The sequence below is a fragment of the Pseudomonas sp. PS01300 genome, assembly GCF_029960155.1.
Taxonomy (GTDB): Bacteria; Pseudomonadota; Gammaproteobacteria; order Pseudomonadales; family Pseudomonadaceae; genus Aquipseudomonas; species Aquipseudomonas palmensis.
Map to the genome: position 1 here is coordinate 107,141 of NZ_JASCPN010000005.1, position 53,992 is coordinate 161,132.

At 62.8% G+C, this 53,992-nt stretch carries 62 protein-coding genes, 1 tRNA gene and 1 pseudogene (2 of these 64 cut by a window edge); 36 read left to right on the forward strand and 28 right to left on the reverse strand.

Annotated features, from left to right (window positions below; translation table 11 throughout):
• From QMX96_RS04760 to QMX96_RS04855, 20 genes and pseudogenes are all read left to right on the forward strand, one after another.
• Positions 1–209 carry the 3' portion of a hypothetical protein gene (locus QMX96_RS04760; RefSeq protein WP_150568869.1) on the forward strand. Its footprint begins 13 nt before the window's first position, so only the last 209 of its 222 coding nucleotides appear in the window; the start codon falls outside the window, past its left edge; it ends in the stop codon at positions 207–209.
• A gap of 469 nt (positions 210–678) precedes the next feature.
• The gene (locus QMX96_RS04765) at positions 679–1,803 is read left to right on the forward strand and encodes a hypothetical protein (RefSeq protein WP_282361280.1); all 1,125 of its coding nucleotides are present in this window, start codon (positions 679–681) and stop codon (positions 1,801–1,803) included.
• Positions 1,804–1,810: 7 nt separating this feature from the next.
• Positions 1,811–2,587 (forward strand): ERF family protein, encoded by a 777-nt coding sequence (locus QMX96_RS04770; protein ID WP_282361281.1) that lies wholly within the window; start codon positions 1,811–1,813, stop codon positions 2,585–2,587.
• A complete protein-coding gene (locus tag QMX96_RS04775; RefSeq protein WP_282361282.1) occupies positions 2,571–3,188 on the forward strand; it encodes a lambda exonuclease family protein in 618 nt (205 codons plus the stop codon). Before QMX96_RS04770 ends, QMX96_RS04775 begins: the two co-directional genes overlap by 17 nt.
• 14 nt (positions 3,189–3,202) lie before the next feature.
• Positions 3,203–3,691 carry a single-stranded DNA-binding protein gene (gene ssb / locus QMX96_RS04780; protein WP_282361283.1) on the forward strand — a complete coding sequence of 163 codons (489 nt, stop codon included), beginning with the start codon at positions 3,203–3,205 and terminating at the stop codon, positions 3,689–3,691.
• Positions 3,692–3,693: 2 nt separating this feature from the next.
• Entirely contained in the window at positions 3,694–3,882 is a 189-nt protein-coding gene (locus QMX96_RS04785; RefSeq protein WP_282361284.1) for a hypothetical protein, read from the forward strand.
• An 81-nt stretch (positions 3,883–3,963) separates the two neighbouring features.
• Positions 3,964–4,329 (forward strand): hypothetical protein, encoded by a 366-nt coding sequence (locus QMX96_RS04790; protein ID WP_282361285.1) that lies wholly within the window; start codon positions 3,964–3,966, stop codon positions 4,327–4,329.
• On the forward strand, positions 4,304–4,819 hold the full coding sequence (locus QMX96_RS04795) for a hypothetical protein (RefSeq protein ID WP_282361286.1): 516 nt from the start codon (positions 4,304–4,306) through the stop codon (positions 4,817–4,819). The genes QMX96_RS04790 and QMX96_RS04795 overlap by 26 nt, the downstream gene beginning before the upstream one ends.
• Before the next feature lie 548 nt (positions 4,820–5,367).
• A complete protein-coding gene (locus tag QMX96_RS04800) occupies positions 5,368–5,913 on the forward strand; it encodes a hypothetical protein (protein ID WP_282361287.1) in 546 nt (181 codons plus the stop codon).
• Between the two features lie 82 nt (positions 5,914–5,995).
• On the forward strand, positions 5,996–6,841 hold the full coding sequence (locus tag QMX96_RS04805; RefSeq protein ID WP_282361288.1) for a DNA adenine methylase: 846 nt from the start codon (positions 5,996–5,998) through the stop codon (positions 6,839–6,841).
• Positions 6,842–6,860: 19 nt separating this feature from the next.
• Positions 6,861–7,784, forward strand: coding sequence for a DNA cytosine methyltransferase (locus QMX96_RS04810; protein ID WP_282361289.1), 924 nt, complete (start codon positions 6,861–6,863; stop codon positions 7,782–7,784).
• Between the two features lie 304 nt (positions 7,785–8,088).
• On the forward strand, positions 8,089–9,132 hold the full coding sequence (locus tag QMX96_RS04815) for a hypothetical protein (RefSeq protein ID WP_282361290.1): 1,044 nt from the start codon (positions 8,089–8,091) through the stop codon (positions 9,130–9,132).
• 79 nt (positions 9,133–9,211) lie between these two features.
• The gene (locus QMX96_RS04820) at positions 9,212–9,586 is read left to right on the forward strand and encodes a hypothetical protein (RefSeq protein WP_282361291.1); all 375 of its coding nucleotides are present in this window, start codon (positions 9,212–9,214) and stop codon (positions 9,584–9,586) included.
• Positions 9,583–9,852 carry a hypothetical protein gene (locus QMX96_RS04825; protein ID WP_282361292.1) on the forward strand — a complete coding sequence of 90 codons (270 nt, stop codon included), beginning with the start codon at positions 9,583–9,585 and terminating at the stop codon, positions 9,850–9,852. Before QMX96_RS04820 ends, QMX96_RS04825 begins: the two co-directional genes overlap by 4 nt.
• Positions 9,849–10,097: a hypothetical protein gene (locus QMX96_RS04830; RefSeq protein ID WP_282361293.1), complete on the forward strand. Its 249-nt coding sequence runs from the start codon at positions 9,849–9,851 to the stop codon at positions 10,095–10,097. The genes QMX96_RS04825 and QMX96_RS04830 overlap by 4 nt, the downstream gene beginning before the upstream one ends.
• Positions 10,094–10,552 (forward strand): annotated as a pseudogene (locus QMX96_RS04835) (phage protein NinX family protein). Before QMX96_RS04830 ends, QMX96_RS04835 begins: the two are co-directional and overlap by 4 nt.
• 297 nt (positions 10,553–10,849) lie before the next feature.
• Entirely contained in the window at positions 10,850–11,227 is a 378-nt protein-coding gene (locus tag QMX96_RS04840; protein ID WP_186663811.1) for a hypothetical protein, read from the forward strand.
• A 38-nt stretch (positions 11,228–11,265) separates the two neighbouring features.
• On the forward strand, positions 11,266–11,442 hold the full coding sequence (locus tag QMX96_RS04845) for a hypothetical protein (RefSeq protein ID WP_282361294.1): 177 nt from the start codon (positions 11,266–11,268) through the stop codon (positions 11,440–11,442).
• Positions 11,443–11,462: 20 nt separating this feature from the next.
• Entirely contained in the window at positions 11,463–11,867 is a 405-nt protein-coding gene (locus QMX96_RS04850) for a hypothetical protein (RefSeq protein WP_282361295.1), read from the forward strand.
• Entirely contained in the window at positions 11,753–12,916 is a 1,164-nt protein-coding gene (locus QMX96_RS04855; RefSeq protein ID WP_282361310.1) for a tyrosine-type recombinase/integrase, read from the forward strand. Before QMX96_RS04850 ends, QMX96_RS04855 begins: the two co-directional genes overlap by 115 nt.
• A 79-nt stretch (positions 12,917–12,995) precedes the next feature.
• Here the strand turns inward: QMX96_RS04855 and QMX96_RS04860 are convergent.
• The 9 genes from QMX96_RS04860 to thrS form a co-directional block, all read right to left on the reverse strand.
• Positions 12,996–13,072, reverse strand: a tRNA-Pro gene (locus tag QMX96_RS04860).
• 106 nt (positions 13,073–13,178) lie between these two features.
• Complete coding sequence (locus QMX96_RS04865) at positions 13,179–13,535, reverse strand: MerR family transcriptional regulator (protein WP_043860798.1); 357 nt, start codon at positions 13,533–13,535, stop codon at positions 13,179–13,181.
• The gene (gene ihfA / locus QMX96_RS04870; protein ID WP_002553164.1) at positions 13,516–13,818 is read right to left on the reverse strand and encodes an integration host factor subunit alpha; all 303 of its coding nucleotides are present in this window, start codon (positions 13,816–13,818) and stop codon (positions 13,516–13,518) included. The genes QMX96_RS04865 and ihfA overlap by 20 nt, the downstream gene beginning before the upstream one ends.
• Positions 13,819–13,821: 3 nt before the next feature.
• Entirely contained in the window at positions 13,822–16,197 is a 2,376-nt protein-coding gene (gene pheT / locus QMX96_RS04875) for a phenylalanine--tRNA ligase subunit beta (protein ID WP_058541295.1), read from the reverse strand.
• Positions 16,198–16,232: 35 nt separating this feature from the next.
• Positions 16,233–17,249 (reverse strand): phenylalanine--tRNA ligase subunit alpha, encoded by a 1,017-nt coding sequence (gene pheS, locus QMX96_RS04880; protein WP_054915262.1) that lies wholly within the window; start codon positions 17,247–17,249, stop codon positions 16,233–16,235.
• 107 nt (positions 17,250–17,356) lie between these two features.
• Complete coding sequence (rplT, locus tag QMX96_RS04885) at positions 17,357–17,713, reverse strand: 50S ribosomal protein L20 (protein ID WP_043860801.1); 357 nt, start codon at positions 17,711–17,713, stop codon at positions 17,357–17,359.
• Positions 17,714–17,742: 29 nt separating this feature from the next.
• Positions 17,743–17,937, reverse strand: coding sequence for a 50S ribosomal protein L35 (gene rpmI / locus QMX96_RS04890; RefSeq protein ID WP_027620572.1), 195 nt, complete (start codon positions 17,935–17,937; stop codon positions 17,743–17,745).
• A 60-nt stretch (positions 17,938–17,997) separates the two neighbouring features.
• Positions 17,998–18,549 (reverse strand): translation initiation factor IF-3, encoded by a 552-nt coding sequence (gene infC / locus QMX96_RS04895; RefSeq protein WP_173925091.1) that lies wholly within the window; start codon positions 18,547–18,549, stop codon positions 17,998–18,000.
• Positions 18,549–20,471: a threonine--tRNA ligase gene (gene thrS / locus QMX96_RS04900; protein ID WP_043860803.1), complete on the reverse strand. Its 1,923-nt coding sequence runs from the start codon at positions 20,469–20,471 to the stop codon at positions 18,549–18,551. The genes infC and thrS overlap by 1 nt, the downstream gene beginning before the upstream one ends.
• Positions 20,472–20,841: 370 nt before the next feature.
• Between thrS and QMX96_RS04905 the strand changes: the two genes are divergently transcribed.
• Positions 20,842–21,138, forward strand: coding sequence for a hypothetical protein (locus QMX96_RS04905; protein ID WP_043860804.1), 297 nt, complete (start codon positions 20,842–20,844; stop codon positions 21,136–21,138).
• 163 nt (positions 21,139–21,301) lie between these two features.
• Entirely contained in the window at positions 21,302–21,514 is a 213-nt protein-coding gene (locus QMX96_RS04910) for a cold-shock protein (RefSeq protein WP_003179963.1), read from the forward strand.
• A gap of 80 nt (positions 21,515–21,594) precedes the next feature.
• Here the strand turns inward: QMX96_RS04910 and QMX96_RS04915 are convergent, their stop codons facing one another.
• Both QMX96_RS04915 and QMX96_RS04920 read right to left on the reverse strand, forming a co-directional pair.
• Positions 21,595–21,915: an I78 family peptidase inhibitor gene (locus tag QMX96_RS04915; RefSeq protein WP_043860805.1), complete on the reverse strand. Its 321-nt coding sequence runs from the start codon at positions 21,913–21,915 to the stop codon at positions 21,595–21,597.
• Between the two features lie 140 nt (positions 21,916–22,055).
• Positions 22,056–22,358, reverse strand: coding sequence for a hypothetical protein (locus tag QMX96_RS04920; RefSeq protein ID WP_282361296.1), 303 nt, complete (start codon positions 22,356–22,358; stop codon positions 22,056–22,058).
• Between the two features lie 324 nt (positions 22,359–22,682).
• Between QMX96_RS04920 and QMX96_RS04925 the strand changes: the two genes are divergently transcribed.
• Complete coding sequence (locus QMX96_RS04925) at positions 22,683–22,913, forward strand: hypothetical protein (RefSeq protein WP_043860807.1); 231 nt, start codon at positions 22,683–22,685, stop codon at positions 22,911–22,913.
• Here the strand turns inward: QMX96_RS04925 and QMX96_RS04930 are convergent.
• From QMX96_RS04930 to QMX96_RS04960, 7 genes are read right to left on the reverse strand one after another with little or no spacing between them, the layout of a single operon-like run.
• Positions 22,885–23,910 (reverse strand): nucleoside hydrolase, encoded by a 1,026-nt coding sequence (locus QMX96_RS04930; protein WP_282361297.1) that lies wholly within the window; start codon positions 23,908–23,910, stop codon positions 22,885–22,887. The two genes, QMX96_RS04925 and QMX96_RS04930, sit on opposite strands and share 29 nt — an antisense overlap.
• 30 nt (positions 23,911–23,940) lie before the next feature.
• Positions 23,941–24,345: a D-ribose pyranase gene (rbsD, locus tag QMX96_RS04935; RefSeq protein ID WP_043860809.1), complete on the reverse strand. Its 405-nt coding sequence runs from the start codon at positions 24,343–24,345 to the stop codon at positions 23,941–23,943.
• Positions 24,342–25,259, reverse strand: coding sequence for a ribokinase (gene rbsK / locus QMX96_RS04940; protein WP_282361298.1), 918 nt, complete (start codon positions 25,257–25,259; stop codon positions 24,342–24,344). Before rbsK ends, rbsD begins: the two co-directional genes overlap by 4 nt.
• 12 nt (positions 25,260–25,271) lie before the next feature.
• The gene (locus tag QMX96_RS04945; protein WP_043860811.1) at positions 25,272–26,294 is read right to left on the reverse strand and encodes a LacI family DNA-binding transcriptional regulator; all 1,023 of its coding nucleotides are present in this window, start codon (positions 26,292–26,294) and stop codon (positions 25,272–25,274) included.
• Positions 26,295–26,297: 3 nt separating this feature from the next.
• On the reverse strand, positions 26,298–27,293 hold the full coding sequence (locus QMX96_RS04950) for an ABC transporter permease (RefSeq protein WP_054915267.1): 996 nt from the start codon (positions 27,291–27,293) through the stop codon (positions 26,298–26,300).
• Positions 27,290–28,840, reverse strand: coding sequence for a sugar ABC transporter ATP-binding protein (locus tag QMX96_RS04955; RefSeq protein ID WP_229589438.1), 1,551 nt, complete (start codon positions 28,838–28,840; stop codon positions 27,290–27,292). Before QMX96_RS04955 ends, QMX96_RS04950 begins: the two co-directional genes overlap by 4 nt.
• A 46-nt stretch (positions 28,841–28,886) precedes the next feature.
• A complete protein-coding gene (locus tag QMX96_RS04960; RefSeq protein ID WP_043860814.1) occupies positions 28,887–29,843 on the reverse strand; it encodes a sugar ABC transporter substrate-binding protein in 957 nt (318 codons plus the stop codon).
• Positions 29,844–30,178: 335 nt separating this feature from the next.
• Here QMX96_RS04960 and QMX96_RS04965 point away from each other — a divergent pair, with 335 nt between their 5' ends.
• From QMX96_RS04965 to QMX96_RS04975, 3 genes are all read left to right on the forward strand, one after another.
• Positions 30,179–31,267, forward strand: coding sequence for an asparaginase (locus QMX96_RS04965; protein WP_043860815.1), 1,089 nt, complete (start codon positions 30,179–30,181; stop codon positions 31,265–31,267).
• A gap of 197 nt (positions 31,268–31,464) precedes the next feature.
• Positions 31,465–31,710: a DUF1654 domain-containing protein gene (locus QMX96_RS04970; RefSeq protein ID WP_043860816.1), complete on the forward strand. Its 246-nt coding sequence runs from the start codon at positions 31,465–31,467 to the stop codon at positions 31,708–31,710.
• A gap of 87 nt (positions 31,711–31,797) precedes the next feature.
• Complete coding sequence (locus QMX96_RS04975) at positions 31,798–32,865, forward strand: endonuclease/exonuclease/phosphatase family protein (RefSeq protein ID WP_054915269.1); 1,068 nt, start codon at positions 31,798–31,800, stop codon at positions 32,863–32,865.
• A gap of 43 nt (positions 32,866–32,908) precedes the next feature.
• Here the strand turns inward: QMX96_RS04975 and QMX96_RS04980 are convergent, their stop codons facing one another.
• Both QMX96_RS04980 and QMX96_RS04985 read right to left on the reverse strand, forming a co-directional pair.
• Positions 32,909–33,874: a DUF559 domain-containing protein gene (locus QMX96_RS04980; protein WP_282361299.1), complete on the reverse strand. Its 966-nt coding sequence runs from the start codon at positions 33,872–33,874 to the stop codon at positions 32,909–32,911.
• Between the two features lie 145 nt (positions 33,875–34,019).
• Entirely contained in the window at positions 34,020–34,688 is a 669-nt protein-coding gene (locus QMX96_RS04985; RefSeq protein ID WP_058541302.1) for an FMN-binding negative transcriptional regulator, read from the reverse strand.
• 98 nt (positions 34,689–34,786) lie between these two features.
• Here QMX96_RS04985 and QMX96_RS04990 point away from each other — a divergent pair, with 98 nt between their 5' ends.
• Positions 34,787–36,280 (forward strand): PLP-dependent aminotransferase family protein, encoded by a 1,494-nt coding sequence (locus tag QMX96_RS04990; RefSeq protein ID WP_043860820.1) that lies wholly within the window; start codon positions 34,787–34,789, stop codon positions 36,278–36,280.
• Here QMX96_RS04990 and QMX96_RS04995 read toward each other — a convergent pair.
• Genes QMX96_RS04995 through QMX96_RS05005 form a run of 3 tightly spaced genes read right to left on the reverse strand, consistent with a single transcriptional unit; the run spans position 36,259 to position 37,837 of the window.
• Complete coding sequence (locus QMX96_RS04995; RefSeq protein WP_043860821.1) at positions 36,259–36,684, reverse strand: HD domain-containing protein; 426 nt, start codon at positions 36,682–36,684, stop codon at positions 36,259–36,261. The genes QMX96_RS04990 and QMX96_RS04995 overlap by 22 nt on opposite strands.
• 12 nt (positions 36,685–36,696) lie before the next feature.
• The gene (locus QMX96_RS05000; protein WP_043860822.1) at positions 36,697–37,212 is read right to left on the reverse strand and encodes a GNAT family N-acetyltransferase; all 516 of its coding nucleotides are present in this window, start codon (positions 37,210–37,212) and stop codon (positions 36,697–36,699) included.
• A gap of 55 nt (positions 37,213–37,267) precedes the next feature.
• The gene (locus QMX96_RS05005; RefSeq protein WP_054915273.1) at positions 37,268–37,837 is read right to left on the reverse strand and encodes an SPOR domain-containing protein; all 570 of its coding nucleotides are present in this window, start codon (positions 37,835–37,837) and stop codon (positions 37,268–37,270) included.
• 93 nt (positions 37,838–37,930) lie between these two features.
• On the opposite strand from QMX96_RS05005, the gene QMX96_RS05010 reads away from it, so the two are divergent.
• Positions 37,931–38,395: a cysteine hydrolase family protein gene (locus QMX96_RS05010; protein WP_043859730.1), complete on the forward strand. Its 465-nt coding sequence runs from the start codon at positions 37,931–37,933 to the stop codon at positions 38,393–38,395.
• 46 nt (positions 38,396–38,441) lie between these two features.
• On the opposite strand, the gene QMX96_RS05015 is transcribed toward QMX96_RS05010, so the two are convergent.
• From QMX96_RS05015 to QMX96_RS05030, 4 genes are all read right to left on the reverse strand, one after another.
• Positions 38,442–40,688 carry an Orn/Lys/Arg decarboxylase N-terminal domain-containing protein gene (locus QMX96_RS05015; RefSeq protein ID WP_054915275.1) on the reverse strand — a complete coding sequence of 749 codons (2,247 nt, stop codon included), beginning with the start codon at positions 40,686–40,688 and terminating at the stop codon, positions 38,442–38,444.
• An 86-nt stretch (positions 40,689–40,774) separates the two neighbouring features.
• Complete coding sequence (gene dnaQ / locus QMX96_RS05020) at positions 40,775–41,527, reverse strand: DNA polymerase III subunit epsilon (RefSeq protein WP_229589435.1); 753 nt, start codon at positions 41,525–41,527, stop codon at positions 40,775–40,777.
• Positions 41,528–41,613: 86 nt separating this feature from the next.
• Positions 41,614–42,069, reverse strand: coding sequence for a ribonuclease HI (gene rnhA / locus QMX96_RS05025; protein ID WP_043859728.1), 456 nt, complete (start codon positions 42,067–42,069; stop codon positions 41,614–41,616).
• A gap of 9 nt (positions 42,070–42,078) precedes the next feature.
• Positions 42,079–42,861: a methyltransferase domain-containing protein gene (locus tag QMX96_RS05030; protein ID WP_043859727.1), complete on the reverse strand. Its 783-nt coding sequence runs from the start codon at positions 42,859–42,861 to the stop codon at positions 42,079–42,081.
• Positions 42,862–42,941: 80 nt separating this feature from the next.
• Between QMX96_RS05030 and gloB the strand changes: the two genes are divergently transcribed.
• From gloB to fabI, 8 genes are all read left to right on the forward strand, one after another.
• Positions 42,942–43,721, forward strand: coding sequence for a hydroxyacylglutathione hydrolase (gene gloB / locus QMX96_RS05035; protein ID WP_054915277.1), 780 nt, complete (start codon positions 42,942–42,944; stop codon positions 43,719–43,721).
• Between the two features lie 99 nt (positions 43,722–43,820).
• Positions 43,821–45,242 carry a LysM peptidoglycan-binding domain-containing protein gene (locus tag QMX96_RS05040; protein ID WP_043859725.1) on the forward strand — a complete coding sequence of 474 codons (1,422 nt, stop codon included), beginning with the start codon at positions 43,821–43,823 and terminating at the stop codon, positions 45,240–45,242.
• A gap of 119 nt (positions 45,243–45,361) precedes the next feature.
• Positions 45,362–47,194, forward strand: a complete 1,833-nt coding sequence (locus QMX96_RS05045) for an extracellular solute-binding protein (RefSeq protein WP_054915278.1) — start codon at positions 45,362–45,364, stop codon at positions 47,192–47,194.
• Positions 47,191–49,053, forward strand: coding sequence for an extracellular solute-binding protein (locus tag QMX96_RS05050; RefSeq protein ID WP_282361300.1), 1,863 nt, complete (start codon positions 47,191–47,193; stop codon positions 49,051–49,053). Before QMX96_RS05045 ends, QMX96_RS05050 begins: the two co-directional genes overlap by 4 nt.
• A 1-nt stretch (position 49,054) precedes the next feature.
• The gene (locus QMX96_RS05055; RefSeq protein WP_043864486.1) at positions 49,055–50,128 is read left to right on the forward strand and encodes a microcin C ABC transporter permease YejB; all 1,074 of its coding nucleotides are present in this window, start codon (positions 49,055–49,057) and stop codon (positions 50,126–50,128) included.
• 1 nt (position 50,129) lies between these two features.
• Positions 50,130–51,149: an ABC transporter permease gene (locus QMX96_RS05060; RefSeq protein WP_043864487.1), complete on the forward strand. Its 1,020-nt coding sequence runs from the start codon at positions 50,130–50,132 to the stop codon at positions 51,147–51,149.
• A 1-nt stretch (position 51,150) separates the two neighbouring features.
• A complete protein-coding gene (locus QMX96_RS05065) occupies positions 51,151–52,761 on the forward strand; it encodes an ABC transporter ATP-binding protein (RefSeq protein WP_282361301.1) in 1,611 nt (536 codons plus the stop codon).
• Positions 52,762–52,779: 18 nt separating this feature from the next.
• Complete coding sequence (gene fabI, locus QMX96_RS05070) at positions 52,780–53,574, forward strand: enoyl-ACP reductase FabI (protein WP_043864489.1); 795 nt, start codon at positions 52,780–52,782, stop codon at positions 53,572–53,574.
• Positions 53,575–53,769: 195 nt separating this feature from the next.
• On the opposite strand, the gene QMX96_RS05075 is transcribed toward fabI, so the two are convergent.
• A protein-coding gene (locus QMX96_RS05075) for a SurA N-terminal domain-containing protein (RefSeq protein ID WP_054915281.1) crosses the window boundary here: on the reverse strand, positions 53,770–53,992 show its final stretch. The gene runs 1,649 nt beyond the window's last position; only the last 223 of its 1,872 coding nucleotides appear in the window; its start codon lies beyond the right edge, outside the window; it ends in the stop codon at positions 53,770–53,772.

Sequence of the window (53,992 nt, forward strand, 5' to 3'; positions counted from 1 at the left end):
TCGTGAAGACGCTCATCGACGAGCAGGTCGCCGAACTGCCCGAGGCCCAGGCTATGCCGGCCGACCGGGTTCTGATGCTCTTCAAGGGCCCGACGTTCGCCGCCGCGGTGAATGAGGCGGCGCTGGCCAGTATTGAGAATCCCGCTGCCTGGAAGTGCCGGGCCTGCATCTGCGGCGAGTGGACAGTTGGGTATGAGGTGCGGGCATGAGGGTGGTTGGCTGGAAGTCAGGAGTTCCTGATAGCGACCGAGAGGTCCAAGTATTGCGTGAGCTCGATAACGGCTCACGCGTTCGATGGAACTGTCGATTCCACTCCAATGAAGGGCGATGGGCCACCCATGACGGCATTTTCATCGGCGGCGTATTGGGCTGGAGAGAGCTGAAATGACCAGCTACCAGCGCGCCCGCCGCCTGGTCATCTGGCGCGGCTCCTTCTCTGCCATCTTCACCTGCACCGTATTCATGCTCGCCAGCGCACTGGCCGGCAGCATCACTTCCTGAATCACGTAGCCGAGCACGGCGGCCCTTCGGGATAACCGTACCCCTTCGGGAGCGTAAGCGGCGAGAGCGCGCAACCATCCACCGCAGCCAGGGCCTGGAGCGTACCTCCAATCTGGGTGACCTGGCATTTCCCTATTCCAACTGACGGCGCTCGCATGGAGCGCGAGGTGTGTCCCAATGTCCGCACAACAACAGCTGATCACCGTCGACGACATCAGCGAAGAGAACGCCCCTGCCATCTACGTGCTGGGCGGCCTGAAACCTTTCCTTGAGCACACCAGGTCGCAGGTATGCGGCGAAGTGCCAGATCTGACCACCCGTAAAGGGCGCGAACGCATCGCCAGCCTGGCAGCTGAAGTGAGCCGGTCCAAGAAAGCAGTGGAGAATCCTGGTCGAGATTACTTGCGCCGCCTCAAGGAGATGCCGAAGGTCGTCGAGACCGAGCTTCGCGAGTTCGTCACTGAAATGGACAAGCTTCGCGACGAAGTGCGCAAGCCGCTGAACGACTGGCAGGCCGCTGAGGATGCCCGGGTAGATCGGCACAACAGCGCCATTGCCCACCTGAAGCTCAACGCCCAGGACCTGGACGGCATCACCGCCGAGGACTTGGCCGACCGAATCGCCAAGGTTGAGGCCGTCTCCTTGGGCGAGCAGTGGCAAGAGTTCGAAGCCGAAGCCGCCCGGGCCAAGGACGATTCGCTGAAGGCGCTGCGTACTGCATTGGCTGCCCGCCAGCAATACGAATCCGAACAGGCCGAACTGGCCCGCCTGCGCCGCGAAGCAGAAGAGCGCGCCGAGCAGGACCGCATCCGAGCGGCACAGGAGGCCGCAGTCGAGGCTGAGCGCCAGCGCGTGGCCCAAGAGCAGCAGGCAGCGCGTGAAGCCGCAGCCCGCCGCGAGCAGGAACTGATCGACCAGGATGCCGCACAAGAGCGTGAAGCCGAGAACCAGCGCCTGCAGCTCAAGCTGCAAGCCGAACAAGCAGAGCGCGCCCGGATTCAGGCAGAGGCCGACCGCGTTGCTACCGAGCAGCAGATGGAGCAGGAGCGCCAGGACGCCGCTCGACGGCAAGAAGAGGCAGCCGAGCAGGCGCGCCAGGAAGAACGCCGCCGCGCCGATGCCGCTGCAGCCGAGATCCTCCGGCAGCAGGAAGTCCGCGAGCGCGACCAAGCCCACAAGACCAAAGTCATGGGAGAAGCCAAAACCGCGTTGATGTCACTGAACATCACAGAGGAGCTGGCCAGGGCCATCGTGCTCAAGATCGCCCGCCGCGAAGTCCCAAACATCACCATCAACTTCTGAGGTCGCCATGAGCCAAGTAGCCAGGGTCGAAACCCACTCCCAGCCGCCGGCCGTAGCCGCCGAGTCTGTCACCGTCCTGCAGATCATCCAACAGGTGGCCATGTCCCCCAACGCTGACATCGACAAGATGGAGCGCTTGATGGTCATGCATCAGAACATCCAGGCCCTGCAGGCCAAGCAGCAGTACGACGAGGCCCTGGCCGCGATGCAGGAAGAACTGCCCGTCATCGGCGAGCGCGGCGGCATCAAGGACAAGAGCGGCCGCATCCAGAGCACCTACGCGCTCTGGGAGGACATCAACGAGATGATCAAGCCGGTGCTCGCCCGCCACGGCTTCGCCCTCTCCTTCCGCACACCACGCAACGAGCGCGGCATCGAGGTCGAGGGAGTCTTGAGCCACCGGGCCGGTCACCGCGAAACCACCTCTCTGGTCCTGCCGGCAGACACCAGCGGCAGCAAGAACGGCGTCCAAGCCGTGGCCTCCAGCGTCAGCTACGGCAAGCGCTACACCGCCGGCGCCCTGCTCAATTTCACCACCACTGGCGAGGACGACGACGGCAACGGCGCCGTGATCACGCCCCGGGTTACCTCGGTGCAGGCCACCCAGCTGGCCATGCTGCTGGAGCGGTGCAGCGACAAGGCCAAGAAAGCGTTCGCCAGCATCCACGGCACGCCGTCGGCCGTCGAGAAGGCCGCCTTCGACCAGGTGCTCGGCATGCTGAGCAAATCGGTGAAGCAACACGAGACAGCAGCCCAGGAGGCTCAAGATGCAGATCATCACTGATATCGAACAGGGCACACCTGAATGGCTTGCCCTTCGCCTAGGGATCATCACCTGCTCCGAGCTGGACTGCCTGTTGGTCGCCGGCAAGGGTGAAGCCGGATTCGGCGTGGCCGCCTTCACCTACATGGACCAGTTGATCGGCGAGCGCATCACCGAGGAGGCTGCCGAGATCCCCTTCCAGACCAAGGCGACGATTCGCGGTCATGAACTAGAGGGGGTCGCGCGCGGGCTTTACGAGGACCGCGAGAGCATCAAGACGCGTTCGGTCGGAATCATCCTCAACCACGGCATCGGGTACTCGCCGGACGCTCTGGTCGGAGACCAGGGCCTGACCGAGATCAAGACCAAGCTCCCCAAGTTTCAGGTCAGCGTCATCTTGAACGGTGAAGTGCCCAAGGAACACGTCGCACAGTGCCAGGGCGGCTTGTGGGTTTCCGAGCGTGAGTGGCTGGACTTCATCAGCTACTGGCCGGGCATGCCGCTCTTCGTCAAGCGTGTGTACCGCGACGAAGTGATGATCCGCAAGCTCACCGAACGGGTGAAAACCTTCCACGAAATCCTCGACGAGCGCATGAACAAGGTGCTCGGCGCGGCCGCATAACCAAAGGAATCACGATGCCTACTCTTACCGATATCGGCCGCCTGGGCCGCGACGCTGAACTGCGCTATACACCTGATGGAAATGCCGTCTGCAACCTCGCCCTGGCCTGCGAGTACGGACGCAAAGGCCAAGACGGAAAGCGCCCCACCCAATGGGTCGATGCCACGCTCTGGGGCAAGCAGGCTGAGGCCATGGCGCCATACCTGCTCAAGGGGCAGCAGTTGCACTTCACCATCGACGATGCCCATATCGAGACCTACACCAAGGGCGACAACTCGCAGGGCGTGAAGCTCACCGGGAAGGTGATCATCATCAAGTTCGCGGGCAACCCGCCACAGCAGGCGCAGGGTAACCAGTCTGCGCAACAGCCACGGCAACAGCAGCGCACCCAGCAACAACGGCCGGCGCCGCAGCAGAGCCAGCAAGGAACGAACGGTCCCGACTACGAAAGCTTCGACGACGACATCCCGTTCACCCCGCTCCATCACCTCGCAGGTGCATAGCCATGCCGCTCGCCACCATGCTCGACATGCCCCAGCGCCGGAAGGAACTGGAGCAGAACCTGCAGTTGCTGTTCAACCGTAGCTGCCAGTGGAGCCGCGCCGAACGTGTGCGCGGTGCTGCCACCATCGAGAACCTGACCCGGCAGCTGTTCGAGATCACCGAGCAGATCGACTCGGTGCGCGCGGCATGAGGCGGATCAACTCCCTGGTCCGCCAGCGCCGGCGGCAAGAACAGTTCCACCTGCCGCCCAGCGGCCTAACGGAGCACAGACATGCAGAAAGCACCCTCTGGAGTCGTAACCCTGCCGGCCTGGATGAATCGGCCGGTCAAGAAGCTGTACAACACCCGCAGCGGCGGCCAGTACCGGCCCGATGATGTGGCCCTGGCCTTCGCGCTGAGCCTACGGGAGCACGACAGCGCCGATCACCTGCGCAGGCTGGCCCGGCGCCTGGTCGACAAGGTCTGCCTGGAGCACCAGCCGAACATGAAGCGCCTGGCCCGAGAGCCGGACGATGCGAAGGTGTTCGACGCAGCGCTCAAGATCATCACCCGGGTGTGCGACCTGCTCGACATCGGGCCGGGTACCACCTTCGTGCGCAATGGAGGCGATGATGGCTCTGACGCAGCAGCAGCGTGATGAGAAGCGCAGGGCCAAGGCCGAGCGCCTGCAGGAAGAAGACCTGCGTTTGAAGGTTAGACCAGGGACTAAACAGGCCCTATTGGAGCTGATGGAGTGGGCCGGGATCGAGGAACAGGGCGAGGCGATGACGTTGATGATTCATCACATCGAAGCGCTCGGGCATCACGCACTGTTCCGGATAGCGCGCCACGAAATCGAAGCTCACCGAGCTGTGGCGCGGACTGAACCGCTGCGGCTTTCAGCCAGGAAGCGAACCGGACAGCACCTGCGCGCCATATGCGGTTGGGCTGATGCCAGCTACAGCCAGATGATTGAGGCGCTGATCCACGGCGTCCACGCCCTGGGCCAGCTGCACGCGGCGAAGTTTCTCACCCCGCCACGACATGAAATCAGCATCTCACTACGACTTGCCATGGCCTTCGACCGGAAGAGCATGCTGATGATTCAGCAGGACCCAGGAGATGAAATTCTCACCCCGTCGCTATGAGGCAACAGTACAAATTCCATCTGGCTCCCACGAATGGTTGTACTTCTTCACTTCTGCAAGCACTGCTTCGATCCCCTCTTCATTCACCCAAGGGCGTCTATGCGGGCGATGAGGCTTTTCCTTGCTAGACGCATTGGTAAACGACTGGTGAGGCCCAGAGAAGACATGCCTGGCGTCACAGATGTACTGTTTGTCCTTCATCCACTTTGGCGACCCTGGTTGTTTCCACGCGTCAATATTCAGTCTTAGCCGACTCCACTGGCGTGTTACCTCTAGCCAGTGGGACACTGGCCCTTCCACCGCGATACATAGGAAAGGCCTTCCTCCGATGTCGCTTCCTCTCCAGAAGTGACCGGTGACAGCCTCATCCCTTACCAACTGTTCACCATCAAGAATTGCAACAATCCCTACTGAGACTTCTTCGTTCGTAAGCACCCTGGACTCCCTCGATTGGCCCCATGCCGGTCACCCGTAATACCCCATCCCAAACCAAAATGCCACCATTCCGCCACCAGCACGGAGGGCGGCGCCGTGCATGGAGTACCGCAATGCAAGTCGAGACCTCGACCGTCACCAAGCTGCTGATCACAGGCGTCGATGGCCTGGACCCGATCAGCGTCTATCTGGAAGACCTCGCCCCCTGCAAGGGGAAGATCACCGTCAGCTGCTACGACAAGACCTGGCACGCCTACTGGGGCGGTATGTGGGATGACCTGACCATCGGCCAGTTCTTCTGCAAGCTGCACGACGCCTACATCATCGGCTACTTCGACCGAGCCCTGAGCTCTCGCCGGTTCAGTGCTGAAGCGCTGGCCGACAAAGCGCGGAAGGTGATCGTGCAAATGCGGCGTGATCGGGATCTGGACGCAGAAGACGCCCGGAGCCTGATCGACGAGGCCGAGGATGTTCGCCACACCAGCTCGCTCGATGAGTGCGGCGGCGCCCACCGCGAGTTCATGCATCGCGTGTTCGGTGACGACTGGTGGAACCTGCCGGCCGATGCCATGGAGCGAAACCCTGACTGGGACTACCTCTGCCGCATCATCGCGGCAGTTCAGCAGGCCTTGGCGAAACAGTACCCCGTCGCCGCATGATCCCGCGCTGCCCGCCAGCGCCTTCCCCTCTCAAACGATGAACGCCTCCCCGGCGAGGGCGGCGCCTGCAATGGAGTGTTCCATGACCATCTCAGCGCCGGTGATCCGGTACCACGGCTCCAAGTTCCGGCTTGCGTCGTGGGTCACCCAGTATTTCCCACGGCATACGTGCTATGTCGAGCCCTTCGGCGGTGCCGCCGGCGTTTTGATGCAGAAGCCCCGCTCCTACGCCGAGGTTTACAACGACCTGGACGGCGACATCGTGAACTTGTTCCGCGTGCTGCAGGACCCGCAGAACCGGGCAGCGCTGTTTGAGGCGGTGGTACTGACGCCATATGCCAGGCAGGAGTTCGAGCGCGCATGGGAGCCGGCTGAAGATCCAGTCGAACGGGCTCGGCGGACCATAGTCCGTGCGCAAATGGGCTTCGGCTCAGCCGGTGCTACCAAGGGGATCACGGGCTTTCGTATCGATACCAAACGCGAATACGGCACCGCCCAATCACTCTGGCTCGAGTATCCAGAGTCGATCGCCACGATCGGACAGCGACTGACTGGCGTTCTCATCGAGAACCGACCGGCGATCGAGGTCATGCAGGCGCACGATGCCAGGACGACCCTGCACTACGTAGATCCGCCGTACGTGCACGAAACCAGATACAAAAACGCACAGAGCGGCCGGTACTACCGGCACGAGATGGACGACGGCCAGCACGCCGATCTACTCAAGTCGTTGCTCGAGCTAGAAGGAATGGTTGCCCTGTCCGGCTACCCCAGCGAGCTCTATGACGACACTTTGACTGGCTGGACCAGGCACACCACATCAGCGCGGATATCGGCAGGCCGAGGCACTGCCTGCCGCACAGAATGCCTCTGGCTAAACCCAGCCTGCCAACGATCAAGCAGCCAATTCAGCCTGTTCGGCAGCTGACCACCACAGCGAGACCTCAATGACCACAGCAATCGACCTGTTCGCCGGTCTCGGCGGATGGAGCACCGGCGCGCGCGCCGCAGGCGTCCAGGTTCTCTGGGCGGCAAACCACTGGCCGGTGGCCGTTGAATGGCACAGCGCCAACCACCCAGATACGCAGCACGTTTGCCAGGACCTGCATCAGGCTAAGTGGGAGCATGTGCCGGCCCACGACATCCTGCTTGCCTCGCCCTGCTGCCAGGGCCACGCCAAGGCCCGCGGCAAGAGGTCGGGCAACCCTGAACATGACGCTTCGCGCTCGACGGCCTGGGCGCCGGTATCAGCGCTGGAGGTGCACCGGCCGCAGGCAGCAGTAATTGAGAATGTGCCGGAGTTCACCGACTGGGTGCTCTACCCGGCCTGGCTTCAGGCGGTCCAGGCCCTTGGATATCAGGCAGCGCCGCACATCGTGGACTGCGCGGACCTCGGCGTGCCACAGCACCGAGTGCGCCTATTCATGGTCCTGACGCGCAGCAAGGCACCGCTGATGCTGCAACTACCGCAGGAGCGACATGTGCCGGCAGCTAGCTTCCTCGACTTCGATGGAGGTCGATGGTCGCCAATCGAGAAGCCGGGCCGGGCCCAAGCCACGCTTGACCGCGTGAGCAACGGCCGCCAGCGCTTCGGCGACCGGTTCATCATGCCCTACTACGGCAAGGGTTCCGGCACCACCGGCCGCGACATCAATCGGCCGATCGGCACCATCACCACCCTAGACCGCTGGGCCTTGGTCGACGGCGACCTTATGCGGATGCTAAGCGCCAGCGAGGCCCTAGCGGCAATGTCGTTCCCAACCAATACACTTCGCCCAAGTAATCACCGGCTGACCATGCACATGGCCGGTAATGCGGTACCGCCGCTAGCGGGTCAGCGGGTGATAGAAGCATTGCTAAAGGCGGCATAGTCAAAGAGCTACCCCCCTCCATCCCCAGTGCTGCCGCCAGTGCCATCACCCGGATCGCGACTAAGTTCGAAGCGAAAACGATTCGGACCACTAGCCACCCCAAGGTTCTCGACGGCGACGTGCTTGGAGCTGCAGTGGGGGCAAACAACGGCGAGACAGCCGGTCTTGGGGTCCTCACGCATCCTCCCCCGCCCCTCAATTAGGGTCCCACATCTCGGATTCTGACAACGGAATTCATCCTGCATACCTGGCCCTCCCTCAGTGGTTGACCAGCTAACTGTAGCTGCCACAAGGAAGCATCCCCATGCCCACAGAAAACCGATCCAGCAACAGCGAGATGGTCAGCTTCCCTCGCGAACTCTCCGATGACCTGGCAGAACTGATCGCTGCCCGAGCCCGTGTATGCGGCGGCGGCGCCTTCGAGATCTGGGAAGAAATCTGCAACGGGTTCGGCAAGCCAGCCGAGCCGCACCAGGGCGAGCCGGTTGCCTACGCAGACCCCAGGTCATTTGAGAACTTAAAGTCTTTTGGGCGTCTTGGCGGTATCTATCTGCATGAATGGATGTGGGCCGAACCAGGGCCTGGCATGGTTCCGCTCTACACCCGCCCTGCGCAAGGTGAGCCGGTGGCGTTGCCGAAGCGCCTTCCTGTGCGGATGCCAGAAGGCCGAAACCTACCCAAGGGTTATGCCGAAGCATGGAACGCCTGCCTAGCCGAAGTTGAAAAGCTCGGGCCTCTCTACACCCACGCCGATACTGGCGAGGTTGAGCGGCTGCGCGAAGAATTGGCCAGCGCCGTTGCCGACAAAGAGGCATATGCGCAGAACGCTATCGACCTGCGCCGCAGGGTTGAGAATGCCGACCTTGCCCTGAAGGTCCAGACGCAGAACTGCGACGCCCTGCGCGCCCAGCTTGCAGCTCTTCTTGCGGCAGTCAGCAAACATCGCGAAGCGCTCAAACCCCTCGGCCTCCCTCTCGGTGACAGTCTGGAGGAAGCCGCCCTATCCGCCAGCGCAGAGCCGAGCGAAGAGTGCGCGCACAGCTACGCCAACAAACTCGGCTGTCCGGAATGCGGCGAGGCGTCTTCAGGTGCAGAGTCGAGCGGTCCGGTTGAGTGCGGGCCATGGCAGCCGCTCACCGCTCCTGGCCAAATACAAGAAGGCGACTGGCTCAGTTTCACTGTGTCCGGCAGCCTCATCTGTGCTCAGACCCGCTTGGTTATCGACCCCGGCACGGCACGCGAAGAGATCGTCTACAACCGCCAGAAGAATCACTACTTCGTGACCTCAATGGCCGTCGACGGCACCAGCACCCACAAAGGCGTGCTCGTCGCAAAGGCCAAATCCTGATCGGAGTACATCCGTACTCCCCAGCTGTAACCCCTCTCCCCTCTATTCACTGCCGCGATATGGCGGCCAAGGAATGCCTGTGTCCGAAGTAGACGAACGCGACCTTGAACTGCTCAAGCTGGCCGCCAAGGCCGCAAACCTTGAGATCGAGTCATGCACCTGCCGTGACCCAAAGTGGCCTTTCCGCTTGAAGGGTCAGTCGGGTGTGCGTGCTCACTGGAACCCGTTGATCAACGATGGCGACGCACTGCGGTTGGCCGTACTGATGGGGCGGGGTGACCGCCTGGGCATCCAGATCCATATCGTCGAGCCCTTCGACGGCGATACCGACCCGTACACCGTCGTGGATGCCGAGCGCTTCGGCGAGTTCGATATCTACCATGGCGACGATCCTTTCCGTGCCACCCGCCGGGCCATCGTTGAGGCGGCGGCATCGATCGGGAGCAAATCATGACCCGCCTCGCCCTCTGCCTCCTGCTGCTGGCCACCGGCGCCGGCGCAACCGAACTGCCGTCAGGCGTCTGGACTTTCGAAGACAAGCCGCGGGGCGTCGTCTGCTACGTGATGGGGTCGCTTGGCAATGACTCGATCAGCTGCGTGAAGATATGGCTCCCGCAAGTAGCGGAAAACCAGCGCCAGCTCTCCCCGCACGAAACCCAACCCGAACCTACACCCGCTCTGGCGCCTGGGCGCTGGATTGATGAGAGGTATCAGCTGTGACCTTCGTAATTTACAAGATGGGCGATGAAGGACGTCGCAAGTACGTGACGGATATTCCCGATGATGACAATCCAATCGGCGGGATTGGTTACACCTGGACGCCAAGCGGTGAGGTTCCAAGCAATGCTGGGACGAGCCCTACCGAGCAGGACGCGCTGAAGGTTTGCAAGTACTTGCGGACTGCTTGCTACGGGCCTCCGGATGATCATTTCTACGAGAAGGCGCCGGAGGGCCATGCAGCATGACTGACCTGATCGAAGTGAAGACGGCAGACCTGGCCAGCGAGGCGTTGGGGTGGGCAGTAGGCAAGGCGGAAGGTCTGGACGTGTTCCTGGCACCACCCGGCTACAACGGCGTGCCCTGGCGCGTGTTCGCCCGGTACCAGGGCTAGGCCATCGAGCACACCAAACGCTACAACCCTTGGGAAGACTGGGCGCTGGGTGGGCCATTGATCGATAAGCACCGTGTTCAAACGAGCTTCAACGGTAGCGGCTTCAGCCGAAGCCCAACCGGAGAACACTCGTGCGCGTACGTGTGCAAGGCCAGCGGCCAGGAGGTCTTTCCAAGCGGTGGCGGCCCGAGCACCCTCACTGCCGCCTGCCAAGCAATAGCGCAGGCCAAGCTCGGCGCTACCGTCCAGGTGCCTAAGGAACTGGTCGCGGCCGCAACACATAAGTGCGGCCGCATGAGCTCGAACTAACTTCCTTTCTTTAGAGGATTCAGAAGAAGAGCGGCATCAAGCATTGCTTGAACTTCGTCCCTCTCTTTCTTCCTGTGCTGGACCTGCTCCCTATCCAAAGCCGGCCCCTTTTTTTTGCTACTAGGATCGGAATTGTCGTACTCCGGAAAATCCTCGAAAAAATCCACCCAATCATTCACTTCAAGATCCCTCTTCGTAAGGTGAGGGGCGCATTAAAACGCTATTCCAACCTAAAGCAAAGATCAAATCCCCATAACCCAAGCCCGCCGACATGTGCGGGCATGGAGAGCTATTGCCATGACGAAACACAAACACACGCCCGGCCCATGGGAAGTCCTGAACGAAACCGAGGTTTTCACCGGTCTCGGCGCCGACAGCGGCGATGGCGTGAAAGCACTCCCCTCTGACGGCTGGATGATCGCTGACTGTGGAGACTGCGTGACCTTCACCGAGATCGGCCCTGCGGAACTCGGCCGAGACCTGCGCCGGGCAAACGCCAAGTTGATCGCCTCGGCGCCCCTGCTGCTGGACGACCTGACTTCTGCCGCAGCCCAGTTGCGCAAGTACGAAACCCTGCATCGGGCCAAGGGTACCGCTGACAGCCTGGCCAAAGCCGAGGTCAACGCCGAACTGGCATCGCGGTTCGAACACACCATCGCCAAGGCAACGTCCTGACCACCAACCTGCCGCCACCGGCGGCGTGGAGACCATCCATGAACCTGATCGACTGCTACGTCACGAAGATCCTCGGCGAGCCGTACCGCAAGTTCGGCGCCTGGTGGGTCGATGTCGAGTACAACGCCTGGGGCAGCACCAGCAAAACAAAGCTCATGTTCCGCACCGAGGAAGCCGCCAGGGCGGCGAAGGTCGGGCACCACTTCTTGGCCTGATCTGGCCGCAGGAGAACCACATGGCAAACGCCAGCGCGGCACCGGCCGCACGCATTCTGCCGCGCATCATCCGCGCCGGCGAAGCTCCGCATTACCTCGGCATGTGCCGATCCGAATTCAACAAGACCGTCAGGCCGCATGTGAGCGAGTTCCCCATCGGGGAGCGCGGTATCGGCTTTGACCGGGAAGAGCTGGACGCCTGGGTGAACGACTACATCCAGGCCATGGCAATTGCGAAAGAAGGCGCTCAGGGACGACAATCACCCCGCAGCGAGCGCCCATCAGGAGATAAGGGATGGCGCGAAAGACAATCACAGGCCTTTCCCAAAGGAACGGCATCTGGCACATCGACAAGAAGATCAACGGAGAGAGACTTTACGAAAGCACTGGAGTTGGTGACCGGGCGGAAGCAGAAAAGTATCTGATCCACCGCTTGGAGCAGATCCGCCAGCGCAAGGTGTATGGAGTTCGGCAGGTTCGGACGTTCCGCGAGGCGGCCACCAGGTACTTGCTCGAGCACAAGGAGCAGCCGTCGATCAAGCTGACGGCTCTGTGCCTGCAGCAGCTGGACCCGTACCTGGGCGACCTACCACTGACGCACATCGACGACCAGGCGCTGGCCCCGTTCATTCGGGACCGGCAGACGGACGAAGACTTGCCGAATGGGAAGGTGAGGAAGGCGGTCAGCAACCGGACGGTGAACATCGCGATCGAGCGGGTGATTCGGGTTCTGTCGCTGGCTTGCCGGAAGTGGCGGGATGAAGAGCGCAGGCCCTGGCTCGACAGCATTCCGCTGCTGGCCAAGCTGGAGGAGAAGAGAGCCAGTCGAAAGCCATACCCCATGTCGTGGGATGAGCAGTCGATTCTCTTCGGGGAGTTGCCGGACCATCTGCAGCGGATGGCCCTGTTCAAGGTGAACACTGGCTGCCGCGAGCAGGAGGTCTGCAAGCTGAGGTGGGATTGGGAGATTTCGGTACCCGAGCTGGGCACCAGCGTGTTTCTGATCCCTGCCGACTTCGGCGGCCGACATGAGAACTCAGGCGTGAAGAACCGGGACGAGCGGCTGGTGGTGCTGAACACCGTTGCCAGATCGATCATTGACGGGCAGCGCGGGATAAGCCGGGAATGGGTGTTCCCCTACAACGGCACCGGGATGCACAGGATGAACGACTCGGCGTGGAAGAAAGCGAGGGTGCGCGCGGCGAAGCTCTGGCAGGAGCAAAATTTGCGGCCGGCACACCCCGGGTTCGCTTCGATCAGGGTTCACGACTTGAAGCACACTTTCGGCAGGCGCCTGAAAGCAGCAGGTGTAACAGAGGAAGATCGGAAGTCGCTACTCGGTCACAAAAACGGAAGCGTGACCAGTCACTATTCTGGCGCGGAGCTCGGCCAGTTGATAGAGGCGGCAAACAAAGTTTCAGCGACGGACTCGCGTGGGCCGGTGCTGACGATTTTGAAGAGGAGGCAGGCGTGAAAATGGGAGAAGTCACGCAAAAGTCACGCAAAGGAAAAAGGCCACCCCTTGCGGGAATGGCCTAAGTCCTTGGGATTATTGGTCGGGACGGAGTGATTCGAACACTCGACCCCTTGCACCCCATGCAAGTGCGCTACCGGGCTGCGCTACGCCCCGACTGGGCTTGAAGCATGTTCCCCTTGTTGCTGAGAACGATGAAGAATTTACCTTAACCTTTTGAATTATGGAAGCTTTTTTTCCAAAATTCCTGAAACGGCTTCGGTCACTTCTTCAACACCACCAGCACATCCTCCAATTCGACAATCATCTGCCGAATCATCTGTTTGTACTGGGTCGTGTCATCCTTGGCTTCATCCCCCGACAGGCGCAACCGCGCACCGCCGATGGTGAAGCCCTGGTCATACAACAGCGCCCGGATCTGCCGGATCATCAGCACGTCCTGGCGCTGATAATACCGGCGGTTACCGCGGCGCTTCACCGGGTTAAGCTGGGGAAACTCCTGCTCCCAGTAACGGAGCACGTGCGGTTTTACCGCACAAAGCTCGCTCACTTCACCAATGGTGAAGTAGCGTTTGCCTGGAATCGGCGGAAGCTCGTCGTTATGACTTGGTTCCAGCATAGGCCTCAACTCGGGCTTTCAACTTCTGCCCTGGACGAAAGGTGACGACTCGACGCGCCGTGATCGGGATCTCTTCACCCGTTTTCGGGTTGCGGCCCGGCCGCTGGCGCTTGTCACGCAAGTCAAAGTTGCCGAAACCCGACAATTTGACCTGCTCGTTGTCTTCAAGAGCGTGCCTGATCTCTTCAAAAAACAGCTCGACCAATTCCTTGGCCTCGCGCTTGTTCAGGCCCAGCTCCTCGTACAGCCGTTCGGCCATCTCAGCTTTCGTCAGAGCACCCATACGCTATTTCCTTAACGTGGTGTTCAACCTTTGTTCAAGCGAGGTGAGAATGTTTTGCGTGGTGGCGTTCACCTCATCGTCGTTAAGAGTGCGCGATGGATGCTGCCAGGTCAAGCCGACGGCCAGGCTTTTTCTATCAGGATCAATACCTTTACCCTGATACACATCAAACAGCCTGAGGTCGGTGAGCCACTCGCCCGCGTTTTCACGGATTACATCCAGCACCGCGCTGGCCGCCACATCACGCCCTGCGATCAACGCCAGGTCACGGCGTACTTCGGGGAAGCGCGACAGTTCGTGGAACTTCGGCAGGCGCCCTTCCACTACATCCGCCAGCACCAGCTCGAACACATACACGGTGCGATCCAGGCCCAGGGTCTTGACCAGCTCGGGGTGCAAGGCGCCCAGGTAGCCGACTTCGACGCCGTCACGCTCGATGCGCGCGGTCTGGCCTGGGTGCAGCGCCGGGTGTTTGCCGGGCACGAAGGTGAAGTCGTCGAGCGAACCGGAGAAGCCCAGTACCGCTTCAACGTCGGCCTTCACATCGAAGAAGTCGATGGTGTCGCGGCCGTTGGCCCAGCCTTCCGGCAGGCGGCTCCCGCAGACCACACCAGCCAGCATCGGCTGTTGCTTGAGGTCGCCCAGCTGGCCGACGAAGCGCTGGCCGCTCTCGAACAGGCGCACGCGGTCTTGCTGGCGGTTGAGGTTGTGCTGCAGTGCCTTGACCAGGCCCGGCCACAGGCTGACACGCATGGCCGCCATGTCGCTGGAAATCGGGTTGGCCAGCAGCAGCGGCTCTACGCCAGGGTTGAACAGCTCGAACTGCTTGGGGTCGATGAAGCTGTAGGTGATCGCTTCCTGGTAGCCACGGGCAACCAGCAGGCGACGCAGCGCAGGCAGTTCGCCACGCACTTCAGACCTGGCCTGCGGGGCCAGGCGCGCTTGCGGGTAACGGACCGGCAGGCGGTTGTAGCCGTACAGACGGGCCAGCTCTTCGATCAGGTCCACTTCCAGGCTGATGTCGAAGCGATGGCTGGGCACTTCGACCTGCCACTGCCCGGCCTCACCGCTGGTTTTCAGGCCCAGGCCGTTGAGCAGTTGCTCGACTTCGGCGCTGTCCATCTCCATGCCCAGCATCTGGGTGATACGCTCGGCACGCAGGGTGACCGGGGCGATGTTGGGCAGGTGCTCTGGGCTGACGGTCTCGATGATCGGGCCGGCTTCGCCGCCTACGATATCCAGCAGCAGGCCAGTGGCGCGCTCCATGGCTTCGCGGGCCAGCTGCGAGTCCACGCCACGCTCGTAGCGGTGCGAGGCATCGGTGTGCAGGCCGTAGGAGCGGGCCTTGCCAGCCACCGAGATCGGCTCGAAGAAGGCGCTTTCAAGGAAGATATCCTTGGTGGTGGCCGCAACGCCGCTGTGCTCGCCACCCATCACGCCGGCAATGGCCAGGGCGCGATCGTGGTCGGCGATGACCAGCGTGTCGGCACGCAGGGCAACTTCCTGGCCATCTAGCAGGACGAGCTTCTCGCCCTCCTCGGCCATGCGCACCCGGATGCCACCGTTGATTTCAGCCAGGTCGAAGGCGTGCAGCGGCTGGCCCAGCTCGATCATCACGTAGTTGGTGATGTCGACGGCAGCATCGATGCTGCGCACGTCACTGCGGCGCAGACGCTCGACCATCCACAGCGGGGTCGGGCGTGACAGGTCGACGTTACGGATAACGCGGCCCAGGTAACGCGGGCACGCGGCCGGCGCCAGCACGTCTACCGGGCGCACGTCGTCGATGCCTGGCGCAATGGCCGGCACGGTCGGGCGGGTGACCGGGGCGCCGTACAGGGCGCCGACTTCACGGGCGAGGCCGGCCAGGGACAGGCAGTCGCCGCGGTTCGGGGTCAGGTCGACCTCGATGCTGGCATCGTCCAGGTCCAGATACACGCGGATGTCCTGGCCAACCGGGGCGTCTGCCGCCAGTTCCAGCAGGCCGTCGTTCTCTTCGCTGATCTGCAGTTCGGCAGCCGAGCACAGCATGCCGTTGGACTCGACGCCACGCAGCTTGGCCTTCTTGATCTTGAAGTCGCCTGGCAGTTCGGCGCCGATCATGGCGAACGGGATCTTCAGGCCAGGGCGCACATTCGGCGCGCCGCACACTACCTGGAAGGTCTCGCTGCCATTGCTGACCTGGCACACGCGCAGCTTGTCAGCGTCGGGGTGCTGCTCGGTGCTCAGCACCTCGCCCACCACGATGCCGCTGAATTGACCGGCGGCCGGGGTTACGCTGTCGACCTCAAGACCGGCCATGGACAGACGTGCCACCAGCTCGTCACGGGATACCTGCGGGTTGACCCAACCGCGCAGCCACTTTTCACTGAATTTCATCCTGCTCTCCTAAAGATTCGTTACGGGTGCGCGACCTAGCGAAATTGCGCAAGGAACCGCAAGTCGTTGTCGAAGAACAGGCGCAAATCGTTGACGCCGTAACGCAGCATGGCCAGGCGCTCGGCCCCCATGCCAAATGCGAAGCCCGAGAACTCTTCGGGGTCGATACCAGACATGCGCAGCACGTTCGGGTGCACCATGCCGCAGCCCATGACTTCGAGCCAACCGGTCTGCTTGCACACACGGCAGCCCTTGCCGCTGCACATCACGCACTGGATATCGACTTCAGCCGAAGGCTCGGTGAAGGGGAAGAACGACGGACGGAAACGTACCGCCAGCTCTTTTTCGAAGAACACGCGCAGGAATTCTTCGATGGTGCCTTTGAGGTCGGCAAAATTGATGTCGCGATCGATCAGCAGGCCTTCGACCTGGTGAAACATCGGCGAGTGGGTAATGTCCGAGTCGTTGCGGTACACGCGACCCGGGCAGACAATGCGAATCGGCGGCTGGGTGGACTCCATGGTCCGCACTTGCACCGGCGAGGTGTGGGTGCGCAGCAGCATGTTGGCATTGAAGTAGAAGGTGTCATGCATTGCCCGGGCCGGGTGGTGGCCGGGAATGTTGAGCGCTTCGAAGTTGTGGTAGTCGTCTTCGACTTCCGGGCCTTCGGCGATGCCGTAGCCGATATGGGTGAAGAACTGCTCGATGCGTTCGAGGGTACGGGTGACAGGGTGCAAACCACCGGAGGTCTGGCCACGGCCAGGCAAGGTGACGTCAATGCACTCGGCAGCCAGGCGAGCGCTGAGCTCGGCTTCTTCATAGGCGGCTTTGCGGGCGTTGAGCACCTCGGTAACGCGTTCCTTGGCTTCGTTGATCAGCGCGCCGACTTTGGGCCGCTCTTCAGCCGGCAGGTTGCCCAGGGTCTTCATCACCTGAGTCAGTTCGCCTTTCTTGCCAAGGAATTGAACCCGGATCTGCTCCAGGGCATTGATGTCTTCAGCGCGCTCCACAGCCTCGAGGGCTTGGGAGACCAACGCATCCAGGTTTTCCATGTACAGACTCCAGATACAAAATAGGGGAAGAGCTTACAGGCTCTTCCCCTATCTATGACGTTTAACATCCGCCGCCGACATCGACGGCGAATGATTGTCGTGGGTACTTAAGCCAGAACGGCTTTAGCCTTTTCGACAATCGCAGCAAACGCCGCTTTTTCGTTCACTGCCAGATCAGCCAGAACTTTGCGGTCGATTTCGATCGACGCTTTTTTCAGGCCAGCGATCAGGCGGCTGTAGGACAGACCGTTGACGCGAGCACCAGCGTTGATACGAGCGATCCACAGAGCGCGGAACTGACGTTTTTTCTGGCGACGGTCGCGGTAGGCGTATTGGCCTGCCTTGATGACCGCTTGCTTGGCAACACGGAATACGCGCGAGCGAGCGCCGTAGTAACCTTTAGCCAGTTTCAGAATTTTCTTGTGACGCTTACGAGCGATGACGCCACGCTTTACACGAGCCATGAGTAATTTCCTCTATCTATAACCAAAAATTAACGAAGGCGCAGCATGCGCTCGACTTTTGCAACGTCCGACGCGTGCAGCAGGCTGCTACCGCGAAGTTGACGCTTACGCTTGGTCGACATTTTGGTCAGGATGTGGCTCTTGAAAGCGTGTTTGTGCTTGATGCCGTTAGCCGTTTTCAAGAAACGCTTGGCTGCACCGCTTTTGGTTTTCATTTTTGGCATGTTCGGATACTCCGCATTCAGTTGATAAACATAACCGCAAGGCCTGCCGTGCCCTGGTGGTTATTTCTTTTTCTTGGGGGCGATGACCATCAAAAGCTGGCGTCCTTCCATCTTAGGATGCTGTTCGACGGTCCCGTATTCGGCAAGATCAGCTTCGATCCGCTTCAACAGTTCCATACCCAGCTCCTGGTGGGCCATCTCACGACCACGGAATCTCAGAGAGATTTTGGTCTTGTCCCCATCAGTAAGGAAACGTACCAGGTTGCGTAGTTTTACCTGGTAATCCCCTTCCTCCGTCCCTGGACGAAACTTGATTTCTTTGATCTGGATGATCTTCTGGTTCTTCTTCGCCGCAGCCTGCTGCTTTTTCTTCTCGAACAGGCTTTTGCCGTAGTCGAGGACTTTGCAGACAGGCGGAACGGCGTCAGCAGAAATTTCTACCAGGTCCAGTTTCGCTTCTTCAGCGATACGAAGCGCTTCTTCAATCGAGACGATGCCCAACTGCTCGCCGTCAGCGCCAATTAACCGAACCTCACGTGCCGAGATATTCTCGTTGATCGGGGCTTTCGGTGCAGCTCGTTTATCTTGTCTCATATCACGCTTAATAGTAATTACTCCGAATCTTGGCGACCACGCCGGGAAACCGCTTGCGCGAGCAGGTCCGCAAATTGGGCGACGGGCATGGAGCCCAGGTCAGCACCTTCGCGGGTACGCACAGCGACAGTTTGCGTTTCGACTTCCCGATCCCCGATAACCAGGAGATAGGGAACCTTGAGCAAGGTATGCTCGCGGATTTTAAAGCCGATTTTCTCATTTCTCAAGTCGGACTTGGCACGGAAGCCGCTTTCGGCCAGAGTTTTTTCCACTTTCTGGGCGAAATCCGCTTGTTTGTCGGTGATATTCATGATCACCGCCTGCGTAGGCGCCAGCCAGGCTGGGAATGCACCTTCGTAGTGCTCGATGAGAATTCCGACGAAACGCTCGAACGAACCGAGGATGGCACGGTGCAGCATTACTGGATGCTTGCGGCCGTTGTCTTCGGAGACGTATTCGGCGCCCAGACGGATCGGCAGGTTGAAGTCGAGCTGCAGGGTACCACACTGCCACACACGGCCAAGGCAATCCTTCAGCGAGAATTCGATTTTCGGGCCGTAGAACGCCCCTTCACCCGGCTGCAGGTCGTACGGCAGGCCGGCGCTGTCGAGCGCGGCGGCCAGTGCGCCTTCGGCACGGTCCCACAGGTCGTCGGAACCCACGCGCTTTTCAGGGCGCGTCGAGAGCTTGAGCTCGATGTCCTTGAAGCCGAAGTCCTTGTACACGTCCAGGGTCAGCTTGATGAACGCGGCGGACTCGGACTGCATCTGTTCTTCGGTGCAGAAGATGTGCGCATCGTCCTGCACGAAGCCGCGCACACGCATGATGCCGTGCAGGGCGCCCGAAGGCTCGTTGCGATGGCAAGCGCCGAACTCGGCCAGACGCAGCGGCAGCTCGCGGTAGCTCTTCAGGCCCTGGTTGAACACCTGTACGTGGCACGGGCAGTTCATCGGCTTGATGGCGTAGTCGCGGTTCTCGGACTGGGTGGTGAACATGTTGTCACCGTAGTTGGCCCAGTGCCCGGACTTCTCCCACAGCGTGCGGTCGACCACTTGCGGGGTCTTGATTTCCAGGTAGCCGTTGTCGCGCTGCACCTTGCGCATGTACTGCTCGAGCACCTGGTACAGGGTCCAGCCATTGGGGTGCCAGAACACCATGCCCGGCGCTTCTTCCTGGAGGTGGAACAGGTTCAGGCGCTTGCCGATCTTGCGGTGGTCGCGTTTCTCGGCCTCTTCGATGCGCTGGATGTAGGCGGCCAGCTGCTTCTTGTCAGCCCAGGCCGTGCCGTACACACGTTGCAGTTGCTCGTTCTTGGCGTCGCCGCGCCAGTAGGCACCGGACAGCTTGGTCAGCTTGAACGACTTGAGAAAGCGCGTATTGGGCACGTGCGGGCCGCGGCACATGTCGACGTATTCTTCATGGAAGTACAGGCCCATGGCCTGTTCGTTCGGCATGTCTTCGACCAGGCGCAGCTTGTAGTCTTCGCCACGGGCCTTGAACAGCTCGATCACCTCGGCGCGCGGGGTGACCTTCTTGATGACGTCGTAGTCCTTCTCGATCAGCTGCTGCATGCGCTGTTCGATCGCCGCCAGGTCTTCCGGGGTGAAGGGACGCTCATACGCGATGTCGTAGTAGAAGCCCTCGTCGATGACCGGGCCGATCACCATCTTGGCGGTCGGGTACAGCTGCTTGACGGCATGACCGACCAGGTGAGCGCAGGAGTGACGGATGATCTCCAGCCCCTCTTCGTCCTTGGGCGTGATGATTTGCAGGCTGGCGTCCTGCTCGATCAGGTCGCACGCGTCGACCAGCTTGCCGTCGACCTTGCCGGCCACGGTGGCCTTGGCCAGGCCTGCACCAATGGATGCGGCGACCTCGGCTACGGTTACGGCCTTGTCGAACGAACGTTGACTGCCATCGGGAAGAGTAATAGTGGGCATGGCGCCTCCTCTCCTAGTGGTGACCCCTACCAAAGGTCACGTGGGTTGGGATGAGCCAGTACGCGATTCGACCCTGTCTTTGCAATGCAAAGCCTGCCTCACAGTGGCAGAAGCCCAAGGGCCTGCCAGGGTACGAACCAGAGTGACTGGATACATATATATAGAAAGATTTGAGCGGCAAGACGAATCGGCCAAATCCTGAGCCAGGCATGCTAGCACAAAGCTTTCGGCGCGTAGGGCCATGGGCCGGGGATATGCAGAAATATTCTGAATTTAGACCGATGCGGTGAACTTGAGCGGTTTTTTTCCGCTCAGAGATTAGGAAGCGACCTACTCTAGATACACCCGACCTAATAAAGGAGTGACCGGTATGCGACTTCATTCTCTTCTGGCCTTGGCGGCCACTGGTGCCCTGCTGCTGCCGCTTGGCGCCAACGCAGGCACTGTTCCACCAGGCTACCTGACGTCCTGCGTGGCCACCGCCTCTGCCCAGCCGGGCATGACGAAACAATCCGCCGAAAAGCACTGCAGCTGCAGCGTGAATGTGATCGAAAAAAACTTTTCGGACGCAGAGATCAAAGAGCTCAACAGCACTGACGGCGTAGACCAGAAGCTCATAGACAAGGCAACCCAGCTGGTTACGAAGGCCTGCAAGCCCCAGAAATAAGGGCGCAGGCCATACAAAACTCAGTTAATTTGCGCCAGATCAGCATTCGGCACACGTAAAAGTCACCACAAGCGCAAAATTAGACTATGATGCCTCTGTGCACCTTGTTGGCCTCGGCGACACCGCACTACTGAAAAACATCATGTTTCCTGGAGATACACCCATGTCCAATCGCCAAACCGGCACCGTCAAATGGTTCAACGATGAAAAAGGCTTCGGCTTCATCACTCCACAAGGTGGCGGCGACGACCTGTTCGTACACTTCAAGGCCATCGAGTCTGACGGCTTCAAGAGCCTGAAAGAAGGCCAGACCGTCTCCTTCGTTGCCGAAAAAGGCCAGAAGGGCATGCAGGCTGCACAAGTTCGTCCAGAGTAAGTTCTGACGAATTAAAAAACCCGTCCTTGGACGGGTTTTTTTGTGCCTGCCGTTTATGCAACGGCAGGCCCGGGGCGGAATCAGCCGCAATTGACCCGGGTGACCACGCCCTTGTCGTCGGCGTTGAGGTTCAAGCGCTCGGAACGGTACTCCAGGGTGATCATGTCGGTCGGCTTGAGCACGCGGGCGATCTGCGCCCCGCTCGCCTTGCGCGCCTGCTCCAGCAGCTCGGGGGTTGCCGGCTTGCCGACGGTGAATGCGGCGTTGCTGGCATCGCAGCGACCATCGAGGTTCGGTGCTGCCGCTACCTCTGGCGCCTTGGACGATGAGCCATCGGTACTGCAACCTGCCAGAACCACGGCTGCCAACAGGCTCGCCAATGTTGCACGCGTGCGGAACATGAATCCTCCTTTCAAATACTGGAATGCTGTCTGATACGACAGTTTTAAGCACTTTTGGTTGCAAAAACGTCCCAGTCTGCCTGAGACGTGCTCGTCAGGGAAACCTCAATCGTGACCGGATTTTGCCTGAGCGCAGCGGTTCAGTAGATATCGATGTAGTCGCTGGCGGGCTTGGGCCAGTTGCTGGCCAGCACGTTGTACACCTGCATGACCCAGCGTTCGTCGTCGGCGGCAAAAGGGCCCACGCAGCCCGAGCCGGCGGCCCAGGTCTCGAGGCGAAACAGCAGGCCATCGAGCTCGCGCCCGCCGGTAATCTGCGACAGGTAGGCAATGCCGCCGCGGGTGACGCGCAACTGGTTGTGGATTCGGTCGTTGCCTTCGGCCAGCAGCTGGCGCACCTGCTGGGGGGTGAGCTGCTCGGGGGTGTTCAAGTCGATCTGCACGGGGTGTCCTCGGGCGTGCGCGGTGGCTGTGGGGTGCAGGGTACATCAGGCGGACTCTGTACGCCCTCTTCGCAGGCAAGCCAGCTCCACGGCTACCGCGCCGACCCAAGCGCCAACGACGAATCGGTACAGACGTCACGAATAGGCGAACCCAACCACCATTTAGTTTGCCTAGCCCCGCTGCTTATGCATAAGTAGCAGTGCTGGCCCTGTTGCAACATGTTTAACTTGTACCTGTTGGCGGAGCGCAATCATGCCCCCGCTGTAGACGCCAGGGCCCGGCATCTGCACCAAACAGCACGCGTATTTTCGATCGAGACCCCCATGAATAGCCCCACCCTGGACACCAACATCAAGGTCACATGGCCTGACGGCCATCGTTCCTACAGCCCCGGCACCACCGAAGAGCTGTTCATCATCGCCGCCGACCTGCTGCTTCAAGACCTCGGCCACGAAGCTGCCCGCACCTTCGTCGACCAGGTGTTCGAACGCCACTGGCCCGCGACCGAACACCAGCCCACACCCATTACTGCAATCGAGCAAGACGCTCGCTGAGCAAATCGAAAAAGCCCTGGGCATCGCCGCTCTCGATCCACATCACATTGGCCGGTAGCTCGAGCGTGCCGTACCAGTCCGCAATGGTCTGACCAAAGGTCGGGCCTTCGCGGCTATCCACGCTCATGTGAATCTGCCGGCCACTGAACAGCTCGGGCTTGAGCAGGTAGGCAATCACGCTGGCATCGTGCACCGGCCCACCCGGCAGGCCGTAGTGCGCCATGTCCCCCTTGACGTAAGCATCCAGAATATCGCCCACCAGCTTGCTGGCGTGGTTGTTCAACCCGCGAATCTGCTTCAGGCGCGCCTCGCTGGTGAGTACCTTGTGGGTCACGTCCAGCGGCAGGTAGGTGAGCTTGACCCCGCTGCGCAACACGACCTCTGCCGCCTGTGGGTCGGCGTACAGGTTGAACTCGGCCACCGGGGTGATATTGCCGCCATTGAAGTGGGCACCGCCCATCACCACCACTTCCTTGATGCCCTTGACGATCTGCGGGGCCTGAATCAGCGCCAGTGCCAGGTTGGTCTGCGGGCCGAGCATGGCAAGGGTGATGCTGCTGGGTTCAGCGCCACCGAGGGTGTCGATCAGGTACTGCACCGCGCTGCCCTGGGCCAGGCCCTTTTTCGGCTCGTGCACCGCCACGCCAGGCAAGCCCTCCTCGCCATGGATGTTCTCGGCATAGATCGGCGTGCGCACCAGCGGCTTGGGCGCGCCGGCGTACACCGGCACCTCTTCGCGCCCCGCCCACTCCCGGGCCAGCCGTGCGTTGCGCGAGGTCTTGTCGAGTCGCACATTACCGGCCACGGTGGTAATGGCGCGCACCTTCAGTTCCTCTGGCGACGCCAGGGCGAACAACAACGCCACCACGTCATCCGCGCCGGGGTCGGTATCGATGATCAGGTCGCGGGGCGCGGCCAGCACGGCAGTACTCGACAGGGCAGACATAAGCACTACACCTCGCAGCAAACGTTTGGCTTTATGGACACGTTCAGGCATCGGGCACTCCTTGTGCTCAGGGGACAACAGTCAAAAGGTCACGCCCGCCACCAGCGCGATGTTGGTATAGGGCTGGCATTCGCCGGTGCGCACGATGGCCCTGGCCTGCGCACCGAGCTGCTTGAACGCCGCATGGCTCATCAAATGGCGCGCGCCCAGCTCGCCGCGGGCATGCAGCAGCTCGATGCCTGCCAGGGCCGGCGGCCTGTGTTGCAGGGTCTCGTCGGCCAGCACGTGGCTTTCGACCTGCATTTCGGCCAGCACCGTGTGCAAGGTACTGATGAAATCCGGTATGCCGGGCGTCAGTGCAAGGTCGATCAGCTCGACACCGGCAGGCACGGGCAGGCCGGCGTCGCCGATCAGCACCACATCGCCATGCCCCAGCGACGCGATCAGGCGCGACAGGGCGATATTGAGCAACGGGGTCTTCTTCATGGCGTGCTCCCCTGCAGTTCGCTCAGATACGGAATGGAGGGCTGGGCACCGGCGCGGGTGACCGAAATGGCGGCGGCCTGCTGGCCGAAGGCAATGGCCTCGCGCTCCGACCCGCCAGCGGCCAACGCAGCGGCAAAGCCACCGACGAAGGTATCCCCGGCCGCCGTGGTGTCCAGTGGCTGCACCCGCGTCGCCGGAAAATGCGCAAAACCCTGGCCATCGGCGAACAGAGCGCCTTGCGCGCCCAGGGTGACGATCACCTTGCCCACCCCCAGCGCCAGCAGTCGGCTGGCGGCTGCCTGCGCCTCCTGCAGCGAAGCCACCGGCAGCCCGGTCAGGGCGCTGGCCTCGCTCTCGTTGGGGATCAGGTAGTCGATGTTGGCAAACCAGTCAGCCGGCAGCGGCCCGGTGGCCGGTGCCGGGTTGAGGATCACGGTCTTGCCCAGCGCCCGGCCACGGGCCAGGGTATGTGCCACGGTGGCCTGAGGTACTTCGAGCTGACAGATGATCACATCGGCAGCCTGCAGCAGGCGGTCCAGGCGCTGTACCGATGCCGGCAGCAAGTGCCCGTTGCCACCGGCCACGATGACGATGGCGTTCTGGCTGCTGGCATCCACCACGATCAGTGCCACACCACTGGAAACACCCGCCGCCGTGTCCACGCCCTGGCAATCGATGCCCTCGTCGAGCAGCGCCTGACGCAACTGCGCACCGTAGGCGTCCTCCCCCACACAGCCGATCATCGCCACCGCCGCCCCCAACCGCGCAGCTGCTACCGCCTGGTTGGCGCCCTTGCCGCCCGGCACGGTGCCGAACCACTCGCCGGCCAGGGTTTCCCCCGCCTGCGGCAGGCGCTCGGCGCGGGTCACCAGGTCCATGTTCAGGCTGCCTACCACCACTACATTCGCTTGCATGGCATGTCGGTCCTAGCGGTAATCATTGAAGAGGTCGGGACGCGGCCCGGTGGACTCGCGCAGCACGATGCTCGGTGCGACGATGCGCTGCTCTACCCCACTGCGCTGCGGCTCACCGATACGCCGCAGCAACAGCTCGGACGCCATCTCGCCCAGCTCGCGGATCGACTGCCCTACCGTGGTCAGCGCAGGGTAGACGTACTGGCTCATCTGGATATCGTCGAAACCGATCACCGACAGTTCGCTCGGCACGCAGATGTTGCGCTCGGCCGCGGCACGCAGCACGCCCATGCCGATCATGTCGTTGGCCGCGAAGATCGCGGTCGGGCGGTCGTGGCCCAGCAGTTGCGCTGCGGCGCCATAGCCGCCCAGGCTGGTGAAGTCGCTGTCCACCACGCGGCCCTCGCGCAGGGGCACCCCGGCCTGGGCCAGTGCCCGGTGAAAGCCGGCCAGGCGCATCTTGGCCACGCTGGTGTGTGCCGGACCGTTGATGCAGGCGATGTCCTGGTGCCCCAGCTCCAGCAGGTGCCGGGTGGCCAGGTAGGCCCCCTGCTCGTGGTCGATGCGCACCAGGTCGGCGTCGACGCCCGCCAGCGCGCGGTCGACGATCACCATGGGCGTGCGCACGCTGGCCAGGCTGTCGAGCAGGTCGGCCTCCTCGCCCACCGAGGCCACGATCAGACCGTCGATGCGTTTCTCCAGCAGCACGCGCAGGTAGCTGCGCTGCTTGCGCGGGTCGTCGTCGGAGTTGCACAGGATCACGCAGTAGCCATTGCGCTCGCAGCCATCCTCGATGCCCCGCGCCAGTTCGGCGAAATACGGGTTGACGCTGTTGGGCACCAGCAGGCCGATGGTGGCCGTGCAGCGCGCCTTGAGCGAGCGCGCCACCGCACTGGGCACGTAGTCCAGCTCGGCAATCGCCGCTTCTACCTTGCGCCGCACCGGTTCGCTCACCGGGCGGGTCTTGTTCAGCACGTGGGAAACGGTGGTATAGGAAATACCCGCCAGCGCCGCTACATCTTTGATGGTTGCCATTGTTCAGGTCCGCCGGCGCGCGCGCCGGCTGCGGTAAGTGTCGAGAACCACGGCGATCACGATGACCGCCCCGGTGATGATGCGTTTGGTCGGCTCGCTGGCGCCGATCTGCGCCAGCCCTGCGGCCAGCACCGAAATGATCAGCACACCGAAGAAGGTGCTGATGACCGAACCGCGACCGCCCATCAGGCTGGTGCCGCCGATCACCACGGCGGCAATCACCTGCAGCTCCAACCCGGAGCCGGCATTGGGGTCGGCGGCCTCCAGCCGCGAGATCTGGAACAGCGCCGCCAGGCCGGCCAGCAGGCCCATCAGCGAGAACACCAGAATCTTGTACGGGCGCGGATCGATGCCGGCCAGGCGCACGGCCTCTTCGTTGGTGCCGATGCCGATCAGGTAACGGCCGAACACGGTGCGGGTCAGTACCAGTTGCGCCACCACAATCACCAGCAAGGCGATGATGAAGGCCGGCGAAATGCCGAAGGCCACCGGCTCCGACAGCCAGGCAAAGGCATCACCGATGTACGCGGTGCGCGAGTCGGTGAGCTGGTAGGCCACGCCACGCGCCATTTCCAGCACACCCAGCGAGACGATGAACGAAGGGATGCGCCAGGCCACGGTGATCGAGCCGGTAAGGGTCCCGGCCAGTGCTGCGCACCCCATGCCGAGCAGTGCCGCCGGCAGCACGCTCCAGCCCCAGCCCAGAATCGCCACACTGACCGCCGACGCGGCCAGGGCCAGTACCGATCCCACCGACAGGTCGATGCCGCCGATGATCAGCACGAAGGTCATACCCACCGCCAGCACCATCAGGTCGGGGATCTGGTTGGCCAGGGTGCTGAAGGTGCCGTACGACAGAAAGTGGCTGCTCAGCAACGAGAACAGCACCACCATCGCCAGCAGCGCACCGGCCAGGCCCAGGTAGGTCCCCAGGCCGAGGTAGGTACCGCTGCGCCGGGCCGGTGGGCCAGGCGGTGTGTCTATCGGGGAGGTGTTCATGCGGGGTTCCTGGGCACTGCGTCTTGCAGCAGCGCGTCACGTTTCTGATAGCCGGCAAAGGCAGCGGCCAGTAGCTGGTCCTGGCTCCAGTGCTCACGCTCGAAGGTTTCAATCAGGCGCCCTGCCGAAAGCACGCCGATGCGATCGCAGATCAGCATCAGTTCGCGCAGGTCGCTGGACACCACCACCAGCGCCTTGCCCTGGCGGGTCAGCTCGGCGAGCAGCCCATAGATGTCGAACTTGGCGCCCACATCGATACCGCGCGTGGGCTCGTCGAACAGCAGCACGGCGCAGTCGCGCTCCAGCCAGCGGCCGATCACCACCTTCTGCTGGTTGCCACCCGACAGCTCGCCCACCGTTTGTGCGGGCCCGGCGCTGCGGATGCGCATGGCCTGGATCTGGCGCTCGGCCAGGGCACGCTCGGCAGCACCATCCACCAGGCCCGCGCGTGAGATCGCCGGCATGTTGCCCAACGCCAGGTTGGCACTGACCGACTGCGACAACAGCAGGCCTTCGCCCTTGCGGTCTTCGGTAATCAGGGCCACGCCGTGGCGCACTGCAGCCATGGGCGAATCGATGCGCACCGGGCGCAACGGGCTGCCCAGCTCGATGCTGCCGCTGTCGGCCGTGTCGGCACCGAAGATCAGGCGCAGCAGCTCGGTACGCCCGGCACCGATAAGCCCGGAGATGCCGAAGATTTCGCCGCTGCGCACCTCGAACGAGACGTCCTGCACCTTGTCGCCCCGGCCCAGGCCGCTGACACGCAGTACCGGCTCGCCGATCGTGCGGCGCCCCAGGTCGATATGCTCGCCCAGCTCGCGCCCCACCATCAGGTTGACCAGTTGCTCGCTGCTGTAGCGCTGCATCGGTTCCACGCACACCAGCTTGCCGTCGCGCAGCACGGCAATGCGCTGGGCGATGCGCTTGAGCTCTTCGAGGCGGTGGGAAATGTAGATGATCGACACACCCCGTTGCTGCAGGCGCTCGATCTGGCGGAACAGCAGCTCCACCTCGCGTGCGGTGAGCATCGCGGTGGGCTCGTCGAGAATCAGCACATGGCAGTCGCCGATCAGGTTGCGGGCGATCTCCACCATCTGCTGATGGCCGATGCCCAGCTCGCCGACCAGCGTATCGGGGTCGATCGCTTCGAGCCCCACCTGCGCCATTGCTGCGGTCGCCAGTTGGCGCAGGCGCGTGCGATTGACCCAGCCGGCGCGGCTGGGCAGGTTGTGCAGAAACAGGTTCTCGGCCACGCTCAGGGTCGGCAGCAGGTTGAGCTCCTGCATCACCATGCGCACGCCCTGGCGCTCGGCCGCGGTGCGGCTGGCGGGCTGATACACCTGGCCCTGGTAGAACATCTGCCCGGTGGTGGGGGTTTCGAGCCCGCCGATGATCTTCGACAGGGTGCTCTTGCCCGCACCGTTCTCGCCAGTCAGGGCCAGCACTTCGCCGCGCAGCAGGGACAGTTCGATATCGCCCAGCACGGGCTGGGCGTAGGTCTTGCCGATTGCACTGACCGACAACACGACATCCGCAGTCGCCGACATAAGGTGTTCTCCTGGCGCCCGCACCACGGCAGGCACCGTCAGCGGGCTAGGGCTGCTTGACCAGCTCGACCGGGGTCTGGATGACGTTGTCGGCATCCACGTCCGGCTTCTCGCCGCGCAGCATCTTCAGGGCCGCCTCGATACCGAACACCGCCTGTTTGGCGGCGTATTGATCGGCCGTGGCCAGCACGCGACCGTCGCGCAGCATCGGCTGGATCGCCTTGATGTTGTCGTAGCCCACCACCTGCACCGCGCCGACCTTGCCTGCCGCGCGCACCGCCGACACCGCGCCGAGCGCCATGCTGTCGTTGCCGGCCAGCAGCGCCTTGAGGTCGGGGTATTCGTTGAGCATGGCCGAGGCCACGGCATTGCCCTTGTCGATCTCCCAGTTGCCCGATTGCACCGAGACGATCTTGATCTTGGCTGCCTCCATGGCGTCCTTGAAACCGGCAGTACGCTGCTGGGCGTTGGTGGTGGTCGGCACGCCCTCGATGATGCCGACCTGATCGCCCACGCTCAGGCGCGTGGCCAGGTACTCGCCCACCAGGCGCGCGCCCTTGCGGTTGTCGGGGCCCACGAAGGGCACGCTGAGGTTCTTGCTCTTGAGTACATCCGGGTCGAGGCGGTTGTCGATGTTGACCACGGTGATCCCCGCGTCCATGGCCTTCTTGACCACTGGCACCAGGGCCTTGGAATCGGCCGGGGCAATCACCAGCGCGTTGACGCCGGAGACGATCATCTGCTCGACGATGCGGATCTGATTGCTGGTATCGGACTCGTCCTTTATGCCATTGGATACCAGGTCGAACTCGCCTGCGTGGTCTCTCTGGTAGGCCTTGGCGCCGTCTTCCATGGTGAGGAAGAACTCGTTGGCCAGCGACTTCATCACCAGGGCCACCTTGGGCTTGGCGGTGTCGGCATGGGCGTGGCTGAAGGGTACGGCGGTGGCGAGGGTGGCCAGCATGGCAACGGCCAGCAGGCGTCCAGCGAAGGGCAGCGTCATGGGTTCACTCCGAATCTTATGATTTTTGTCGGGTCGCAAACGTTTGCGGTTAACAACTATGGAAACGCTACCGGGTTTTGTCAAATCTGCCGACCGCCCTTCATGGCCCCAATAGTGCCGGGAATTATCCTTAAAATCTTCGGAAAACCGAACATCCGGCACCGCAATAATTCGGGTTTCCGAAAACAGTGCCGGGCAGCACGGGGCATAAGCCTAAATAAATTTCTTATAAATCAATGAATTGACGTAAACGGTCAGTTAATTGGGCAACTGGTACGCTTTCTGCTGAACTTGTGTGGGCAACACAGCAATTTCACTCATAAGGAACAATAACGATGAAAGCTGCGCTTCACTCCTTCGCTCCGGCCGCCCTGGCCCTGTTCATGTTCTTCCCTGCTGGCGCCTACGCCAAGGAAGCCGAAACCCAACAGAAACTCGCCAACGTGGTTATCCTCGCCACCGGCGGCACCATTGCCGGTGCAGGTGCCAGCGCCGCCAACAGCGCTACCTATCAAGCCGCCAAGGTTGGCGTCGACAAGCTGATTGCCGGTGTTCCGGAGCTGGCCAACCTGGCCAACGTGCGCGGCGAGCAGGTGATGCAGATCGCCTCCGAAAGCATCACCAACGAAAACCTGCTGCAACTGGGCAAGCGCGTTGCCGAGCTGGCCGACAGCAAGGACGTGGACGGCATCGTGATCACCCACGGTACCGACACCCTCGAAGAGACCGCCTACTTCCTCAACCTGGTGGAAAAGACCGACAAGCCGATCGTGGTCGTGGGCTCCATGCGCCCCGGTACCGCAATGTCGGCTGACGGCATGCTCAACCTGTACAACGCCGTGGCCGTGGCCAGCGACAAGCAATCGCGCGGCAAGGGCGTGCTGGTGACCATGAACGACGAGATCCAGTCCGGTCGCGACGTGAGCAAGTCGATCAACATCAAGACCGAAGCGTTCAAGAGCGCCTGGGGCCCGATGGGCATGGTCGTGGAAGGCAAGTCGTACTGGTTCCGCCTGCCGGCCAAGCGCCACACGATGGATTCGGAGTTCGACATCAAGACCATCAGCAGCCTGCCTGCCGTGGACATCGCCTACAGCTACGGCAACGTAAGCGACACCGCCTACAAGGCCCTGGCGCAAAATGGCGCCAAGGCCATCATCCATGCCGGTACCGGCAACGGTTCGGTGTCCTCGCGCGTAGTGCCGGCCCTGCAGGAACTGCGCAAGAACGGCGTGCAGATCATCCGTTCGTCCCACGTCAACCAGGGCGGGTTCGTGCTGCGCAACGCCGAGCAGCCTGACGACAAGAACGACTGGGTAGTGGCGCACGACCTGAACCCGCAAAAAGCGCGCATCCTGGCCATGGTCGCCCTGACCAAGACCCAGGACAGCAAAGAGCTGCAGCGCATCTTCTGGGAATACTGAGTGCAGTAGCCCGGCAGGCCGCCCTTCCTACAGCGGGGCGGCCTAACCTCTTGTAACCTCGCCACTTTTATTTTGCCCACGGTGCAGCAAAGCCTGCGCCGTGTGGTCACATGGGTTCTTTGAGCGACACGCAGTTGCGAAAAGCCTTACAGTAAAATACTGTATGCGCATACAGCAAAAACAAGGAACCTGTACCTGTGGCCACCTCCTCTGCCGCCAAGCCCGTCAGCAGCTACGAGCAACTGGGCATCCGCATTCAGAAAATCATCAACTCGCCAACCGCGCAGAAGTCCCGCGCGGCGCTGATCTTTCGCCTGGAGCACGAGTCGCCTGCCGACTGGGAGACCCTGCTCGAGGAAATCGCCGAAAACGACAACGTCACCCTGGCCTACAGGGATGACGGCGGCGTGCAGATTTTCTGGGTTGTGCCCAAGGAAGACTGAAGCCGTCGCCAGGCGCTGCCCGCCCACCCTGCTCCGACTTGTCGCCCTTCTGGGCGATGGTGTTATCCGTAGAATCTGGAAGTAATGATGTTCAAGAATCTTGCAGCTGCAGTGATGCTGCTGATGTTGTTGTGTGGCCAGGTGTTTGCTGAAACGCGTATCGGCACCTGGAACCTGGAACACCTGAGCGACCGCCCCAACAAGGACTTCAAGGCCATTGCCAAGGTCGCCAAAAATGTGGATTTTCTGGCTGTGCAGGAGCTGATGAGCGAAGCGGCCCTGGACAAGCTGGCCAGGGAACTCAGCCGCCAGAGCGGCGAGCCCTGGAGCCACATGGCCTCCGATGCGGTAGGCAGGTCTTCGTACAAGGAAATGTATGGTTTCGTGTGGAAGGACAGCAAGGTCGCCTATGAAGACGGTGCGGTGTCCTACCTGGACCGCAAGAAGATCTTCGAGCGCGAGCCCTACTCCGCGCGCTTCAAGTCACTCACCGACAATGCCTATTTCGTGGTGGCCACGGTGCATATCGTGTACGGGAAAAAGCCGTCTGACCGGGTCGCGGAAATCGATGCGCTGTCGAGCTACTGGACCTGGCTGAAGGAAGTCTACCCCGGCAACAATCACATCCTGCTGATGGGCGACTTCAACATGCCGCCCACTTCACCTGCCTGGAAGTCGCTCAATGCCGCCGCCAGACCACTGGTGGTCGCAGGCGCCAGCACGCTGTCCACAACCGACGGCAAATTCGCCAACCTTTACGACAATATCTTCGTCAGCCATTCCTCGCCGCTGAAGGTCAACAGCGTGGGCGTGTACGACTACCCGAAACACCTGGGCATGACTCACCAGCAAGGCCGGGCGAACATCTCCGATCACGCGCCGATCTTCCTGCGTGCAGAGCTGGGGCAAGGCAAGGGCACGGCCACGACCGCCGCGTCACCGGCAAGGCCCGCTGCACCCGCCAAAACCAAGGCTGCAACCGTGGCCGACGCCACCGGGCAAGTGCGCGGCAACCGGGCCAAGAAGCGCTACCACCGCCCGGACTGCCCGTCGTACAACAGCATTGCCGAAAAGAATCGGGTCGAGTTCAGCAGCGAATCTGCCGCCCAGGCAGAGGGCTACAGCATCGCCGGCAACTGCCAGAAGGCCGGCTGAGGGGATAACGGTGCAGCCTTGACGCCAAGGCTGCACCTGAAGGTCACTTGACCAGCTGGAACTGACTGGCGCCCTGCAACTCCAGACGCGGCACGCCCTTGTACTGCTCGATACGCCCTATCACGCACACCGTGCGCCCCTCCAGCGGCTGCGCCAGCAACGAGGCGAACGCCGGGCGATGCTCGCCCCATACCACCAGCCCCAACCGTCGCTTGCTGGGGAAGCTGGCACCCAGGTCGATCCAGGTCGGCTGGCCCCTGGACGACGGTTTGTAGGTCACCTTCATGATCGGGCCCAGCACCGCAGCGCTCTGCCCGATATGGTCGGCGGCCTGACGCCAGTCCAGCGGGTTGTCGCAGGTGGCGCCCTGCAAGGTGGCGGGTGACGCCGGCGCCGCCACTGCCTGGCTGACCACGGCCGAGCCTGCAACCGACTCGGTGCCCTTGAACGCAAACACCACGATCAGAACCCCGATCAGCGCAGTGAATGACATGATCGTGTACTTCATGACCGAAACCTCCTTGTTGAGCCCTTTGATCCGGCTGCCCTGCGCCTGCGCCAACTGCTGCACGCTGGCGCTCCGGCGCGTGCTCGACAGCAGGTCGTGGGCTTTTTTTCGCTCGGCATCGAGCAGTACGCTGATATCCCGAGCGCAACGCTGCGGGTGATCCCTGACATCGCGGTTGGCAAAGCGCAGCACCCGCCAGCCCTGGGAAGTGAGTGCAGACTGCCGCCGCTGCCAGTCGATGAACTCGGGGTGCGACATGCCGGTACCCGTACCGCTTTTGTCATAGCCATCGATTTCGATGGCGATGCGCACGTCTCCCTCTTCATTGATGACAAGGTCGCAGTAGCGTTGCTTGCCATCATTGTCCTTGAAGGGGTATTGCGCACTCAGCGACTCGTAACGGATGCCCGCCACGAGGCTGAGCACGTTGCTGGCGAACAGTCGTTCGTAGTCACTGCCGAACCGCGCCGCATTGGCCTTCAACCACTCGTCCTGGGTCATGTCCTGTCGTCTGCGCTGGAAAGTCGGGCCGGTGCAAAAGCACCCACTCTCGACCGATGCAGTCAAAAAGCCATAACGCAGCCGAGCCGCCGATTCTGGCCGACTCTGTAGGAAAAGTCGATTTTCAGGTGGGATCAGGCGGCGGTCATTCGGGCGCCTTCGCCGGCAAGGCCGGCCCGTGCAGCGGGTGACCGGTGGCGCTCAACATGGCTTCGCCCACTGCTGGTTTGCCCGACGCCTTCAACCCCTGGGCGGCGCCCTGGATATCCCGCGCCTCCTTGTTCTGGCCCAGCTTGAACTTGCCGACCAGACGGGTGATCTCGATCTCGAGCCCGACGATGGCCTTGAGCATGTCGCGGATGTAGTCCTTCGGCGCGTCGGACATCTTCCACGGCACGGGCTGGGATGCTTCGTGGGTGCGCGTGAGCAGGGCCACCAGGCCACGCACGTAGTGCTCGTCATCGTGCAAGGTCACGCGGCCATGGGCGTGCACCACCTGATAGTTCCAGGTGGGCACCTGTTTGTGGGTCTCGTGCTTGCTGGGGTACCAGTTGGGCGAGATGTAGGCATCGGCGCCGCGAAAGATCACCAGCACTTCATCGCCATCCTTGAGTTCGCGCCACAGCGGGTTGGCCCGCGATACGTGAGCATGCAGCACCCCCTGCGTGCCCTCCTGCGGCTTGAAGTGGAACGGCAGATGGTTGGCATCCAGCCCACCCTCGCCGTGGCTGACCAATACACCCAGCGGGTTCTGCATGATCAGTTGATGCAGCACCTCGGGGCGCGACTCGTTGAAAGACTGCGGTACGTACATGGTTTGCATCCATCCGGCACAGGGCGATGGCAAATTGTGTGGTGCAACTGGCCCATGGTATAGATCCACTATCGAACAAAATGACTGGACCAGAAAACATGGCGCGCAAAGCCAACGTGGTGGATATTCCTTCGCTGGGCACGCTGGACCGCAGCAGCGGCCAACTGGGGCGCCAACTGGCCCAGGCGCTGCGTGCGGCGATCCGGCGCGGCGACCTCAAGCCCGGCGAGGCGCTGCCCTCGACCCGCATGCTGGCCAGATCGCTGATGATCGCGCGGGGCACGGCCATCGAGGCGTTCGAGCAACTGACGGCCGAGGGGTTTCTGGAGTCCCGCGGCCGTGCCGGCACGCGGGTCGCGCACAGCCTTGAAGAGCCACCTGCCGCGCACACGACAGGTGTGGCGCGGCCCGCCGCCAGCTCGGCACGCATCGAACGCTTTGCACAACTTGCCCGCCGCTTCGGCGAGGTACCCCAGGTACCGTTCGCCGTCTCGGTACCGCTGGGCAAGGCCGCGCCGGATGATATCTGGCGGCGCCTTGGCAACCGGGTGCGCGCCCGCGGCCCGGGCGCCCCTGCCGGCTATGGCGACCCGCTGGGGGAAATCGAGCTGCGCGAGGCGGTGGTGGACTATGTGCGCAAATCCCGCTCGGTACGCTGCGAGGCCAGCCAGGTGATCATCACCTCCGGCACCCAGCAGGGCCTGTACCTGGCCTGCCAGGTGCTGCTGGACATCGGCGATTTCGCCTGGGTCGAAGACCCGGCCTACCGCGGTATCACCGCCATTCTCGAAAGCGCCGGGCACAGCGGGCAGATGGTGCGCGTACCGGTGGACGCCGAGGGCATGGACGTGGAACACGCCGTCGCCACCTGCCCCCACGCCCGCGCCGCCTTCGTCACCTCTTCGCACCAGTACCCGCTGGGCATGCCGATGAGCATGACCCGGCGCGAGGCACTGCTGAGCTGGGCCAGAACCCACAATGCATGGGTGATCGAGGACGACTACGACGGCGAGTTGCGCTATGCAGGGCACCCGTTCCCCTCGTTGCAGGGGCTGGACCCTGAACGGGTGATCTACCTGGGCACCTTCAGCAAGATCCTGTTCCCGTCACTGCGCCTGGGCTATGCGATCGTGCCGCCGGACCTGGTGGACGCCTTCTGCGGTGCCCGCGTGCTGATGGACCGTCATCCGGCCAACGCCGACCAGCAGGTACTGGCGGCCTTCATCAACGAAGGCCATCTGGACCGGCACATCCGCCGCATCCGCGGTGTGTACGCCACCATCCACCGCCAGGTGAACGAAGCGGTGGCGCGCTGGCTGGAGCCTGAGTTGGCCTGGCTGCAACCGACCGACCAGGGCATGCACCTGGTGCTGTGGCTGGCAGCCGGTATCGACGACAGGCAGGTAGCGGACCAGGCCGCAGAGGCCGGGGTGGTGGTGCGCGCGGTATCCCCCATGTATGCGGGGCCGCACGGCAGGCCCGGGCTGGTGCTCGGCCTGGGTGGGTTCAGTGGCGAAGCCATCGATGCGGCGATGCAGCGCCTGGCACGGGTGATCGAAAGCGCCAGCGTTCAGGCCAGCGCCTGCAGGTAGGCGCTGGCCTGCTGATAGCGCTGCAGGCGCGCGATGTCTTCGGGGCCGGGCATGGCGATGCGCGAAAGGTCGCTGTTGTCGGCAAGGTCGGCAAGCTTTACCACCCGTGCCAGCGGGTCGCTGCCCAGCCGCGCGACGAAGGCCTCGTAGCTTTCGTCATCGCGCCGGCTCAGCGCCTGCACCGCCGCCAGTATCTTCAGGGCGAAGCCTTCGCGGGCCAGGTCCGACAAGCTCATGCTGGTATCTTCGAGCACGTCGTGCAGCACCGCGACGATGCGCTGTTCGGTGGTCTGCACCCTCAGCATCACCCGCAACGGGTGCAGGATATACGCAGTGCCGCCCTTGTCCTGCTGCCCTTCATGGGCCCTGGCGGCAACCGCAATGGCTCGCTCCAGTGTGGACATAAGCCCCCTCCTCTAACCCTCGCGCCGTCGCAGGCGCGCCATGCTGCAGGCATCGGTGAACACACCGTCACGTAAAGCATAGTCGCGCAAATGCCCTTCCACCTCGAAGCCGTGGCGCCGGTACAGCGCCAGTGCCGGCTGGTTATCGGCGTAAACAGTGAGTTCGACGCGCTGCAGGCCCATCCAGTTGTCCGCCACCTCAAGCACCGCCGACAACAGCCGTGTGCCCACCCCCTGCCCTTGCCAGGCCGGGGCGACGCCCATGCCGATGCCGCCGCAATGACCGCGACGTACACGAATGAACTGCTCGAGCGTACAGCTGCCGATCACCTCGCCTTGATGTAAGGCCACCAGAAACACCATTCGTTCGTTGTCGGTGGCGATGCGTTTGCGCCACAGGTCGGCGCTCTGATACGGCATCTGCAGCACCTGCCGCGCCACCTGCGGGTGGTTGTACAGGGCCGTGAGCCCCTCGACGTGCTGTTCGGTACAACGTTGAAGGGTAATGGCGAAGGGCGAATCACTCATGACGGCTCATCCTTGAAGACAAGCCGTGAGTGTAAGAGGCGCCGCCGCGTGCTGGCTAGCGCTCGGCGCCGTGCTGGATGACCACCGAATCGGTACCCAGGCGCGCCATCACATCGTTCTTGCTGGCCAGGGCCTCCTCTTTGGTCGGGTAAGGGCCCAGCAGTACCACCGGCTTGCCGTCGCGGTACACCACCGAGGATGGAATCTGTTTTTCGATCAGGCGCGCGGTCATGTCGCTGAGGGCGCCCATGTTCGGGCCCTGGATGATCTCGACGTCCCAGCCTTCGGGCGCGGGCTGGTCGGCCAGGGCATCGGCACGGCGCTGCAGGTCGGCACCACCGCAGATTTCGCGGATGCGCAGGTCGCCGCCGGTTTCGTCGATGATGATCTGGTAGTCGTCGCCCTGCTTGATGGCCACGTAGCTGCGGTAAGGCTGGAACACACCGGCCGCGTCCTTGCCACGGAACTGGCCGCAGATATCGCCCTGCTTGTTGAATCGCACGTTGGCGAACTTGGCCGTCTTCGGGTTATCCAGATGCTCGGCAACCTGCTTGTGTACCCGTTCGGCATCGTTGTCACAGCCGGCCAGGGCCAGCACTGCCATTACCACCGCCACTTTGCGCACGCGTCTATCTCCAGGTTTCAAGCGGCGGATTTTAGCATCTGTGCAAGGCCGGGGGTTACAATCGCCCGGCCTTGAACTTCCATAGGGCATTCCATGCGCCAGGTACTGCTGATTATCGACGTACAACCCTCGTTCAACCCGCCGCAATGGCTGGTAGACGGCATAGCATCACTGATCGGCCGCATGCCGTCGGTGGCGAGCGTGGAGCGCCATGATGAATCGGTGACCCCGTTTCAACGTCAGCTGGGCTGGCAACCGGCGGCGCACGACCAGAGCCTGGTGGCGGCAGATCGTATCTTCATCAAGCATGGCTACGCCCCGACGGCCGAGATGCTGGATTACCTCAGGCAATTGAACCCCGAGCGCGTGCTGGTGTGCGGCATACAGACCGACACCTGCGTGCTGGCGGCGGGGTTCGCGCTGTTTGATGCGGGGCTGCAGCCGACCCTGATCAGCGACCTCACGGTAGGGTCGTCGCTGGATCGGTCGGGGCAGTTGGGGGTGAGCCTGTGGCGGCATCATTTCGGGCACGTGGTGAGCACGCAACAGTTGCGGTGAAGGCTTCGCCGGCAAGGCCGGCGAAGCGGCCAGCACAAGCGATCCCTCATTCGCGGATGCAATCCACCGTATACACGTCCCCCACCTCATGCTGCAGCCCGTGCACATCGGCCACAAACCCGGGGAACCCACGGTCGAACGCCCGTGCAAAGCTCAGGTAGTCGATGATCGAGCGTGTCGACTCGGTAAAGCGCTCCCCGGGCATGATCAACGGAATCCCCGGCGGGTACGGCACCAGCATCACCGCCGCCACCCGCCCGATCAGGCGCTCGATCGGCACCGCCTCGACCTCACCGCGCACCAGCTTGTCATACGCATCCCCCGGCTTCATCACCACCTCGGGCAAACGCGTGTACAAGCGCTTGAGCTGCTTGGCCGTGGCGTTGGCGCGGTAGCATTCGTGCAACTGCTCGCACAGGTCGCGCAGGCCCATGCCGTGGTAGCGCAACGGGTCCAGTTGCGCCACGCACGGCAGGCTCTGCAGCAGCGCGGTATTGGCGTCGTAGTTGCGCTTGAACTCCAGCAGTTCGGTGAGCAAGGTGCTCCACTTGCCCTTGGTGATCCCCATCGAGAACAGCACCAGAAACGAATACAGGCCGGTCTTCTCCACCACCAGCCCGCGCTCCCACAGGAACTTGCTGACCACTGCCGCAGGAATACCATGCTCGCCCAGGCTGCCGCCCGCATCCAGCCCCGGCATCACCAGCGTGACCTTGATCGGGTCGAGCAGCACGTAGTCTTCGCTCACATCGCCAAAACCGTGCCATTCGGCCTGGGGTTGCAGCAGCCAGTCCTCGGTCGCCACGCGGTGAATGCCACCCACCTGCGGCGGTTGCCAGATACTGAACCACCAGTCGTCGTCGGCCAGGTGCTCGCGCAGGTTGGCCAGCGCACGCCGGAAGCTCAGCGCCTCGTCGAACATTTCCTGCAGCAGCGAGCGCCCAGCCGGGCCTTCCATCATCGCCGACGACACGTCCAGCGAGGCCAGGATGCTGTACTGCGGCGAGGTGGAGATATGCATCATGAACGCCTCGTTGAATCGATCACGGTCGAGCTGGCGTGCACCGCCGTCCTGCACGTGGATCATCGAGGCCTGGCTGAACGCGGCCAGCAGCTTGTGGGTGGAATGGGTGCTGAACACCAACGGGCTGTCGGCACTGCGCGAAGTACCCATGGCGTAACGCCCGGCAAAGAATTCATGAAACGCCGCGTAGGCGTACCAGGCCTCGTCGAAATGCAACACCTCGACACTGTTGCCCAGCACCTGCTTGATCATCTCGGCGTTGTAGCACAGCCCGTCATAGGTGGAGTTGGTCACCACCGCCATCTTCACCCGCGGCTCGCGCCCTGCGGCCAGCGGGTTGGCCTCGATCTTGGCCTGGATCGCCTCGCGGCTGAACTCGCTCAGCGGGATGGGGCCGATGATGCCCAGCTCGTTGCGCTCCGGACACAGGTACAGGGGGATTGCGCCGGTCATGATGATTGCGTGCAACACCGACTTGTGACAGTTGCGATCCACCAGCACCAGGTCGTCACGCCCGACCATCGAGTGCCAGACGATCTTGTTGGCGGTGGAGGTGCCGTTGATCACGAAGAAGGTGTGGTCGGCGCCGAAGTTGCGCGCCGCACGCGCTTCGGCCGCCGCCAGGGGGCCGGTATGGTCGAGCAGCGAACCCAGCTCCGGCACCGACACCGACAGGTCCGAACGCAGGGTGTTCTCGCCGAAGAACTGGTGAAACGCCTGGCCCACCGGGCTCTTGCGATACGCCACGCCACCGCCATGGCCCGGCGTGTGCCAGGAGTAGTTCGATTGCGCGGTGTGCTGCACCAGGGCCTTGAAGAACGGCGGCAGCAGGCCGTCCAGGTAGTTGTGCGCCGCCCGCGCCACTTGCCGGGCCAGAAACGGCACGGTGTCTTCGAACAGGTAAAGGATGCCGCGCAACTGGTTCAGTTCGCTCATGGCGTCGGCCGGGGCGTTCTCCAGGGTCACCTGCTCGCCCAGTGCGAAGATCGGCAAGTGCGGTGCGCGCACCCGCGCCAGGCGGATCAGCTCGACCATGTTCTGCAGCAGGTGGGTGTTTTCCCCCGCGCCTTCGGCCGCAATCAGCATGCAGGCCAGGCCGTGGTGGGTGGCCGCTACCAGGCGGCCCTCGGCGTAGTCCACCGCCGGCAGAATGGTAAAGCCGTCCTGGGCCAGTTCCTGGGCAATGCCGCGCACGCGATCACCGGCCACACTGTCGGCCTTGATATCGCGGTGCACGATGAGTATCGGAAACTTGAGGTCCTTGTACATGGGCGCCGGCACCTTCTGAGCGACAGGCCGTGAGGCCGTTCATTTCAGGGTAGAAGGTCGGCGCCAGGTACGCGGCGGGATTTGCTTCAGCGGGCCTCGAGCAGTTGCTGCCACAAGGCGGGGCCACCGGTGGATTTTGCCACTGCTTCAAGGCGCGCCATGTGCGCTTGCAGCTCTGCCTCGGTGGCCGGGATGATGCGCCCCGGCTGACGCCCCACCAGCCGACGGATCTCGCTGCCCTGGCTGGACTGGCCTTCGCCCTCGCTGTCGCTGCCGGCCAGTGACAGGCTGGTCTGGCCGCCGGTCATGGCCAGGAACACGTCCGCCAGCAACTCGGAGTCGAGCAACGCGCCGTGCAGTTCGCGGCCGGAGTTGTCTACGCCATAGCGTTTGCACAAGGCATCGAGGCTGTTGCGCTGGCCGGGGTGACGCTCGCGGGCCATCAGCAGGGTGTCGAGCACCTCGCAGTGCTGTGCGATATCGGCGCGATCGTGCTGGCCGAGCATCGCGAATTCGTTGTTGATGAAACCAACGTCGAACGCCGCGTTGTGGATGATCAGCCGCGCGCCCTTGATGTACTCGAAGAACTCGTCGGCGATTTCGGCGAAACGCGGCTTGCCCACCAGGAATTCGTCGGTGATGCCGTGCACCCCGATCGCGCCTTCGTCGCTTTCGCGGTCGGGCTGCAGGTACACGTGGAAATTGCGTCCGGTCATGCGCCGGCCGACCAGCTCGATACAGCCGATCTCGATGATGCGGTGACCATCGGCCACCGGCATACCGGTGGTTTCGGTGTCGAGCACTACCGACCTGTTGTTCTGCATCTCCACGTCGGTCATCTCCTGCCGCGTACTGCCTGAATATTGAAAGCGGCGAATTTTACCTCACCCGGGGCAGGATGTGGCGAATTCGCTAAAGGGAGGGTTCAGCGTTGCTTGCGCAGATCGTCGACGCCGCGGTTGGCCAGCTGGTCGGCACGCTCGTTGCCGGCGTGACCGACGTGCCCGCGCACCCACTGCCATTTCACGTTGTGGCGGTTGACCTGTTCGTCGAGCTGCTGCCACAGGTCGGCGTTCTTGACCGGCTCCTTGGCGGCGGTCTTCCAGCCACGCTTCTTCCAGTTGACCATCCACTCGGTGATGCCTTTCATCACGTACTGCGAGTCGGTCACCAGCAGCACATCACACTGGCGCTTGAGCGCCTCGAGGCCCTTGATGGCGGCCATCAGTTCCATGCGGTTGTTGGTGGTTTCGCGCTCGCCGCCCCACAGCTCCTTTTCGACGCCCTTGCAGACCAGCAGCGCGCCCCAGCCGCCCAGGCCAGGATTGCCCTTGCAGGCACCATCGGTGTAGATCTCGACGCTTTCGACGCTTTCGCTCATGTACAGCCTTTATTCATCATTGAAGGTGCGGCCCTCGGGGTGAGGCGTGCGCCGGTTGACCTTGGCCATCGGCAACGGCAGCAGCTTGCCCATCGGCTCGCGGCGCACCTGGCGCAGCGGGCGCAGGCCCACCACCATCTTGCGCGCCACCAGCACGTACACACCGCCACCGGATATCTGCCAGCGCCCGGCAGCACGCTCCCAGCCAGACAACCGTGCCTGCCAGGCCGGCGAGGCAAGCGGCGGACGATAGCACCCGAAGCGGCGTTTCTCCAGCGCGAAGCCCAGCAGGTTGAGCCAGTCGCCCACCCGCGACGGCGAGATGCAGCGCGCCTTGCGCAACGCATCATGGGCAAACACCCGGCGCAGGCCCCAGGTGCTCCAGGGGTTGATCCCGACGATCAGCAGGTGCCCGCCAGGGCGCACGCTGCTGGCCGCCTCGCGCAGCAGGCCGTGGGGCGAGAGGCTGAAGTCCAGCCCGTGCTGCAGCACCACCACGTCGGCGGCGTGCTCGCTCAGGGGCCAGGCCTGCTCTTCGCACACGATCTCGACGCCCGGCAGCGGCGCCCCCAGGCGCACGTTGCGTTGCACCTGCGGGGCATTGGGCGGTGCCTCGGCGCAAGGGCCGTAATGCACCAGGTAGCCACCGAAGAAGCGCCCCAGCTCCTCTTCGAGCAGGCGCTGCTCCCCGGCGAGCAGCTGCTGGCCCAGCGGGCCGGCGAACCACTCGCGCGCCTGGCTGATCAGCTCGAGCCACTGCGGGTCGGCCTGGGCAAAGGCTTGATCGGTCATTGCTGTCTCCCTTGGAAGGTTCTCGACAACGCACATAGCTACTAAGATGCACCCATGTCCACCGTTTGGCGAATCGCACGATGATACAGATACAGGCCCTGCCCGCTTTCAGTGATAACTACATCTGGTTGTTACAAGATGCCGTGAACCAGCGTTGTGCGGTGGTCGACCCGGGCGATGCCGCCCCCGTGCTGGCCTGGCTGCAGGCGCATGCCGACTGGCAACTGACCGACATTCTGATCACCCATCACCACCACGACCATGTGGGCGGCGTTGAGCAGCTCAAGGCGCACACCGGCGCCCGCGTCAGCGGCCCGGCCAACGAACGCATACCCGCCCGCGACCAGGCCCTGAACGACAATGACCGCCTCGAGGTACTGGGGCTTGATTTCCAGGTGTTCGCCGTACCCGGCCACACCCTGGGGCACATCGCCTATTACTGTGCCCAGCCGCAGTTGCCGATGCTGTTCTGTGGCGACACGCTGTTCGCCGCCGGCTGCGGGCGCCTGTTCGAGGGCACGCCGGAGCAGATGCATCACTCGCTGGAGCGCCTGGCAGCGCTGCCGGCGGCCACCCAGGTGTATTGCGCCCACGAATACACCCTGAGCAACCTGCGCTTTGCCTGTGCGGTCGAGCCGCAGAACCCGCACGTTATCCAACGCTTCGAAGACGTTACCGCACTGCGCGCGCAAGATCGAATCACTTTGCCCTCCACCATCGCGCTGGAGAAGCTGACCAACCCGTTTTTGCGGGTAGCAGAAACATCCGTTAAACAAAAAATAGACGAACGGGTGGGCCGCATAAACCCTACGCCCAGTGCTGTTTTTGCAGGGTTGCGGGCCTGGAAAGACACGTTCTAAACAGGCGCTGTGAAGGTCGGAAAATTCTCAAAGGTTGACCGATGGGGGGTGCCTTTCTAGAATCGCCCGACATTTTTGCCCGGAACTTTCCCCCAGCCAATGTCGTCCCCTAGCCGCAGAACCTTCAATTCCGTTGCCCTGACGCGCCTGGCCCAAGCCAGTGCGCTGGCCCTGGCCGCCACCCTCGTGGGCTGCCAGAGCACGCGCCAGGTCGATGAATCCGATAGCGTTCGCGCGCACAACTTCCAGGCGCGGATCAAGCAGAAACCGATCTTCGTGCATGACAAGAAGCCGGTCGAGCCAGCCGTGGCCCAGGACGTCTGGGAACGCATGCGCCAGGGCTTCCAGTTGCAGGACGGCATTGCGGTGAACCCGCGCATCGAGCAGCAGCGCCTGTGGTTCGCCAGCAACCCTTCGTTCCTGGAAGGCGCCGGCGACCGCGGCAGCCTGTACATCCACTACATCGTCGAGCGTCTTGAAGAGCGCGACATGCCGCTGGAGCTGGCCCTGCTGCCGGCAATCGAAAGTGCCTACAACCCGATGGCCTATTCCCGCGCCCACGCGGTGGGCCTGTGGCAGTTCATCCCGTCCACCGGGCGCTACTTCAACCTGCGCCAGACGCGCTTCTACGATGGCCGTCGCGACATCACCGCCTCGACCAACGCGGCGCTGGACTACCTGACACGCCTGCACGACATGTTCAACGGCGACTGGCTGCTGGCCCTGGCGGCCTACAACGCCGGTGAAGGCACGGTCAGCCGCGCCATCGAGCGCAACGAGAAGCTCGGCCTGCCAACCGACTACTGGAACCTGCCGCTGCCCAAGGAAACCCGTGACTACGTGCCAAAGCTGCTGGCCCTGTCGCAGGTGGTACTGACACCGCAGGCGTATGGAGTGAACCTCAACCCGATTGCCAACGAACCCTACTTCGAAGCCGTGGCGATCAAGGACCGGCTCGACCTGTCGCGGGTCGCCGCACTGGCCGAGATCGACGAAGACGAACTGTTCCAGCTCAACCCGGCCTTCAAGAAACGCATGACCGTGGACGGCCCGCAGCAGTTGCTGGTACCCACCGCCAAGGCGCAACTGCTGACCACCAGCCTGTCGAACATGAAGCCCGAAGAGCTGCTCAGCCTGCAGCCGAAAAAGGCGGTATTCGAGGCAGCCCTGGCCGAAGCCTCGACGCCGGTGCGCAACAGCCGCTACCGGGTCAAGCGTGGCGACAACCTGGGCAGCATCGCCCGGGCCAACAAGGTCAGCGTCAAGGACCTGCAGCGCTGGAACAAGCTGCGCGGCAACAACCTCAAGGTCGGCCAGACCCTGGTGATGCAAGGTGCGCAGCCTGCCAGCGCGGCCGGCAACCAGAAGAAGCCTACCCAGTACAAGGTGCGCAAAGGCGATTCGCTGTACATGGTGGCCAAGCGTTTCAACGTTGAAATGCAGCATCTCAAGCGCTGGAATCCGCGCAGCGGCCACGCCCTCAAGCCCGGCCAGACCCTCACTGTTTACCTGCCGCACTGAGACCCGGGCCAGGCCTGCCTGGCCGCGGCCCCGGCGATCTCCGGGGCTGCCCTTTTTCCTGCCGATACAAGCTGTTACTGTAGCCGGAATAAAGCCCAAGCCCGGATCGGATCGCCGACTTGATACGTCCCCTCCTGTTGCTGTCATTCAGCCTGGCCTTGAGCTTTCCCGCGGGCGCGACCATCAGCGAAAGTCACGGTTACGCCCAGTTCGGCACGCTCAAGTACCCAGCCAAATTCACCCATTTCGATTGGGTAAACCCGCAAGCGCCCAAAGGCGGCACCTTGCGCGCCATGGCATTCGGCACGTTCGATACCCTCAACCCCTATACCTTCAAGGGCTCAAGCCCGGTCACCACGCCCAACTTCCTGCAGTACGGGGTGAACGAGCTGAACGAGACCCTGATGGTGGGCACCGGCCAGCGCGACCCCTCCGGCGATGAAGCCACCTCCAGCTACGGGCTGATCGCCCGTTCGGTGGAGTACAGCGAAGACCGCAGCTGGGTGGTGTTCAACCTGCGTCCCGAGGCACGCTTTCACGATGGCCGGCCGATCACCGCCGCCGACGTGGCGTTCTCCTACCGCACCCTGCTCAAGGAAGGCCACCCGCTCTACCGCACCAACCTGCAGGAGGTGCAGCGGGTCGACATCCTCAACCCCAAGCGCATCCGCTTCGTGTTCAAGCGTGCCGGCAACCCGCTGCTGATCTTGCGCCTGGGCGAAATGCCGGTGCTGCCCCAGCATTACTGGAAAGGCCGCGACTTCAAGGCCACCACCTTCGAACCGCCACTGGGCAGCGGCCCGTACCGCATCACCCAGGTACAGCCAGGTCGAAGCCTGGTGTTCGAGCGGGTCAAGGACTACTGGGGCAAGGACCTGGCAGTCAACCGCGGCAAGTACAACTTCGACCGCGTCGAGTTCGAGTTCTACCGCGACAGCGATGTGGCCTTCGAGGCCTTCAAGGCGGGTGAGTTCGATGTCTACATCGAGCACCAGGCCAAGAACTGGGCCACCGGCTACAACTTCCCCGCTGTGCGTCGTGGCCAGGTGATCCAGGCGCAGATCGCCCACCAGATCCCGACCCAGACCCAGGGGTTGTTCATGAACAGCCGGCGCGCCGCCTTCAGCGACGACCGCGTGCGCCAGGCGCTGGGCCTGATGCTGGACTTCGAATGGACCAACCGCACCCTGTTCAGCAGCGCCTACAAGCGCGCCAGCAGCTACTACCCCAACAGCGAGTTCAGCGCCACCGGCCTGCCGGTGGGCAAGGAGTGGCTGCTGCTGGCGCCGTACCGCGACCAACTGCCTGCCGCCCTGTTCACCCAGCCCTACAGTGTGGGCAAGACCAACGGGCGCGGTATCGACCGCGATACCCTGCGCCAGGCCCTCAACCTGCTCGGCCAGGCAGGCTGGAAGCTCAGCGGCCAGCGCCTGCTCAACAGCAACGGGCAGCCGCTGAAGCTGGAAATTCTGCTGGTGAACCCGAACCTGGAGCGGATCCTGCAACCTTATGTCGAAAATCTTGCCAGCATCGGTATCGACGCGCGCTTGCGCACGGTAGACCGGGCCCAGTACAAACAACGGCTGGACCAATTTGATTTCGACATGATTCTGATGACCCTGAACCAGACCCTGAGCCCGGGCCTTGAGCAGTGGCTGTATTTTCATTCCAGCCAGGCCGCCACCAAAGGCAGCAAGAATTACGCGGGCGTGAAGAGCCCGGTGGTCGACCACCTGCTAGAGTCCCTGCTCAATGCACAGAGCCGCGACGACCAGGTGGCTGCGGCGCGCGCCCTCGATCGAGTGCTGCTATGGCAGCACTACATGGTTCCCAACTGGTATCTCGACTATCACCGCCTGGCCTACCGCAACCGGTTTGCCTTTGTCGCCACGCCGCCCTACACCCTGGGGCTGAACAGCTGGTGGCTCAAGCCCACGGAGAACGCCCAATGATGCCATTGCCGTGCCTGCGCCTGATCGCAGGCGGCCTGCTGCTGGCCAGCCTGAGCCTTCAGGCCCTGGCCGCCCCGCAACATGCAGTGACCCTCTACGACGAAGCGCCCAAGTACCCGGCCAACTTCAAGCATTTCGACTATGTGAACCCCGACGCGCCCAAGGGCGGCACCTTTCGCCTCAACGGCTCCGGCAGCTTCGACAGCCTCAACCCCTTCATCAACAAGGGCGTGCCGGCCGACAACATCGATCTGGTATACGACACCCTGGCGCGCAACAGCCTTGATGAGCCATTCACCGAATACGGGCTGCTGGCCAGGCAGATCGAAAAAGCCCCCGACAACAGCTGGGTGCGCTTCTACCTGCGCCCCGAGGCGCGCTTTCAGGATGGCCATCCGGTTCGTGCCGAAGACGTCGTGTTCACCTTCAACACCCTGGTCACCAGCGGCGCACCGCTTTACCGCGCCTACTATGCCGACGTCGACGAAGTGATCGCCGAAGACCCGCTGCGTGTGCTGTTCAAGTTCAAGCACAAGGGGAACCGTGAACTGCCGCTGATCCTCGGCCAGTTGCCGGTGCTGCCCAAGCACTGGTGGGCCACCCGCGACTTCACCAAAGGCAACCTGGAGATCCCCCTGGGCAGCGGGCCGTACAAGGTCGCCGAGGTCAAGGCCGGGCGCTCGGTCCGCTACGTGCGCGACCCCGACTACTGGGGCAAGGACCTGCCGATCAACCGCGGCTTCTACAATTTCGACACCATTCGCGTCGACTACTACCGCGACAATACCGTGGCGCTCGAGGCGCTCAAGGCCGGCCAGTTCGACTACTGGCTGGAGGTCAGCGCCAAGAACTGGGCCACCGCCTACAACATCCCGGCAGTTCGCCAGAACCGCCTGATCCGCGAAGAGATCGCCAACGGCAACCCGACCGGCATGCAGGGCTTCGTGTTCAACCTGCGCCGCCCGATCTTCCAGGACGTGCGCGTGCGTGAGGCACTGAGCCTGCTGCTGGACTTCGAGTGGACCAACAAGCAGCTGTTCAATGGCGCCTACACCCGCACCACCAGCTACTTCGAAAATTCCGACATGGCGGCCAGCGGCCTGCCGGATGCGGCCGAACTGAAACTGCTGGAACCGCTGCGCGGGCAGATCCCCGACAAGGTGTTCACCGAAGCGTTCAAGAACCCGGTCACCGATGGCAGCGGCATGATCCGCGAGCAGCAACGCCAGGCCTACAAGCTGCTGCAGGAAGCCGGCTGGCGCATCCAGGACGACAAGATGGTGGATGCCCAGGGCAAGCCGGTGGTGATCGAGTTTCTGCTCGCCCAGACCGAGTTCGAGCGCATCCTGCTGCCCTACAAGCGCAACCTGGCCGACCTGGGCATCGAGCTGAACATTCGCCGGGTGGACGTATCGGAGTACATCAACCGCCTGCGCTCGCGCGACTTCGACATGATCGTGGGCGGCTTCCCGCAATCCAACTCGCCGGGCAACGAGCAACGCGAGTTCTGGCAGAGCGCGAGCGCCGACAAGCCCGGCAGCCGCAACTTCATGGGCCTCAAGGACCCGGCCGTGGACACCCTGGTGGACGGCCTGATCAATGCCGACTCGCGCCAGAGCCTGATCGAACACACCCGTGCCCTGGACCGCGTGCTGCAGTGGGGCTACTACGTGGTACCCAACTGGCACATCAAGACCTGGCGCGTGGCGTACTGGAACCATATCGGCCACCCGGCCACGCCGCCCAAGTACGACATCGGCATCAACACCTGGTGGATCAAGCCGGATGTGAAACCGGTGGTGCCGGGGGCCGCAGACGCCGCCCCAGCCGATGCTGCCCCAGCGGGCGAGGCACCTTGACATGCTGGCCTATATCTTTCGCCGCCTGTTGCTGATCATCCCCACCCTGCTGGGTATCCTGATCATCAACTTCGTGATCATCCAGGCCGCGCCCGGCGGCCCGGTGGAACAGATGATCGCCAAGCTCGAGGGCTTCGACGGCGCCACCAGCCGCATCGCCGGTGGCGGTTCGGAAGTATCCGTGGCCGGCTCCAACTACCGTGGCGCCCAGGGCCTGGACCCTGCCCTGGTCAAGGAAATCGAGCGCATGTACGGCTTCGACAAGCCGGCGCCGGAACGCCTGTGGATCATGATCAAGAACTACGCCCGGCTGGATTTCGGCGACAGCTTCTTCCGCGACGCCAAGGTCATCGACCTGATTGCCGAGAAGATGCCGGTGTCGATCTCGCTGGGGCTGTGGAGCACGCTGATCATGTACCTGGTGTCGATCCCCCTGGGCATCGCCAAGGCTACCCGGCACGGCAGCCACTTCGACGTGTGGACCAGCTCGGCCATCATCGTCGGCTATGCGATCCCGGCATTCCTGTTCGCCATCCTGCTGATCGTGCTGTTTGCCGGCGGCAGCTACCTGGACTGGTTCCCCTTGCGCGGGCTCACCTCGAACAACTTCGATGAACTGAGCACCACGGGCAAGATCCTCGATTACTTCTGGCACCTGACCCTGCCGGTGACCGCGCTGGTGATCGGCAACTTCGCCACCATGACCCTGCTGACCAAGAACAGCTTCCTCGACGAGATCAACAAGCAGTATGTGATCACCGCCAAGGCCAAGGGCCTGAGCCCCAACCGGGTGCTCTACGGGCACGTGTTTCGCAACGCGATGCTGCTGGTGATCGCGGGCTTCCCCTCGGCATTCATCGGCATCTTCTTCACCGGCTCGCTGCTGGTGGAGGTGATCTTCTCCCTCGACGGCCTGGGCCTGATGAGCTTCGAGGCGGCCATCAACCGCGACTACCCGGTGGTGTTCGGCACGCTGTTCATCTTCACCCTGCTGGGCCTGGTGGTGAAGCTGATCGGTGACCTGACCTACACCCTGGTCGATCCGCGTATCGACTTCGACAGCCGGGAGCACTGAGATGACCCTATCCCCTCTCAACCGCCGCCGCTTCGAACGCTTCAAGGCCAACCGCCGTGGCTGGTGGTCGCTGTGGCTGTTCCTGATCCTGTTCGGGCTGAGCCTGGGCGCCGAGCTGATCGCCAACGACAAGCCGCTGGCGGTGCGTTACGACGGCGAATGGTACTTCCCCGCCCTCAAGCGCTACCCCGAGACCACCTTCGGCGGCGAGTTCCCGCTGGAGGCCAACTACAAGAGCCCGTACATCCGCGAGTTGCTGGCAGCCAAGGACAGCTGGGTGCTGTGGGCACCGATCCCGTTCAGCTACCAGAGCATCAACTACGACCTGAAGGTGCCCGCCCCGGCCCCGCCCTCGGCGCAGAACCTGCTGGGCACCGACGACCAGGGCCGCGACGTGCTGGCGCGGGTGATCTACGGCTTTCGCATCTCGGTGCTGTTCGCCCTGACGCTGACGGTGTTCAGCTCCATCATCGGGGTGATCGCAGGCGCCCTGCAGGGCTTCTATGGCGGCTGGGTCGACCTGGCCGGGCAGCGCTTTCTGGAGATCTGGTCGGGGTTGCCGGTGCTGTACCTGCTGATCATCCTGGCCAGTTTCGTGCAGCCCAACTTCTGGTGGCTGCTGGGCATCATGCTGCTGTTCTCGTGGATGAGCCTGGTGGACGTGGTGCGCGCCGAGTTCCTGCGCGGGCGCAACCTGGAATACGTACGCGCGGCGCGGGCGCTGGGCATGCAGAACGGCGCGATCATGTACCGGCACATCCTGCCCAACGCGATGGTCTCGACCATGACCTTTTTGCCGTTCATCCTGACCGGCGCCATCGGCACCCTCACGGCGCTGGATTTTCTCGGCTTCGGCCTGCCACCGGGCGCGCCGTCGCTGGGCGAGCTGGTGGCCCAGGGCAAGTCCAACCTGCAGGCGCCGTGGCTGGGCATGAGCGCCTTCGCGGTACTGGCACTGATGCTCAGCCTGCTGGTGTTCATCGGCGAGTCCGCCCGCGATGCCTTCGACCCGAGGAAATGAGATGAGCAACGACACCTTGATCGAAGTGCGCGACCTGTCGGTGGAGTTCGTCACCGGGGCGCAGCAGCAACGCGTGGTCGAAGGCATCAGCTTCGACATCCGTCGTGGCGAGACATTGGCACTGGTGGGCGAAAGCGGCTCGGGCAAGTCGGTGACCGCGCATTCCATCCTGCGCCTGCTGCCCTACCCGCTGGCCCGCCACCCCAGCGGCAGCATCACCTACGAAGGCCAGGACCTGCTCAAGCTGGAAGAAAAACAGATGCGGCGCATTCGCGGCAACCGCATCGCGATGATCTTCCAGGAGCCGATGACCTCGCTCAACCCGCTGCACAACATCGAGAAACAGATCAACGAGATTCTCATGCTGCACAAGGGCCTGCGCGGCAAGGCGGCCACCGAGCGCACCCTGGAGCTGCTGGAACTGGTGGGCATTCCCGACCCGGTCAAGCGCCTCAAGGCCCTGCCCCACGAGCTGTCGGGCGGTCAACGCCAGCGGGTGATGATCGCCATGGCCCTGGCCAACGAGCCGGAGCTGCTGATCGCCGACGAACCGACCACCGCGCTGGACGTCACCGTGCAGCTGAAAATCCTCGAATTGCTCAAGGACCTGCAGGCGCGCCTGGGCATGGCGCTGCTACTGATCAGTCACGATTTGAACCTGGTGAAAAGAATTGCCCACCGCGTATGTGTCATGCAGCGCGGTTGCATCGTCGAACAGGCGTCGTGTGACGAATTGTTCCGTGCCCCGCAGCATACGTACACGCAAATGCTGCTCGGTGCCGAGCCCAGCGGCAAGCCTGCCGACAACCCGGTGGGCCCGCCGCTGCTCGAGGTCGAGGACCTGCGCGTGTGGTTCCCGATCAAGAAGGGCCTGCTGCGCAAGACCGTGGACCACGTCAAGGCGGTGGACGGCATCAACTTCAGCCTGCCCCAGGGCCAGACCCTGGGCATCGTGGGCGAGAGTGGTTCCGGCAAGTCTACCCTGGGCCTGGCGATCCTGCGGTTGATCGGCAGCCATGGCGCGATACGCTTTGAAGGCCAGGCGCTGGACGGCCTGACCCAGCAACAGGTGCGGCCGTTGCGCCGCCAGATGCAGGTGGTGTTCCAGGACCCCTTCGGCAGCCTGAGCCCGCGCATGAGCGTGAGCGATATCGTCGGAGAGGGCCTGCGCATTCATCGGATTGGCACGGAGGCAGAGCAGGAACAGGCGATCATGGAGGCGCTCGAGGAAGTAGGACTGGATCCGCAAACCCGGCACCGCTACCCTCACGAGTTCTCCGGTGGCCAGCGACAACGTATTGCCATTGCCCGGGCACTGGTATTGAAACCGGCGCTGATACTGCTGGACGAGCCCACTTCGGCGCTCGACCGGACCGTTCAGCGCCAGGTGGTGGAACTGCTGCGTACGCTGCAGACCAAGTACAACCTGACCTACTTGTTCATCAGCCATGACCTGGCGGTGGTCAAGGCGCTCAGCCACCAGTTGATGGTGGTCAAGCAGGGCAAGGTGGTGGAACAAGGTCCGGCTACGGGTATTTTCAGCGCCCCGCAACATCCCTATACACAGCAGCTGCTGGAAGCCGCCTTTTTGGCCCCCACAGCTGTCGATTAACCTGAAGAGGAACAACACATGGGTTTTCTCGCCGGTAAGCGCGTACTGATCGTCGGTGTCGCAAGCAAACTGTCCATCGCATCCGGCATCGCTGCCGCCATGCATCGCGAGGGTGCAGAACTTGCCTTCACCTACCAGAACGAAAAGCTCAAGGGCCGCGTCGAAGAGTTCGCCGCTGGCTGGGGCTCCAGCCCTGAGCTGTGCTTCCCCTGTGACGTTGCCAGCGATGAAGAAATCGCCAAGGTCTTCGAAGAACTGAGCAAGAAGTGGGACGGCCTGGACTGCATCGTGCACTCCGTAGGCTTCGCGCCGGGCGACCAGCTCGACGGCGACTTCACCCAGGCCACCACCCGTGATGGCTTCCGCATTGCCCACGACATCAGCGCCTACAGCTTCGTGGCCCTGGCCAAGGCCGGTCGCGACATGATGAAGGGCCGCAATGGCAGCCTGCTGACCCTGTCGTACCTGGGCGCCGAGCGCACCATGCCCAACTACAACGTGATGGGCATGGCCAAGGCCAGCCTGGAAGCCGGCGTGCGCTACCTGGCGCGCAGCCTGGGCCCGGAAGGCACTCGTGTGAACGCCGTTTCGGCCGGCCCGATCCGTACCCTGGCAGCCTCGGGTATCAAGAACTTCCGCAAGATGCTGGACGCCAACGAAGCGCAGACCCCGCTGCGTCGCAACGTCACCATCGACGAAGTCGGCAACGCCGGCGCGTTCCTCTGCTCGGACCTGGCGTCGGGCGTGAGCGGTGAAATCATGTACGTGGACGGTGGCTTCAACACTACCGCCATGGGCGACCTTACCGAGTAAGGTTGGCAGGATGGGAAAAGGCCGCTGATGCGGCCTTTTCTTTTGTCCGGGATCTGGCCATTCGCCGGCAAGGCCGGCTCCTGAAGAGGTTGCGATCCCTGTAGGAGCCGGCCTTGCCGGCGAACGCCCCCGTACAACCAACACAAAAACAGAAAGGGCCGCATCAGCGGCCCTTTCCGTTTACAGCAGCATCACTCAGTAACGGGTGATGTCCGCCTTCTCTTCCAACTGCTTGCGGTACGCAGCGAAGTCCTGCTGGCCAGCACGCGACGCCAGGAAGCGACGGTAGGCCGCCTTCTCTTCGTCACTTGCCGCAGCACCTTCGTTGACGCCGTTCAGGCGCAGGACCACAAAGCTGCCGTCGTTCAAGGTGACGCTACCGAAGGTCGGCTTGTCCTTGGCTTGCGGCTTGCTCATG

What these genes read in the sequence shown, in the direction of transcription:
- gloB (WP_054915277.1), top strand. Translation starts at nt 42,942, where the DNA reads ATGATACAGATACAGGCCCTGCCCGCTTTCAGTGATAACTACATCTGG.
- QMX96_RS05055 (WP_043864486.1), top strand. Translation starts at nt 49,055, where the DNA reads ATGCTGGCCTATATCTTTCGCCGCCTGTTGCTGATCATCCCCACCCTG.
- QMX96_RS04990 (WP_043860820.1), top strand. Translation starts at nt 34,787, where the DNA reads ATGGCGCGCAAAGCCAACGTGGTGGATATTCCTTCGCTGGGCACGCTG.
- rnhA (WP_043859728.1), bottom strand. Translation starts at nt 42,069, where the DNA reads ATGAGCGAAAGCGTCGAAAGCGTCGAGATCTACACCGATGGTGCCTGC.
- QMX96_RS04840 (WP_186663811.1), top strand. Translation starts at nt 10,850, where the DNA reads ATGACGAAACACAAACACACGCCCGGCCCATGGGAAGTCCTGAACGAA.
- QMX96_RS04955 (WP_229589438.1), bottom strand. Translation starts at nt 28,840, where the DNA reads ATGTCGGCGACTGCGGATGTCGTGTTGTCGGTCAGTGCAATCGGCAAG.
- pheT (WP_058541295.1), bottom strand. Translation starts at nt 16,197, where the DNA reads ATGAAATTCAGTGAAAAGTGGCTGCGCGGTTGGGTCAACCCGCAGGTA.
- QMX96_RS04985 (WP_058541302.1), bottom strand. Translation starts at nt 34,688, where the DNA reads ATGTACGTACCGCAGTCTTTCAACGAGTCGCGCCCCGAGGTGCTGCAT.
- QMX96_RS04915 (WP_043860805.1), bottom strand. Translation starts at nt 21,915, where the DNA reads ATGTTCCGCACGCGTGCAACATTGGCGAGCCTGTTGGCAGCCGTGGTT.
- dnaQ (WP_229589435.1), bottom strand. Translation starts at nt 41,527, where the DNA reads ATGACCGACGTGGAGATGCAGAACAACAGGTCGGTAGTGCTCGACACC.
- QMX96_RS05010 (WP_043859730.1), top strand. Translation starts at nt 37,931, where the DNA reads ATGCGCCAGGTACTGCTGATTATCGACGTACAACCCTCGTTCAACCCG.
- QMX96_RS04810 (WP_282361289.1), top strand. Translation starts at nt 6,861, where the DNA reads ATGACCACAGCAATCGACCTGTTCGCCGGTCTCGGCGGATGGAGCACC.
- QMX96_RS04910 (WP_003179963.1), top strand. Translation starts at nt 21,302, where the DNA reads ATGTCCAATCGCCAAACCGGCACCGTCAAATGGTTCAACGATGAAAAA.
- QMX96_RS04930 (WP_282361297.1), bottom strand. Translation starts at nt 23,910, where the DNA reads ATGCCTGAACGTGTCCATAAAGCCAAACGTTTGCTGCGAGGTGTAGTG.
- QMX96_RS05060 (WP_043864487.1), top strand. Translation starts at nt 50,130, where the DNA reads ATGACCCTATCCCCTCTCAACCGCCGCCGCTTCGAACGCTTCAAGGCC.
- QMX96_RS04815 (WP_282361290.1), top strand. Translation starts at nt 8,089, where the DNA reads ATGCCCACAGAAAACCGATCCAGCAACAGCGAGATGGTCAGCTTCCCT.
- QMX96_RS04925 (WP_043860807.1), top strand. Translation starts at nt 22,683, where the DNA reads ATGAATAGCCCCACCCTGGACACCAACATCAAGGTCACATGGCCTGAC.
- QMX96_RS04975 (WP_054915269.1), top strand. Translation starts at nt 31,798, where the DNA reads ATGTTCAAGAATCTTGCAGCTGCAGTGATGCTGCTGATGTTGTTGTGT.
- QMX96_RS04960 (WP_043860814.1), bottom strand. Translation starts at nt 29,843, where the DNA reads ATGACGCTGCCCTTCGCTGGACGCCTGCTGGCCGTTGCCATGCTGGCC.
- thrS (WP_043860803.1), bottom strand. Translation starts at nt 20,471, where the DNA reads ATGCCCACTATTACTCTTCCCGATGGCAGTCAACGTTCGTTCGACAAG.
- QMX96_RS04845 (WP_282361294.1), top strand. Translation starts at nt 11,266, where the DNA reads ATGAACCTGATCGACTGCTACGTCACGAAGATCCTCGGCGAGCCGTAC.
- QMX96_RS05015 (WP_054915275.1), bottom strand. Translation starts at nt 40,688, where the DNA reads ATGTACAAGGACCTCAAGTTTCCGATACTCATCGTGCACCGCGATATC.
- QMX96_RS04850 (WP_282361295.1), top strand. Translation starts at nt 11,463, where the DNA reads ATGGCAAACGCCAGCGCGGCACCGGCCGCACGCATTCTGCCGCGCATC.
- QMX96_RS05000 (WP_043860822.1), bottom strand. Translation starts at nt 37,212, where the DNA reads ATGAGTGATTCGCCCTTCGCCATTACCCTTCAACGTTGTACCGAACAG.
- rplT (WP_043860801.1), bottom strand. Translation starts at nt 17,713, where the DNA reads ATGGCTCGTGTAAAGCGTGGCGTCATCGCTCGTAAGCGTCACAAGAAA.
- ssb (WP_282361283.1), top strand. Translation starts at nt 3,203, where the DNA reads ATGCCTACTCTTACCGATATCGGCCGCCTGGGCCGCGACGCTGAACTG.
- pheS (WP_054915262.1), bottom strand. Translation starts at nt 17,249, where the DNA reads ATGGAAAACCTGGATGCGTTGGTCTCCCAAGCCCTCGAGGCTGTGGAG.
- QMX96_RS04765 (WP_282361280.1), top strand. Translation starts at nt 679, where the DNA reads ATGTCCGCACAACAACAGCTGATCACCGTCGACGACATCAGCGAAGAG.
- QMX96_RS04795 (WP_282361286.1), top strand. Translation starts at nt 4,304, where the DNA reads ATGGCTCTGACGCAGCAGCAGCGTGATGAGAAGCGCAGGGCCAAGGCC.
- QMX96_RS05065 (WP_282361301.1), top strand. Translation starts at nt 51,151, where the DNA reads ATGAGCAACGACACCTTGATCGAAGTGCGCGACCTGTCGGTGGAGTTC.
- rpmI (WP_027620572.1), bottom strand. Translation starts at nt 17,937, where the DNA reads ATGCCAAAAATGAAAACCAAAAGCGGTGCAGCCAAGCGTTTCTTGAAA.
- QMX96_RS04995 (WP_043860821.1), bottom strand. Translation starts at nt 36,684, where the DNA reads ATGTCCACACTGGAGCGAGCCATTGCGGTTGCCGCCAGGGCCCATGAA.
- QMX96_RS04805 (WP_282361288.1), top strand. Translation starts at nt 5,996, where the DNA reads ATGACCATCTCAGCGCCGGTGATCCGGTACCACGGCTCCAAGTTCCGG.
- rbsK (WP_282361298.1), bottom strand. Translation starts at nt 25,259, where the DNA reads ATGCAAGCGAATGTAGTGGTGGTAGGCAGCCTGAACATGGACCTGGTG.
- rbsD (WP_043860809.1), bottom strand. Translation starts at nt 24,345, where the DNA reads ATGAAGAAGACCCCGTTGCTCAATATCGCCCTGTCGCGCCTGATCGCG.
- QMX96_RS05040 (WP_043859725.1), top strand. Translation starts at nt 43,821, where the DNA reads ATGTCGTCCCCTAGCCGCAGAACCTTCAATTCCGTTGCCCTGACGCGC.
- QMX96_RS04905 (WP_043860804.1), top strand. Translation starts at nt 20,842, where the DNA reads ATGCGACTTCATTCTCTTCTGGCCTTGGCGGCCACTGGTGCCCTGCTG.
- QMX96_RS04770 (WP_282361281.1), top strand. Translation starts at nt 1,811, where the DNA reads ATGAGCCAAGTAGCCAGGGTCGAAACCCACTCCCAGCCGCCGGCCGTA.
- QMX96_RS04945 (WP_043860811.1), bottom strand. Translation starts at nt 26,294, where the DNA reads ATGGCAACCATCAAAGATGTAGCGGCGCTGGCGGGTATTTCCTATACC.
- fabI (WP_043864489.1), top strand. Translation starts at nt 52,780, where the DNA reads ATGGGTTTTCTCGCCGGTAAGCGCGTACTGATCGTCGGTGTCGCAAGC.
- QMX96_RS04965 (WP_043860815.1), top strand. Translation starts at nt 30,179, where the DNA reads ATGAAAGCTGCGCTTCACTCCTTCGCTCCGGCCGCCCTGGCCCTGTTC.
- QMX96_RS05050 (WP_282361300.1), top strand. Translation starts at nt 47,191, where the DNA reads ATGATGCCATTGCCGTGCCTGCGCCTGATCGCAGGCGGCCTGCTGCTG.
- QMX96_RS04775 (WP_282361282.1), top strand. Translation starts at nt 2,571, where the DNA reads ATGCAGATCATCACTGATATCGAACAGGGCACACCTGAATGGCTTGCC.
- QMX96_RS04865 (WP_043860798.1), bottom strand. Translation starts at nt 13,535, where the DNA reads ATGCTGGAACCAAGTCATAACGACGAGCTTCCGCCGATTCCAGGCAAA.
- QMX96_RS04800 (WP_282361287.1), top strand. Translation starts at nt 5,368, where the DNA reads ATGCAAGTCGAGACCTCGACCGTCACCAAGCTGCTGATCACAGGCGTC.
- QMX96_RS04785 (WP_282361284.1), top strand. Translation starts at nt 3,694, where the DNA reads ATGCCGCTCGCCACCATGCTCGACATGCCCCAGCGCCGGAAGGAACTG.
- QMX96_RS05030 (WP_043859727.1), bottom strand. Translation starts at nt 42,861, where the DNA reads ATGACCGATCAAGCCTTTGCCCAGGCCGACCCGCAGTGGCTCGAGCTG.
- ihfA (WP_002553164.1), bottom strand. Translation starts at nt 13,818, where the DNA reads ATGGGTGCTCTGACGAAAGCTGAGATGGCCGAACGGCTGTACGAGGAG.
- QMX96_RS04980 (WP_282361299.1), bottom strand. Translation starts at nt 33,874, where the DNA reads ATGACCCAGGACGAGTGGTTGAAGGCCAATGCGGCGCGGTTCGGCAGT.
- QMX96_RS04825 (WP_282361292.1), top strand. Translation starts at nt 9,583, where the DNA reads ATGACCCGCCTCGCCCTCTGCCTCCTGCTGCTGGCCACCGGCGCCGGC.
- QMX96_RS04790 (WP_282361285.1), top strand. Translation starts at nt 3,964, where the DNA reads ATGCAGAAAGCACCCTCTGGAGTCGTAACCCTGCCGGCCTGGATGAAT.
- QMX96_RS04950 (WP_054915267.1), bottom strand. Translation starts at nt 27,293, where the DNA reads ATGAACACCTCCCCGATAGACACACCGCCTGGCCCACCGGCCCGGCGC.